General features: G+C 57.4%; 58 protein-coding genes and 2 pseudogenes (2 of these 60 only partly in view). 33 read left to right on the top strand and 27 right to left on the bottom strand.

What is annotated here, in order from left to right:
- The 6 genes from AB4O41_RS27510 to AB4O41_RS27485 form a co-directional block, all read left to right on the top strand.
- On the top strand, positions 1–671 hold the 3' portion of the coding sequence (locus tag AB4O41_RS27510) for an alpha/beta hydrolase (protein WP_460145446.1). 118 nt of this gene lie to the left of the window's left edge; only the last 671 of its 789 coding nucleotides appear in the window; its start codon lies off the left edge, out of view; the stop codon is at positions 669–671.
- A 274-nt stretch (positions 672–945) separates the two neighbouring features.
- Positions 946–1,923, top strand: a complete 978-nt coding sequence (locus tag AB4O41_RS27505; protein WP_460145445.1) for an NAD-dependent epimerase — start codon at positions 946–948, stop codon at positions 1,921–1,923.
- Between the two features lie 49 nt (positions 1,924–1,972).
- Positions 1,973–2,713 carry a glycosyltransferase family 2 protein gene (locus AB4O41_RS27500; protein ID WP_460145444.1) on the top strand — a complete coding sequence of 247 codons (741 nt, stop codon included), beginning with the start codon at positions 1,973–1,975 and terminating at the stop codon, positions 2,711–2,713.
- Positions 2,710–2,988: a lipid-A-disaccharide synthase N-terminal domain-containing protein gene (locus AB4O41_RS27495; protein WP_367375027.1), complete on the top strand. Its 279-nt coding sequence runs from the start codon at positions 2,710–2,712 to the stop codon at positions 2,986–2,988. Before AB4O41_RS27500 ends, AB4O41_RS27495 begins: the two co-directional genes overlap by 4 nt.
- 3 nt (positions 2,989–2,991) lie before the next feature.
- Complete coding sequence (locus tag AB4O41_RS27490; protein ID WP_460145443.1) at positions 2,992–4,512, top strand: ArnT family glycosyltransferase; 1,521 nt, start codon at positions 2,992–2,994, stop codon at positions 4,510–4,512.
- The gene (locus tag AB4O41_RS27485; protein WP_460145442.1) at positions 4,509–5,447 is read left to right on the top strand and encodes an SdiA-regulated domain-containing protein; all 939 of its coding nucleotides are present in this window, start codon (positions 4,509–4,511) and stop codon (positions 5,445–5,447) included. Before AB4O41_RS27490 ends, AB4O41_RS27485 begins: the two co-directional genes overlap by 4 nt.
- A 128-nt stretch (positions 5,448–5,575) precedes the next feature.
- Here AB4O41_RS27485 and AB4O41_RS27480 read toward each other — a convergent pair.
- The 9 genes and pseudogenes from AB4O41_RS27480 to AB4O41_RS27440 form a co-directional block, all read right to left on the bottom strand.
- Positions 5,576–5,722: pseudogene (locus AB4O41_RS27480) on the bottom strand (PDDEXK nuclease domain-containing protein); the annotation flags it as partial.
- A 133-nt stretch (positions 5,723–5,855) separates the two neighbouring features.
- Entirely contained in the window at positions 5,856–6,467 is a 612-nt protein-coding gene (locus tag AB4O41_RS27475; RefSeq protein ID WP_460145441.1) for an SPFH domain-containing protein, read from the bottom strand.
- A gap of 11 nt (positions 6,468–6,478) precedes the next feature.
- The gene (locus AB4O41_RS27470) at positions 6,479–7,027 is read right to left on the bottom strand and encodes an SPFH domain-containing protein (RefSeq protein WP_460145440.1); all 549 of its coding nucleotides are present in this window, start codon (positions 7,025–7,027) and stop codon (positions 6,479–6,481) included.
- A gap of 114 nt (positions 7,028–7,141) precedes the next feature.
- Positions 7,142–7,957 (bottom strand): YfaP family protein, encoded by an 816-nt coding sequence (locus AB4O41_RS27465; protein WP_460145439.1) that lies wholly within the window; start codon positions 7,955–7,957, stop codon positions 7,142–7,144.
- A gap of 3 nt (positions 7,958–7,960) precedes the next feature.
- Entirely contained in the window at positions 7,961–9,580 is a 1,620-nt protein-coding gene (locus tag AB4O41_RS27460) for a DUF2300 domain-containing protein (RefSeq protein WP_460145438.1), read from the bottom strand.
- 1 nt (position 9,581) lies between these two features.
- Positions 9,582–14,141, bottom strand: a complete 4,560-nt coding sequence (locus AB4O41_RS27455; protein WP_460145437.1) for an alpha-2-macroglobulin family protein — start codon at positions 14,139–14,141, stop codon at positions 9,582–9,584.
- Positions 14,142–14,152: 11 nt separating this feature from the next.
- Positions 14,153–14,791, bottom strand: coding sequence for a DUF1175 domain-containing protein (locus AB4O41_RS27450; RefSeq protein ID WP_018925702.1), 639 nt, complete (start codon positions 14,789–14,791; stop codon positions 14,153–14,155).
- Positions 14,788–16,512, bottom strand: a complete 1,725-nt coding sequence (locus AB4O41_RS27445) for a DUF2138 domain-containing protein (protein ID WP_460145436.1) — start codon at positions 16,510–16,512, stop codon at positions 14,788–14,790. Before AB4O41_RS27445 ends, AB4O41_RS27450 begins: the two co-directional genes overlap by 4 nt.
- Positions 16,513–16,564: 52 nt before the next feature.
- Entirely contained in the window at positions 16,565–17,356 is a 792-nt protein-coding gene (locus AB4O41_RS27440; RefSeq protein WP_123359356.1) for a YfaP family protein, read from the bottom strand.
- 464 nt (positions 17,357–17,820) lie between these two features.
- On the opposite strand from AB4O41_RS27440, the gene AB4O41_RS27435 reads away from it, so the two are divergent.
- Entirely contained in the window at positions 17,821–18,570 is a 750-nt protein-coding gene (locus AB4O41_RS27435) for an SDR family oxidoreductase (protein WP_460145435.1), read from the top strand.
- Between the two features lie 15 nt (positions 18,571–18,585).
- Here the strand turns inward: AB4O41_RS27435 and AB4O41_RS27430 are convergent, their stop codons facing one another.
- A complete protein-coding gene (locus AB4O41_RS27430; RefSeq protein WP_460145434.1) occupies positions 18,586–19,884 on the bottom strand; it encodes an MATE family efflux transporter in 1,299 nt (432 codons plus the stop codon).
- Between the two features lie 324 nt (positions 19,885–20,208).
- Here AB4O41_RS27430 and AB4O41_RS27425 point away from each other — a divergent pair, with 324 nt between their 5' ends.
- On the top strand, positions 20,209–20,727 hold the full coding sequence (locus AB4O41_RS27425) for a hypothetical protein (protein ID WP_460145433.1): 519 nt from the start codon (positions 20,209–20,211) through the stop codon (positions 20,725–20,727).
- A gap of 94 nt (positions 20,728–20,821) precedes the next feature.
- Positions 20,822–21,142 (top strand): isochorismate lyase, encoded by a 321-nt coding sequence (locus AB4O41_RS27420; RefSeq protein WP_460145432.1) that lies wholly within the window; start codon positions 20,822–20,824, stop codon positions 21,140–21,142.
- A gap of 150 nt (positions 21,143–21,292) precedes the next feature.
- Here the strand turns inward: AB4O41_RS27420 and AB4O41_RS27415 are convergent, their stop codons facing one another.
- Positions 21,293–22,249, bottom strand: coding sequence for an AraC family transcriptional regulator (locus AB4O41_RS27415; RefSeq protein ID WP_460145431.1), 957 nt, complete (start codon positions 22,247–22,249; stop codon positions 21,293–21,295).
- A gap of 199 nt (positions 22,250–22,448) precedes the next feature.
- Here AB4O41_RS27415 and AB4O41_RS27410 point away from each other — a divergent pair, with 199 nt between their 5' ends.
- From AB4O41_RS27410 to AB4O41_RS27400, 3 genes are all read left to right on the top strand, one after another.
- On the top strand, positions 22,449–23,402 hold the full coding sequence (locus tag AB4O41_RS27410) for a diiron oxygenase (protein ID WP_460145430.1): 954 nt from the start codon (positions 22,449–22,451) through the stop codon (positions 23,400–23,402).
- Positions 23,403–23,482: 80 nt separating this feature from the next.
- Positions 23,483–23,905 (top strand): MAPEG family protein, encoded by a 423-nt coding sequence (locus AB4O41_RS27405; RefSeq protein WP_460145429.1) that lies wholly within the window; start codon positions 23,483–23,485, stop codon positions 23,903–23,905.
- 197 nt (positions 23,906–24,102) lie between these two features.
- Positions 24,103–24,480, top strand: a complete 378-nt coding sequence (locus tag AB4O41_RS27400; protein WP_460145428.1) for a c-type cytochrome — start codon at positions 24,103–24,105, stop codon at positions 24,478–24,480.
- Between the two features lie 109 nt (positions 24,481–24,589).
- Here AB4O41_RS27400 and AB4O41_RS27395 read toward each other — a convergent pair whose 3' ends face one another.
- Complete coding sequence (locus AB4O41_RS27395; RefSeq protein WP_460145427.1) at positions 24,590–25,507, bottom strand: LysR family transcriptional regulator; 918 nt, start codon at positions 25,505–25,507, stop codon at positions 24,590–24,592.
- Between the two features lie 115 nt (positions 25,508–25,622).
- Here AB4O41_RS27395 and AB4O41_RS27390 point away from each other — a divergent pair, with 115 nt between their 5' ends.
- Together AB4O41_RS27390 and AB4O41_RS27385 are read left to right on the top strand one after the other, a co-directional pair.
- Positions 25,623–26,816 (top strand): serine hydrolase domain-containing protein, encoded by a 1,194-nt coding sequence (locus AB4O41_RS27390; protein WP_460145426.1) that lies wholly within the window; start codon positions 25,623–25,625, stop codon positions 26,814–26,816.
- The gene (locus AB4O41_RS27385; protein WP_460145425.1) at positions 26,813–28,003 is read left to right on the top strand and encodes an MFS transporter; all 1,191 of its coding nucleotides are present in this window, start codon (positions 26,813–26,815) and stop codon (positions 28,001–28,003) included. The genes AB4O41_RS27390 and AB4O41_RS27385 overlap by 4 nt, the downstream gene beginning before the upstream one ends.
- Before the next feature lie 211 nt (positions 28,004–28,214).
- Here AB4O41_RS27385 and AB4O41_RS27380 read toward each other — a convergent pair whose 3' ends face one another.
- Positions 28,215–28,571: a VOC family protein gene (locus AB4O41_RS27380; RefSeq protein WP_460145424.1), complete on the bottom strand. Its 357-nt coding sequence runs from the start codon at positions 28,569–28,571 to the stop codon at positions 28,215–28,217.
- A 142-nt stretch (positions 28,572–28,713) separates the two neighbouring features.
- Positions 28,714–29,043 (bottom strand): DHCW motif cupin fold protein, encoded by a 330-nt coding sequence (locus tag AB4O41_RS27375; RefSeq protein WP_038983683.1) that lies wholly within the window; start codon positions 29,041–29,043, stop codon positions 28,714–28,716.
- Between the two features lie 242 nt (positions 29,044–29,285).
- On the opposite strand from AB4O41_RS27375, the gene AB4O41_RS27370 reads away from it, so the two are divergent.
- The 3 genes from AB4O41_RS27370 to AB4O41_RS27360 all read left to right on the top strand — a co-directional run bounded on the left by AB4O41_RS27370 (position 29,286) and on the right by AB4O41_RS27360 (position 31,028).
- Positions 29,286–29,600: a hypothetical protein gene (locus tag AB4O41_RS27370; protein WP_460145423.1), complete on the top strand. Its 315-nt coding sequence runs from the start codon at positions 29,286–29,288 to the stop codon at positions 29,598–29,600.
- Between the two features lie 107 nt (positions 29,601–29,707).
- The gene (locus tag AB4O41_RS27365) at positions 29,708–30,208 is read left to right on the top strand and encodes a GNAT family N-acetyltransferase (protein ID WP_460145422.1); all 501 of its coding nucleotides are present in this window, start codon (positions 29,708–29,710) and stop codon (positions 30,206–30,208) included.
- Positions 30,209–30,467: 259 nt separating this feature from the next.
- Positions 30,468–31,028: a lipid-binding SYLF domain-containing protein gene (locus AB4O41_RS27360; RefSeq protein ID WP_460145421.1), complete on the top strand. Its 561-nt coding sequence runs from the start codon at positions 30,468–30,470 to the stop codon at positions 31,026–31,028.
- 90 nt (positions 31,029–31,118) lie between these two features.
- Here AB4O41_RS27360 and AB4O41_RS27355 read toward each other — a convergent pair whose 3' ends face one another.
- The 4 genes from AB4O41_RS27355 to AB4O41_RS27340 form a co-directional block, all read right to left on the bottom strand.
- Complete coding sequence (locus AB4O41_RS27355; protein ID WP_460145420.1) at positions 31,119–31,715, bottom strand: LysE family translocator; 597 nt, start codon at positions 31,713–31,715, stop codon at positions 31,119–31,121.
- Positions 31,716–31,823: 108 nt separating this feature from the next.
- Positions 31,824–32,660: an AraC family transcriptional regulator gene (locus AB4O41_RS27350; protein ID WP_460145419.1), complete on the bottom strand. Its 837-nt coding sequence runs from the start codon at positions 32,658–32,660 to the stop codon at positions 31,824–31,826.
- A 158-nt stretch (positions 32,661–32,818) separates the two neighbouring features.
- Positions 32,819–33,415 carry an eCIS core domain-containing protein gene (locus AB4O41_RS27345; RefSeq protein ID WP_460145418.1) on the bottom strand — a complete coding sequence of 199 codons (597 nt, stop codon included), beginning with the start codon at positions 33,413–33,415 and terminating at the stop codon, positions 32,819–32,821.
- A 125-nt stretch (positions 33,416–33,540) separates the two neighbouring features.
- Positions 33,541–35,067, bottom strand: coding sequence for an MFS transporter (locus AB4O41_RS27340; protein ID WP_460145417.1), 1,527 nt, complete (start codon positions 35,065–35,067; stop codon positions 33,541–33,543).
- Between the two features lie 184 nt (positions 35,068–35,251).
- Here AB4O41_RS27340 and AB4O41_RS27335 point away from each other — a divergent pair, with 184 nt between their 5' ends.
- From AB4O41_RS27335 to AB4O41_RS27325, 3 genes are all read left to right on the top strand, one after another.
- On the top strand, positions 35,252–36,112 hold the full coding sequence (locus AB4O41_RS27335; RefSeq protein ID WP_460145416.1) for a LysR family transcriptional regulator: 861 nt from the start codon (positions 35,252–35,254) through the stop codon (positions 36,110–36,112).
- Between the two features lie 177 nt (positions 36,113–36,289).
- On the top strand, positions 36,290–36,904 hold the full coding sequence (locus AB4O41_RS27330; protein WP_460148435.1) for an alpha/beta fold hydrolase: 615 nt from the start codon (positions 36,290–36,292) through the stop codon (positions 36,902–36,904).
- A 336-nt stretch (positions 36,905–37,240) separates the two neighbouring features.
- On the top strand, positions 37,241–37,864 hold the full coding sequence (locus AB4O41_RS27325; protein WP_095053261.1) for a glutathione S-transferase family protein: 624 nt from the start codon (positions 37,241–37,243) through the stop codon (positions 37,862–37,864).
- Between the two features lie 160 nt (positions 37,865–38,024).
- Here the strand turns inward: AB4O41_RS27325 and AB4O41_RS27320 are convergent, their stop codons facing one another.
- Together AB4O41_RS27320 and AB4O41_RS27315 are read right to left on the bottom strand one after the other, a co-directional pair.
- Positions 38,025–38,924, bottom strand: a complete 900-nt coding sequence (locus tag AB4O41_RS27320) for an alpha/beta fold hydrolase (protein ID WP_460145415.1) — start codon at positions 38,922–38,924, stop codon at positions 38,025–38,027.
- A 329-nt stretch (positions 38,925–39,253) separates the two neighbouring features.
- Entirely contained in the window at positions 39,254–39,493 is a 240-nt protein-coding gene (locus AB4O41_RS27315; protein WP_460145414.1) for a hypothetical protein, read from the bottom strand.
- 270 nt (positions 39,494–39,763) lie between these two features.
- On the opposite strand from AB4O41_RS27315, the gene AB4O41_RS27310 reads away from it, so the two are divergent.
- The 3 genes from AB4O41_RS27310 (at position 39,764) to AB4O41_RS27300 (ending at position 41,777) form a co-directional block, all read left to right on the top strand.
- Complete coding sequence (locus AB4O41_RS27310) at positions 39,764–40,240, top strand: RDD family protein (RefSeq protein ID WP_460145413.1); 477 nt, start codon at positions 39,764–39,766, stop codon at positions 40,238–40,240.
- Between the two features lie 539 nt (positions 40,241–40,779).
- Positions 40,780–41,079, top strand: a complete 300-nt coding sequence (gene tnpB, locus AB4O41_RS27305; RefSeq protein ID WP_460145412.1) for an IS66 family insertion sequence element accessory protein TnpB — start codon at positions 40,780–40,782, stop codon at positions 41,077–41,079.
- Between the two features lie 275 nt (positions 41,080–41,354).
- Positions 41,355–41,777 (top strand): hypothetical protein, encoded by a 423-nt coding sequence (locus tag AB4O41_RS27300; protein ID WP_460145411.1) that lies wholly within the window; start codon positions 41,355–41,357, stop codon positions 41,775–41,777.
- 402 nt (positions 41,778–42,179) lie between these two features.
- Here the strand turns inward: AB4O41_RS27300 and AB4O41_RS27295 are convergent, their stop codons facing one another.
- A complete protein-coding gene (locus AB4O41_RS27295) occupies positions 42,180–42,875 on the bottom strand; it encodes a tRNA (adenine(22)-N(1))-methyltransferase (RefSeq protein ID WP_460145410.1) in 696 nt (231 codons plus the stop codon).
- Between the two features lie 198 nt (positions 42,876–43,073).
- On the opposite strand from AB4O41_RS27295, the pseudogene AB4O41_RS27290 reads away from it, so the two are divergent.
- Positions 43,074–43,256: pseudogene (locus AB4O41_RS27290) on the top strand (sugar ABC transporter permease); the annotation flags it as partial.
- 17 nt (positions 43,257–43,273) lie between these two features.
- On the opposite strand, the gene AB4O41_RS27285 reads toward AB4O41_RS27290, so the two are convergent.
- Positions 43,274–44,281, bottom strand: a complete 1,008-nt coding sequence (locus AB4O41_RS27285; protein ID WP_460145409.1) for an aldo/keto reductase — start codon at positions 44,279–44,281, stop codon at positions 43,274–43,276.
- 92 nt (positions 44,282–44,373) lie between these two features.
- Here AB4O41_RS27285 and AB4O41_RS27280 point away from each other — a divergent pair, with 92 nt between their 5' ends.
- Complete coding sequence (locus tag AB4O41_RS27280) at positions 44,374–45,276, top strand: LysR family transcriptional regulator (RefSeq protein ID WP_460145408.1); 903 nt, start codon at positions 44,374–44,376, stop codon at positions 45,274–45,276.
- Positions 45,277–45,368: 92 nt separating this feature from the next.
- Here AB4O41_RS27280 and AB4O41_RS27275 read toward each other — a convergent pair whose 3' ends face one another.
- Positions 45,369–45,956 (bottom strand): TetR/AcrR family transcriptional regulator, encoded by a 588-nt coding sequence (locus tag AB4O41_RS27275; protein WP_460145407.1) that lies wholly within the window; start codon positions 45,954–45,956, stop codon positions 45,369–45,371.
- A gap of 148 nt (positions 45,957–46,104) precedes the next feature.
- Between AB4O41_RS27275 and AB4O41_RS27270 the strand changes: the two genes are divergently transcribed.
- The 4 genes from AB4O41_RS27270 to AB4O41_RS27255 all read left to right on the top strand — a co-directional run bounded on the left by AB4O41_RS27270 (position 46,105) and on the right by AB4O41_RS27255 (position 50,092).
- The gene (locus AB4O41_RS27270; RefSeq protein WP_460145406.1) at positions 46,105–47,205 is read left to right on the top strand and encodes an alkene reductase; all 1,101 of its coding nucleotides are present in this window, start codon (positions 46,105–46,107) and stop codon (positions 47,203–47,205) included.
- 70 nt (positions 47,206–47,275) lie between these two features.
- Positions 47,276–48,064 (top strand): SDR family NAD(P)-dependent oxidoreductase, encoded by a 789-nt coding sequence (locus AB4O41_RS27265; protein ID WP_460145405.1) that lies wholly within the window; start codon positions 47,276–47,278, stop codon positions 48,062–48,064.
- Between the two features lie 91 nt (positions 48,065–48,155).
- Entirely contained in the window at positions 48,156–49,016 is an 861-nt protein-coding gene (locus tag AB4O41_RS27260; RefSeq protein WP_460148434.1) for an alpha/beta fold hydrolase, read from the top strand.
- A gap of 77 nt (positions 49,017–49,093) precedes the next feature.
- Entirely contained in the window at positions 49,094–50,092 is a 999-nt protein-coding gene (locus AB4O41_RS27255; RefSeq protein WP_460148433.1) for an NADP-dependent oxidoreductase, read from the top strand.
- A gap of 228 nt (positions 50,093–50,320) precedes the next feature.
- Here the strand turns inward: AB4O41_RS27255 and AB4O41_RS27250 are convergent, their stop codons facing one another.
- Entirely contained in the window at positions 50,321–51,250 is a 930-nt protein-coding gene (locus tag AB4O41_RS27250) for a LysR family transcriptional regulator (protein WP_460145404.1), read from the bottom strand.
- 162 nt (positions 51,251–51,412) lie between these two features.
- Here AB4O41_RS27250 and AB4O41_RS27245 point away from each other — a divergent pair, with 162 nt between their 5' ends.
- A complete protein-coding gene (locus AB4O41_RS27245; protein WP_460145403.1) occupies positions 51,413–52,171 on the top strand; it encodes a sulfite exporter TauE/SafE family protein in 759 nt (252 codons plus the stop codon).
- Positions 52,172–52,426: 255 nt separating this feature from the next.
- Entirely contained in the window at positions 52,427–52,732 is a 306-nt protein-coding gene (locus AB4O41_RS27240) for a panthothenate synthetase (RefSeq protein WP_460145402.1), read from the top strand.
- Positions 52,733–52,902: 170 nt separating this feature from the next.
- Here the strand turns inward: AB4O41_RS27240 and AB4O41_RS27235 are convergent, their stop codons facing one another.
- Positions 52,903–53,292: a c-type cytochrome gene (locus AB4O41_RS27235; protein WP_460145401.1), complete on the bottom strand. Its 390-nt coding sequence runs from the start codon at positions 53,290–53,292 to the stop codon at positions 52,903–52,905.
- Between the two features lie 236 nt (positions 53,293–53,528).
- Here AB4O41_RS27235 and AB4O41_RS27230 point away from each other — a divergent pair, with 236 nt between their 5' ends.
- Entirely contained in the window at positions 53,529–53,999 is a 471-nt protein-coding gene (locus AB4O41_RS27230) for a GNAT family N-acetyltransferase (RefSeq protein ID WP_460145400.1), read from the top strand.
- Between the two features lie 17 nt (positions 54,000–54,016).
- On the opposite strand, the gene yfcF is transcribed toward AB4O41_RS27230, so the two are convergent.
- Positions 54,017–54,658, bottom strand: coding sequence for a glutathione transferase (yfcF, locus tag AB4O41_RS27225; RefSeq protein ID WP_460148432.1), 642 nt, complete (start codon positions 54,656–54,658; stop codon positions 54,017–54,019).
- 103 nt (positions 54,659–54,761) lie between these two features.
- Entirely contained in the window at positions 54,762–55,727 is a 966-nt protein-coding gene (locus AB4O41_RS27220; protein WP_460145399.1) for a GlxA family transcriptional regulator, read from the bottom strand.
- A gap of 111 nt (positions 55,728–55,838) precedes the next feature.
- Between AB4O41_RS27220 and AB4O41_RS27215 the strand changes: the two genes are divergently transcribed.
- On the top strand, positions 55,839–56,225 hold the 5' portion of the coding sequence (locus AB4O41_RS27215) for a thioesterase family protein (protein WP_460145398.1). The gene runs 186 nt beyond the window's last position; the window shows 387 of its 573 coding nt (coding positions 1–387); the start codon lies at positions 55,839–55,841; its stop codon lies beyond the right edge, outside the window.

Below are 56,225 nucleotides of genomic sequence, written 5' to 3'. Positions count from 1 at the left end.
ACTACCCGCAACCACGCGCCATCGATGCGCCCGAAACGTTGCTGACGCTGCAAGTCGCCGATGCGCAGGTGCTGGTGACCGTCAGGCCGCACGACGGCCCGAAGGCGTTGATCTACTTTGGTGGCAATGCCGAGGACGTTTCCCGCAGCCTGCCCGACTTTTCGCAGGCGTTTGCGGATCATGCGATCTACTTGCTGCATTACCGAGGCTACGGTGGCAGTTCCGGGTCGCCGTCCGAGGAAGCGATTCAGCGCGATGCCATGAGCTTGTTCGACATGGTCTACAACACTCATCCCTCTATCGCCGTGGTCGGGCGCAGTCTGGGCTCGGGCGTCGCCGTGCGCCTGGCCAGCCAACGCCCGGCCTCGCGGCTGATTCTGATCACGCCCTACAACAGCCTTGAAGACCTCGCTGCCCGCCAGTTCCGTGGCTTCCCGGTGAAGTGGCTGCTTCGCGACAAGTTCGAATCCTGGAAATACGCCTCTCATATCACGGTCCCGACGCTGTTGATTGCCGCCGAGCACGATGAAGTCATACCGCGCTCAAGCACGGAGCGGCTCTACTCACATTTCGCCAGGGGTGTGGCCTCGTTGCAGGTCATACCGGGCACGGGACACAATTCGATATCCGAGAGCTCCCAGTACTTGAAACTCCTGGGCGCCGCGTTGTAAGGGCCCGCAGGACGACTGGCGCAGCTGCGGACGATCACAAAATCGACATCAACGCTTAACATTTTTTTTACATATGAGCAGGCACGGTATACGTTTGCGGGCACTGCGCCCATGAGCACTGCGCAGGCTTGGAATCAACAACGGAGCAAGGCATGGAGCCTACAGTGGTATCAACCCAAAAAAATAAGCTGATCAACACACAATCTGGGGTGATTGTCATGCAAGGGCCAACTTTGCACAGGGCGGGAATTGGTCGCGCACAGGCGCAGGCCTCATGACGGTTCTGGTCACCGGCGCCGCCGGTTTCATCGGGTATCACACCGCCAAGCGTTTGTGTCGTGAAGGCCTTGAAGTGGTCGGTATCGACAATCTCAACGACTACTACAGCGTGGAACTCAAACATGCACGGCTCAAGGAGCTCGAATCCTTGCCGGGCTTTCGTTTCCAGCACCTGGACATCGTCGACAAACCGGCCTTGATGGCATTGTTCGAAAAACATGCTTTCACCGAGGTTGTGCACCTGGCGGCCCAGGCGGGCGTTCGCTATTCGCTGGACAACCCGGACGTCTATGCGCAGTCGAATCTGGTGGGTTTCCTGAACATTCTGGAAGCCTGCCGGCACCACCGCCCCGCGCATCTGATCTATGCCTCGAGCAGCTCGGTGTACGGCACCAACCGCAAAATGCCGTTCAGCGTCGAAGACGCCGTCGATCATCCCATTTCGCTGTATGCCGCCACTAAACGAGCCAATGAACTGTTGGCGTACAGCTACTGCCACCTCTATGGCCTGAAGGCCAGCGGCTTGCGCTTTTTTACCGTTTACGGGCCTTGGGGGCGCCCCGACATGGCGCTGTTCAAGTTTACCGAGGCGATCCTCAAAGGCTTGCCGATCGACATCTATAACCATGGCCAGATGTCGCGCGACTTCACCTACATCGACGACATCGTCGAAAGCATCGCTCGCCTGCGCTCAAAACCGCCGGTACCGATCGAGCCCGGCGATGGCGCAAACCGAATCTTCAACATCGGCCGTGGCCAACCCGTGCCGCTGCTGGAATTCGTCGATTGCCTGGAAGCGGCGCTGGGCATCAAAGCCCAACGCAACTTTATGCCGCTACAGGCAGGCGATGTGGTCAAGACCTGGGCCGATATTTCGGCACTGGCCGAATGGGTCGACTTCCGCCCTCAGGTGACGGTTGAAACAGGCGTGACGGAATTTGTGAAATGGTATCGCCACTTCTATCAGATATGAAACGTAAGCCCTTGATAATAAAAAACCAGGGAGCAAGGGAGAGGACTCTATGAGCCAGAATATTTTTGTATCTGTATTGATTCCAGCAAAGAACGAAGCGAACAACCTCAAACCGTTACTTGAGGAAATCCGTACCGCATTGGCCGATGAGGCCTACGAAATTATTGTCGTGGACGACGGCAGTACCGATTCCACCTTGCATGAACTGCGACAGATGAAAAGCAATGGCCTGAACACGTTGCGCATCCTGCGTCATGAGCGTTCGCTGGGGCAAAGCACCTCGCTCTACCATGCGGCGCTCGCGGCTCAAGGACAATGGCTGGCGACACTCGATGGCGACGGTCAAAACGACCCGGCGGACATCCCCGGGATGTTGGCGCTGGTGCGTGGTGAACAGGGTCTGGTCGACGTTCAGTTGGTGGCCGGGCACCGGGTCAACCGCCGCGACACCGCAAGCAAGCGCTGGGCTTCGCGTTTCGCCAACGGCCTGCGCAGTCGCCTGCTGAACGACGCCACCCCGGACACCGGCTGCGGGCTAAAACTGATCGAGCGCGAGGCGTTTTTGCGCTTGCCGTACTTCGACCATATGCATCGGTTCATTCCCGCGCTGATCCAGCGTCACAACGGCCGCATGATCGTCCATCCGGTCAATCACCGTCCCCGCACGGCCGGGGTGTCCAAATACGGCAACATCGACCGCGCCCTGGTGGGCATTCTCGACCTGTTCGGCGTTTGGTGGCTGATCAAGCGCACGCGGTTGAACACCAATGCACAGGAGATCGAAGGATGAACCTCTCCCGCGAAACCCTGTGGCTGGTGATCGGCTTCGGTGGCCAGATCGCCTTTACCGGTCGCTTCGTCTTGCAGTGGCTGTACAGCGAATACAAGAAACGCAGCGTGATCCCGGTGAGCTTCTGGTACCTGAGTATCGTCGGCAGCACCCTGCTATTCGCTTATGCCATTTACCGCGAAGACCCGGTCTTCATTGTCGGTCAGGCCTTTGGCTCCATCGTCTATTTGCGCAACTTGCAATTGATTGCTCGCAGCAGACATTTAAAGGACTGAGCCATGCGCAAAACCCTGTCGCCCGGGATCGAATGCCTGGGCCTGATGCTGCTTGCCTTGCTATTGATCGGTGCCGGGCTGGGGCTGCGTCAACCGCAGAATGTGGACGAGGAACGCTTCCTCGGCGTGGCACTGGAAATGCTGCACAACGGCGCGTGGTTCATCCCCCACCGCGCCGCAGAGATATACGGCGATAAGCCACCGATCTTTATGTGGACGGTGGCGTTCTTCGCGTGGCTCACCGGCCTGCCTGCCCTCGCCCTTTATATTCCGGGGCTTTTGTCGGCCACGACGGTCACGGCCATGGTCTACGATCTGGGCCGCAGATTATGGAATCAGCGCATCGGCCGGACGGCGGCGCTGTTATATCTGGCGACTTATCAGACGTACAGCATCCTGCGAACCGGGCAGATCGACAGCCTGTTGATTCTGTTCACGTCGCTGGGTCTGTACGGGCTGGCGCGGCACCTGCTGCTCGGGCCGGCCTGGCGCTGGTTCTATGTGGGCTGCGCCGCCATGGGCATTGGCGTGATCACCAAAGGGGTCGGCTTCGTCCCGGTCCTGATGCTGATTCCGTATGCCTACGCGGTACGCAAAAACTGGTCCGGTGTCGTGGCCATGCCCGGCGAGAAGCGCAAGTGGTTCCTCGGCTTGCTGGTCGCGCTCGGCGCCATCGCAATCTGGCTGCTGCCCCTGGCGCTTTCCATTGTGCTCAATGGCACTGCGGAAGAAGTCGCCTATGCGCGAGAAATCCTGCTGCGCCAGACGGCGGGACGCTATGCCGCCGCGTGGGACCATCGCGAACCGTTCTGGTATTTCTTCGTCCACGTGATCCCGCAATATTGGCTGCCATTGGTGCTGGCCCTGCCGTGGCTGGTGCCGGCCTGGCGTCGGCAACTGCGCAAGCACGACGGTCGAGTGCTGGTGCTGTTGGGCTGGGTCGTGCTGGTGGTGCTGTTTTTCTGCCTGAGCAGCGGCAAGCGCAAGTTGTACATCTATCCAGCGCTGCCAGGGCTGGTGCTGGTGGCGGCGCCGCTGATTCCCTGGCTGCTCAAGCGCTGGTTCAGTCAGCGTCCGCGCGGTCGACGGGTATTCCAGGTGCTGGCGGTGAGCTGGTTTGTGTTGTGGTTCGCTCGCGGCTTTGTCGAGCCGATCAAGGACGGCCCCAACCCTCATGAAGCGATCATGGCGCAAGCCGCGACCATGACCCACGGCGCCGACCTGGTGTTGGTCAACTGGCGCGAGGGCCACTGGCTATTCGCCCGGCAGCCAATCGTGCATTTCGGCATGAGCAACTCCTCGGTCGAGCAAGCGGCGCTGTGGCTGCGCGAACACCGTGACGCCTACGCCTTGGTCCCCGACGAAGTGCTGAGTCAGTGCTTCAATCCCCAGGCCGCCCATGAGTTGGGCGAAACATCTCGTGCGCAGTGGTCGATCGTCGGCGCCGATGCCGACAACGGTCGTTGCCATCCCGGGCAGCCGCCCAAGGTCTATCGCTTCAGCTGGGACAAGGAAAAGTCATGAGCAAGAGATGGAAAACGGGAACATTTTTCGTTGTTGTACTGCTTGGCGCCTACGCGGTTTCCGCACATTTCATGGTCCACCAGCAGCTGTATGCGCACTGGCAAAACCGCTGGCACGGCAATCAGGCGCCAGACAAAAATATCTGGCTGCCGGACTATAAAGCCGTGATCCAGGCCAAGCCAATTGCGAACATCGACGATTTATCCGGTATCACCTATGACCCGGATCGGGATCGTCTGTTGGGGATCACCAATAGTTCTTCCATGGCGATTGTCGCGCTGAGCCGTAACGGCGATCTGCTCGAACGTTATCCGCTGATCGGGTTCCAGGACACCGAAGGCATTGCCTACTTGGGTAAGGGGCGAGTGGTGATCGCTGATGAAATGTTGCAGCGACTGTACGTCGTCACGTTGCCGAGTACCCCTGAACCCATCCATGCGGAAAATGCACCGTTTCTCGCCATCGAGATCAACCTGAGCGAACACAACAAGGGCTTTGAAGGCGTGACGTATGACCCGGTCAATGATCGTGTCTTCGCGATCAAGGAACGCGATCCGCGGCAGCTGTATTCGGTCACGGGCATGCTGGCTTCCATCGACGGCTCGTTGCAGGTGCGCATCAAGGACTTGACGAACTGGATCGACCGCAGCGTCTTCGGCATGGATCTTTCCGAGGGTTACTACGATCCGCGGACCGGTCACTTGCTGATACTGAGCGAGCAGTCCGACAACGTGACCGAACTCGACGAGAAAGGTAACTTCGTCAGCATCCGCTCACTGCTCGGTCTGACGGATGACCTCGAAAAGAACATACCGCAAGCCGAAGGCATGACCATGGACGCCGACGGCGAGCTTTACGTTGTGAGCGAGCCCAATCTGTTTTATCGGTTCAGCAAATCGAAGGCCGTTGTGGCGGAGAGTCAGCAGAAGCATTAGATGGGCCGGCCTCATCGCGAGCCTGCTCGCGATGAGGCCGGCAAGAACACCCACAAACATAACCACTGGTTTACTCGTCAGCATTCAACGCATAAAACTCATGCAACTTAGCCTGCAACAGTTTCTTGTTTTATGGCCTCAGGATGCATTTGTCTCACCAGTGGTGAGACTTTTGCGGGATTGATGATGCTACGTTCGAATAACGCGGCTTTTAACTGGCGCTCGAGCTCCCGGCTCGACCACTTCTCCTGAATCGCCATGCGCAGGTAAAACTCGCAGAAATAACCCAGAAAGCGTTAAGCGCTTTAGCATGTCCAATCCTGCCAAGAAACGGTGGTGATCAGCCCGTCAAGGGATGCCCTTCTCTGCCTTTTGGATAAAAGAAGAAACTAATAACTCACCACTCAGTCATCTCCTGACGGCTTCGGGTGCGGCTGCCTCGACGGCCGCTTCTTCGGAAGAAGCTGATTGATCCAAGTCTGTTAAAATCATTTTTTCAAAATTCACGCTATCAATGACCACTAACTCGCCTACCGCCATTTTAATGGCTGCGGAAGAATCTTTTATAAACCGGTCAGGACTGTCGAACATCTGACTACCTTTATAGTGCGACATAACAAGCCCGATCTGTCCAGTGACGCGGGGCTTTATAAGTGCCAGCTCGACCGATTGAAGGTCGTTGTATTGAGTGTATATACCCGCCATCTTACCCGGCGCCACATGCCAGACAACTGATACATCAGCATTAAACTCATGAAGATCTGACGTGTAGTTATGGACGCCTGCAATATGAAAAATATTATTCTGACTTGAGATTCGGAACACTTTATCGACAATCGGAAGCTTCCACCCCAGCCCTGGCCCTACTTCAGAAAGAACCTTGCCATTACGCAACACCAAGCCCAGCTCTCTTTCATTGACAGTATAAAAAGAGGAACCTGCCACTAGACACACCAGTATCAAGCCGCCTAACCACGAGGCTATCAAACAAATCGTGTTTTTTGTTTTTGCAGTTTGCATGCACCGGCCCCCTATTCAATGTGTATGCTTTTCATGTGCACGCTTCCAATGTCTACACTTTCAATTATGACAGGCCCGTCAATAGCACTCTTGATCGCAGTAGAAAAACTGCGAATAAACGCCTCCCTACTTTTCAGTGCCTGTTCTGTGCTGTAATGAGACACTACCAGCCTGGCTTGCTCCGTCACCTTAGGTATCAGCAAGGTATTTTCAATGGCTTCGAGAGTGGTGTATTTTTTATACATTTTCAAAACTTCGCCTGGCGCTACGCGCCAAACAATAGAAATCTCCAATTCCATCAAATCCAAATCTTCAGTTCTTGCTTGAAAAGCGCCCCAACCGGTGAGATTTCTTTGCATTGAAATACTGGTCACTTCATCCACAAGCGGAATCTTCCAACCCAACCCAGGTTGGGCCTCGGTCAAAAATTTGCCATTACGCAGGACGATACCGCGATCTTGTTCATTGATGGTATAAAACGACTCGCTAGCGACAAAAACAACTAAAGCCGCCAACAATAAAAAAACCATTCGCTTGACGTAACCAGACTTAACAACCACTCCCCACCCCTGCACTTAGTCGTGAACAGCAAGATAATGCAAACTAATTTGATTTGTCGCAGCTGTACTGCGACAAATGCCAAATAGTGTCAGCACTGCTGTCACTATTACCCCTCACGGATAACTAAACCCCTTAACCAACGTCAACTCCCCCACCGCCCGCATCGGCACCAGGAATGTCTCCATCTTCTCGTTCGGCGTCCCCTCCTCCGTAATCACCGTGATCTGCGCAGTGGTCAGGGGTTGAACAGCCTCTTCCTGCCCTTCCTCATCACTGCGATACCCGCCACCGTAGTAGTTCACGTACACCAGGTATTGCCCCTTGATCGGCGCCGGCATGGCGAAGATTTCCGGGCCGTAGCCGGTGGTGACGTCAACGTCGAGCGCCGCGCCATTGGGCGCAACTCGGTCGCCATACCAAATGTGTGCGCCATCCGGGGTAATCAGGTGCAAGTCGATGTCGGTGCCGTCGCTGTCCCAGGCCAGCAGCACGCGCAACTTGGCCGGGGTGGCGCCGCCGCTGGTGTTGAGGAATTGGGTGCGATGCCGCTGTTGACCATCAGGGCTACGGACTTCAACGCTGTTGCTGCCGTTGGGGAATGAGAACGGGCGATCGTAGCGGCCGGCGGGGTCGATTTTCAGCGGCATGCTGACGCCGTTAACGATGAGTTTGCCGGGCTCATTGTCCTTGGGCGCGGATTTGATCTGGCCGGTAATGCGAGCAGTATTGGCCTGCCCCACCGGTGTGTTGACCGAGGACGCCGGGTAATTGACCGTCTGACGAAAGTTTTCGCCTTCGCCTTCGGACGCGCCCGTGCGCCAGCCGCCGACGGGCGTGTCGAGTTTGACTGCGCTATCGGTGGCGAACGTGGTCGGCCACACGCAAAAGGAACAAAGGAACAGGAGGACCTGTGGGTAACGGAGTTTCATGGCCTATTCCAGCAAGAGGTGGCGGGCGAGCCCTTCAATGTAGGTTTCATCCTGGCCGTTGGGGTGTGCTTCGAAGGCCAGGTGCAGGTATTCGTGGGTCAGGTCGAGGCGGTCTTGCAGCGACAGCACGCCGCGCACGTAAATGCGCTGGCGTTCGCGGTCGACAAAAGGACGGCCGAAAGCCAGGCGGCAGACGGCGAAAGTGTTGACTTCGTTGTAACCAACTTCGCTTTCCAGCCGTGGTCGCCAGCCGCGGCGTTGCTTTTGCAGCCAGTCTTGCGCGGCGGGCAATGCGTCGCAGGAAGCGACGGGATTGTCCCAGCGGCTGAGGCTGGCGCGCGGGTAGGAGTGCAGCAAGATGGCGTCGTAGCGTTGACCGGCATTGGCCTGTTCGACGGCTTGCAGCCAGGAGAGTTTGTCCGGCCCCGGCTGATCGGAGTGATAGGTGACGTTGCTGCCGGCGAGGACCAGGTCGCTGGTCCACGCGGCGATGTTGCGCGACGCGGTCGCGGCCGGGCGTGGGGCGACGCGCTGTCGGCTGCTGCTGTCATCGATGCTCAGGCAGTCGCCGTTGCGCGTGGCGTTTTGCAGCAGGTAGGTGCGGATCGCGACGCTCAAAGCTTTGGCGGCTTCGGCAGGTTCCGGTCTGGCTTCGCGCTGCAGGACGCGGGCGACGTATTCTTCGCGGTCCAGGCGTGCGACGAGTTTGTCCTTGAGCAGGAACAACTCACCGTCGCTATGGATATCGAGTTGATTGCCGTTGGCGAATTCGACGCGATAGTCGCCTTGCAAGGGCCCGGGCGCTAACACGCGATCCCCCGACAACACGCGTTTCAGCGGATAACGCGCGAACAGGCCGACCTCGACGCACTTCCCCGCCTCGGCGGGCCAAGACGAAGGCAACACCGTCGCCAGTGCCTGACCGTAATTGCGCAAGACCATTTGACTGGTGCCGCGCCCACCGGCCCAGATCGGTGTGCCGTCCGCCGTCCAGCCAGCGAACCCGCCCTGACGCGACGAAGGATCCTGATCCCCCAACCAGCTCCAGGTTTTCACCCGCAACCGGCCGCCAAGCTCACCGACGACATTGCCGTCAGCAGCATTCAGCACCACATCGAGCAACACCCGCCGCGCCTGATCCTGCGCCGGCATCATGGCCAATGCCTTCAACAACTCAGCCACCGAAACCCGGGTCTGCGGTTGCAACGACGGCAAGTCCAGCAACCACTTCGGCGCTTGTCTCGCCTGCCAATACTCGCGCCATTCAGCGCCAGCAATGCCCAAGCGCGCAGGCTCAAAATACAGCCCGCAAGACTTCACCAATGCCTGATCGCGCTCAATCCTGCCGCCCGCCGTGCAGCAATACACTTCTTCCCTCGATTGCCCGCGACACTCATAAGCCGGTTCACGCGCGCCGGTGTCCACCAGCCAGCCGTAGACAAACAGCTTCCACACACTGCCCAGCGGAGTCTGCACATCAGCAGGCAATGGCTCACGCGAGATCACCTGAGTCGGGCTCAACGCAAGCAATTCACCCTTGAAGCCCAGGCGCAACGGCTCGTCCTGCGCTGTCGCCAGCGCAGGCATCAAACACAGCAGCCACCAGACCAAACGCCGGGTCATGTCAGTGGACCGTGACCTGACCGAGCGCCGGTTTCTGTTCCTGGGCCTGATGCTGTGGCGCATAGACCTGAGTGAAACGCACCGGCGGCAGGTTGAACTGACCCTTTTGCGAGAAGCGCACCAGATGACGCAGGCGCAATTCACCGCTCAAGGCATCCACCGGGATCGCGTAAGCCAGTTGCCCCGGTTCGAAACGGGCCTTCTCCAGCGAGGTCGGCTCGGTGCCGGCCTTGCCCATCAGCTTGATGCCCCACGTGGTGCGCTCGACGTCCGCACCCGGTGGCAGCGGCACTTCGAGCATGCCGTAGCGCAGCGGTTTCGCGGCTTTGCTGGTGATGATCACTTCGTCCAGGTACAGGCTGTCGCTGGACAACGGCTTGGTGCCGACAGCTTCGAGTTTGAATTCGAACGCTTCGTCACCCGGCACCAGACGCGACAGACGACGAGTGATGGTCACGGCCATCGGGTCCACTGGCGGTTGCTTGCTCTGGAAGCTCAACGCTGCACGAAGCGGACGCTCTTGCTCCCCGGTCAGCGACAACACTGCCGGCACGGACGCAGCACCCTGCCATGTCCAGTACATCTCACCGGTATCACCGTACTTTTTCTTCCAGCCTTCACCCGGCGCCAGTGCGATGGTGGGTGAAGCCTGCTCGATGCTGCGTTGCAGCCAGGTCAGCGCCAAGGCGCGTTCCAGGGTCGATTGCTGCGGCAACAAGCGTTGCAACAGCGCTTGCGCATGCGCCTGATCGAAGGTTTGCAGGGACAGGTTCAAGGCTTCGACAAACGGTTGAGAGCTGACAGCGACTTGTTGTTGCGCAGCGTCCAATTGACGATTGAAAGCCTCCGGCAGATTGACCTTGGCCTGACGCGCCAAAGAGGCAGTCAGCACCCGAGCACTGGCCAGCCCCAATGCCGAATCCGGATCGCTCATGACCAGGCTTTCTTCGCCATCGTCCATCATGCTCGCCGCATTGCCTTCGCCGGCTTTCACCAAGTCGTCGATCAAACCGCTGAGCAGCGTGTTCACCGGCAATTGCATCTGTTTGGCAAACGACAGAATCAACGCCCGCTGCAACAGCGGCGTGTTCTGCGACTGCTTGGCGTACACCTCCAGCACCCGCTGCCAATGCTCCGGCGGCAGGCTCAGTTCCAGTGCTTTGCTGGCGTGCCAGTCGGCGTAATAGGCGTACGCGGTGAGGAACGCATCCGGCTCACCGTCGTAGCCCCACCAGGTGAAGCTCGCCGACGGGCCGGCCATTTGCACCAAGCGCAGGCGGCTGTTCTGCATGATCAAACGCAAACGATCGCGGATCTGCGGGTTCGACGACAAGGTCGGATAAGCGATGCTCAACGGCAGCAAACGACTGGCGGTCTGTTCGACGCCGCCGTACGGATAGCTCAGCAAATCATCAAGCGCCGAACGGAACAGCGCTTGCGGGCTGTCATCCAGACGCAGGCGAATATCCGTGGCGTCGGCCGGCAAGGTCAGCGGCGTATCACCGCTGGCCACGTCCAGACTTTGGCTCTGAGTCACCTGCCAGCCTTCGCCGGTCGCAGTCAGGCGCACGGCCAGGGCATCAGCGGTTTTGCCGTCCTGCACCAGCTCGGCGGTCCACTCGCCATTGGCCACGGTGAACGCTGGCAATGCGATGTAGTTGATGCCGTTGTTCAAGGTGACGGGCACCCGTTGCTCGGCGCCAGCGTAATGAATCACCAGCTCAGCCTTGACCGGTTTCTCGGCCTGACTGAAAGCGAACACACCGAGATCCGGCTTGTCGCTGTTGCGGAATTTGGTCGGGCCGCTCCACTTCAGGTACAGCGGTTTTTCCGAGCGCACGAATTGCTTCTTCTGCCCGACCTGGCCGTCATCGGCAATGGCCCGGGCGGTGATGCGCCAGCGAGTCAGGGAATCCGGCATTTTGAAGGTGAAGCGGGTTTTGCCATTCGCATCGGTGATCAATTCAGGCTGCCACGCGGCGGTGTCGACGTCTTCGCGACGTGGTCGCTCCAGCACTTTGACGCCGCGCTCGCTGCGATTGGCTTTGCCCGGCGCGCCCGGGCTGCCCGGCAATGCCACGTCGTAGCTGATGAACGACAAACTGGCGCTGGTGCGCACGTTGTTGCGGCGTGGGTGATAGAAGAACTGATCGATGGTCGGCGCGACTTCCGGTTGCAGCGCGTAGACCATTTCATCGACCACACTGACCGTCAGATGCGCCGGAATCGGCTTGCCGGCGAACTGCGTGGTCAGGTCAACCGACACCGTATCGCCGGGCTGATACGCCTCTTTGTCAGTGGCGATGGCCACGTCGATCTGTGGCGCGATCACCTTGATGCCCGCGTTCTGAAAGCTGTACTGACCACCCTTGGTGTAGAGCACGGAGAAGGTCAGGTTCGGCGCGAAGTTGTCCTTCACCAGGATCCGCGCGCGGTATTGGGTGTCGCTGAGTTTTTCCATCTTCAGCCAGTCGCTGCCCTTGGACAGCAGCGCGGTGGCCTCGACCTTGTCGCGTTCCAGCGACAACAGCGCGTCGATGATCGGCTCAGGGAAAGTGATCAACGCGAGGGCTTCGTCGCCCGCCTTGTACTCGGATTTATCAAGGACGATTTCCACAGTGCCGGGCACCGCTTTGACGCCGTCGCCAGTGACCGAATGACCGGTCGCGCCAAGTACGCGGCCATGGTCATCTTTCAGCGTCAGGTTGTAAGTGCCCGGACGGTCGAAGGCCAGGGTGAAGCCTTTATCTTTGGCGGCGAGTTTACCTTCGCCAGTGGTCTGATCTTCGAGTCGCACCCAGCTGTAGCTGCTCGGGTTGACCGCTTTGCTCTGCTCGCTGCCACCTTCGTTGGCATAGCTGAATGCAACCTTGCCGCCCACCGCACTGAACCGCTGCGGTGCGCTCAAGCGGAAACTCGCGGCGCCACGGTCGATGAGGATTTCCTTGGTGGTCTTGACCCGATACGCCGCGCCATCGCTGGCGAACACGGTGAGCATGTAGCGGCTTGGTTTCTCGGCGGCGGGCAGGTCGAGGCTCGCGTTGCCCTTGGCGTCGGTGGTCAGTTCGGCGCTGGTCAGCTCCACCGGGAATTGCCCGAGGTATTGCAGCTCGTTATCGACCATCGACAGTTGCTGGGCGCGCAGGCTCAGGCTCAACTTGGCGTTGGCCACCGGTTTGCCGTCCGGGTACAGCAGCACCAGACTGCCCTTCACCGGTTCGCCGGTGCGGTAATCCTGCTTGGCCAGGTTCAAGGAGATTTCGAAGTGCGGCTTGATGTATTCAGCGACACGGAAGGCGCTGCTGTAGGCCTGATCCTTGTAGCTGAAACGCAGCTCATAGCCGCCCGCCACCGCGTTGTCCGGCAACTGGAAACGGCCCTGAGTACCGGCCTTGGAATCGAGCTTCAGCGCCAACGATTGCAGTGCAGTGCCGGTGGCATCAAGCACGGTCACATTGACGTCGGCAGCGGTTGGTGCCACGGAATCCCGCGCATTCTTGAACTCGCGGCCGACGATTTTTAGCGACACCCAATCCCCCGGCCGATACAGCGGTCGGTCAGTGAATGCATAAAGTTTGGTGTCGTAGATTTCGCTGTCGTAATAGAAGTTCTCGGAGACGAACACCCCGCCCTCTTCGTCCTCGCCGATCACGAACGAACGCTCCGGACTGACGTGTTTCAGACGCAGCAAACCGTCGGCGTCAGTAGCGCCACTGCTCATCACGCCCAGGCCGTCGGTCCACAGCACATTGACCTTGGGCACCGAACTGCCTTCGTGTTTGCGCGCGGCCCACACCAGCAATTCATCGCCGGCAATCTTGCTCACGGCCACGGTGTTGGAGACGAAGACCATGGTGGTCGCGCGGTACTTGCCGATCAGCGCTTCCACCAAATACAGGCCAGGTTTCAGGTTGCCCAACGGGATGTACACGTTACCCGGCGAGACACTGACGAACTCGCTGGAAGAACCGGCCAGGTTCACACCCTCTGGCGGCTGGATCGGCTTGGCTTGCCACAGCGGATAACGGAATTGACTGACCACCGGCAGGCCTGGAATCAAGGCGAATTGCGGCTGAGCGTCGTAGGGCGTTGGCGCGGCGATGGCGGTGCCCATCTTCAGTTCCGGTACTTCCTCGGTGACTTGTTGACGCGACTCGTAGGAGAACGCTCGTTGCATTACTCGGCGGGATTTGCGGTACCAGTTATCCCACAGGTACGCGAGGGTGTTCGACAGGCCTTCGCCCTTGAACTGGCCGTCGCTGACCACGCGGTGCAGGTTCTTCTGGCGCTTGAGGAAATCCAGCGGCTTGTCGATGCGATACACACGAATGTCCGCGCCGCCGTAAGGTTCCATGCGGAACCGCCGGTAATCACGGCCCGGCGCTTCGAGGCGAACCATCGCCTGTTCGTCGCTGGCGAAACTGCTGTCGGCCAGCAGGAAGAAACTCTCACCGGATACTGGCGTATAGCCGCTCGGCTCGACGGTGTCTTCAGCATTGACCGCGGCCAGCGGCATGAGCAAGGCCAACAACAAAGGCAGTTTTGAGCAAATGCGCAGCATGCGGGCACCGATCATTGGGAGAGGAAGTTCAGTCGATAGACGCCGATGAAGTTGGGGTTGGCTGCGTCGGGTATCCATCGGGTGTCCTTCCATGTCATGAGTTGTTGCAGGCTTGCGGAGCGCATGCCGTTGTCAGTGGGGGTGGTAGTGCCGGTGTGATAGGCGATGAAGCGGCCCATCCAGATCATCAGGTGCTGGTCATCGCCCTGATCGAAAAACATCAAGTCGCCGGGCCGGGCCTGGGCCAGATCGCGGCCGACCAGATGACTGTTGAACTGAATCAGTTTGATCGCGTTGACGTAAGGCCCGACCTTGCCGCCGCCCTGCTGCCATTGCTGGGCGAGGCCGCGTTGGGCATCGCTCAATTGCAGTTCCGGCGGCAGGTAGCGGTTGGACAAACCATTGCTGCGCAGCCATTTATCGTCATGGACTTTCAGCGCTTCGTTGGCGGCAAACCGCACCAGCCCGGCGCAGTCCTGCTGATACCAGCGCGGGCTCGGGCCTTGGGTCAGTTGTTCCTGGGCGATGCGCACGAACCAGGCGCGGAATACCTGGGACTGCTGCGGGTCGAGCGCTGCAGCTTCGCTGGCAAAGGTGCGAGTCCCCAGCAACAACGCCAGCAGGCCGAGGCCTCGGATGAGTGCGGTCACAGGGCTTTCCACTCCAGCGGCAGCCACTGCCAATGGCCGTCGGGCTCGCTACCTTTGGGCAAGGTCAGGGCATATTTGCCATAGCCGCCGAGGGTGCGCAGTTTCGGGATCAGGTAGGTTTGCGCGGCGTTGTAGAACACTGGCTCCATGTCCTGCGGCAGGCTGTCGAGGGTTTCCTGCTGCATCAATTGCGCCATGGAATCCGGGCCGAAATAGATCGGCATCAGCAGGTCTTTCGGCAGCACGTCAGCCAGCGGCGGGAAACGTTTGTCGAGGGTGCCGAGGGCTTTGTCGACGAGTTTGTCGTCGAGGGAGAACAGCAGCGTCGAACCGTGGCGAGCCAGGCTTACGCGCATAAAGGCTTTGCCGGTGATCGCGTCCGGTTGCTCGGCATCCTTAGCCTTATAGGGGCCGAAGTTGGAGCTGACCTGACGCTGCCACTGATGGGTCTGGCCTTGCTGTTTCTCGACCACCGGGAACGCGTGATCGGCGACGTTGCCTTCGTAGGCGCCGACCATCGAGCCGAACAGGTTGCCCAGGTCGCCGTCGAGTTTGGCGCTGTCATCGTCATTCAGACTGGCCACCAGCAGCGGCGTGTACAGCCGCGAATCGGCGTACCAGCACAGGCCGGCGGCACCGGCCATGTGTTCGGTCAGGGATTGAGCCACGGCGTCGTCGGCACCGAGTTTCACCAGCAGCGGTTTCTGTTGTTCGGCGGCCAGTGGCAAGGCAACGCAGGCGCTGGCGCCCATCGGCATGGCTTGCCAGATCGGTTTGAAGTCGAAGTCCGGCTGGTTGTCCAGTTCGTCCATCGCGAGGAAGCTGTGCCAGCCGTTGTCGTCCATGTCGAAACGCAGGCCGGCGAAGTTCGGGATGAAGCGCTGGTAACCCATGGCCAAAACGCTGGAATTGACCGAGAGGCGTTGCTTTACCTCGGGCGTACGCGGTGGCAGGCCGAAGGCTTCGGGGAACAGTTTGTCGCCGTTGAGCAAGGCGGCGATGGCCTTGGTCGAAACGCTGCTGGTGTCCTCTGATGCGCCATTTTCCGGATCGTAGAGCTTGGCCGGATTGGACAGCACCACCAGTTTGTCGCCATGGGAAGCGAACACCAATGACTTGCTGGCGTTGTAGTTGAGCTGATAAAGCGCAACGTCGTCGGCGCCGACTTTCACGTCACCCAACTTGGTCAGCTGCGTATCATCCAGCGCCACTTTCGCCAGCGGCTCCAGCACCTTGGCCAGTCCGCCGCGATCCATCACCAACAGGAAATCCTTGAGACGCCCATCCGCCCCGCGCCACAGCGCCACATCCGCAGGTTGATCGAACAGCTGCTCGATCAGGCTGTCCTGCAGCTTCAGGTCATGCTCGTAAATGATCCGCCGCAGACTGCCAATCAAGCCAAGACGGTCGGCGTGGGCTTCGTAATAGAAGACGAAATCTTCGGTCAGGGTGTCCTTGAGAAACGGCACCGCCAGCAAATCCTTGGGCAGCTGGCTCAGGGAGTGGGTTTCGAGCAAACCGTCTGGCCGGCTCATGCCCAGTTTGTCACTGGCCAGTTCCGCAGGCGGAGCCTTGGGTTTGTTCAGGAACCACCCCAACCCGCCTGCCACGCCGGCCACCAGGCACAGCCCGATTACCAGCGCCGGCCAGCGACGGGAAGTGTTGGCGGCAGGTGCGTCGGCGGCTGGGGAAACGGCTGGAGTAACAGTGTTATCACTCATGTTCACGCTCATGTTCACAAAGCTCAGTTCATCCGTGGTGCGGGATGTTTATTTAATAGTTGAAAGTCTTGACCAGCAGCAGGTCGCCGATCGCCCGCAAAGGCACGATGAAGGTCTCGCGTTTTTCGTCGACGGTATTTTCGTTGAGCACCAGATTGATTTGCGAGGTGATCACCTCGTTCTGGTTGCTGGTCTCATCGAAGTTATAGCCGCCGCTGCCGAAGTTGCCCCAATAGTTCACGTAAACCAGGTACGTGCCATGCATCGGCGCCGTCATGGTGAACATTTCCGGGCCGGGCCCATCGACCCCGTCCGGATCGAGGCCGCCGCCGTTGCTCATCGCCGGGCTAGCCCAGAACGCATGCTGGCCGTCGGGGGTAATAATGTGCAGATCGAGTTCGGCCTTGGGATCGTCCCAGCCCAGCACCACGCGAATGCGTGCCGGCGTGCGCAGGTTGTTGGCTTCATAGAATTGAACGCGCTTGAGCGACTTGCCCTCGGAACTGCGCACTTCGACGCTGTTGGACCCGGCACCGAACGCATACGGCCGGGCAAAACGTCCTTGGTCATCGGTGTACAAATTAAGGGGATTGCCGTTGACCGCCAGACTATGGGGCGGTCGGAGCGTGCCGAGGGCCTTGAGCTGGCCTTCGATCATCGTGCGATTGCGCTGCACGCCCCGGTCGATGGGCGGCGTGGGATAGGCGACTCGCGGATTTTCACTGCGGTCCAGCAGGCCGTGATAGCGCCAGCCGCCCACCGGTTCCGACAACTCGGCCGTGGGCTCGGCCCAAGCAACTTGAGCGCAGACCAGCGTGATCAGCAGTGAAAGAACACAACGCATGTAACGCCTCCTGCCATGCATAACGAAACCTGGCGCCCAATCCTCGGCGCGGTGTTTGATCTGACTGCCGGGAAGGCGCTTGAGTAGCCTCAAACAAGCCTTCGAACTGCAAAAAAAATGATGGTGCAGACGCTAATGCCAGTCAGTTAAGCGTAATCCATGTGGGAGCGGGCTTGCTCGCGAAGACGGCAGCACAGTCAACATTGGTGTCGCCTGATACACCGCTTTCGCGAGCAAGCCCGCTCCCACATGGATGGATTGCGCTTAACTGACTGGCATTAGGCCAGAGGCCGGCAATATAACATTGCCAGCAGTGCAATTTTCCGCTCTTTTTGTGAACCAGGCGGCCTTTTTCCCAATACCCCGATCGTCGCGCCCACTGCCATCGAACGCATTCCGGGTCTTTAATAGTTGCAGGATTTCAAGCCACCACACCCCACCGCACACGCATCGGGAGATTCGTCATGAAAATCGTCGTCATTGGCGGTACCGGGCTGATCGGCAGACACCTGTGCAAAAACCTGCAAGACCTGGGGCATGAAACCCTGGCCGCGTCACCCAGCACCGGCGTCAACGCCCTCACCGGCGAAGGACTGCAAACCGCTTTGCAAGGCGCCGATGTGGTGGTCGACGTGGCCAACTCGCCCTCCTTCGAAGACGCTGCCGTGCTCGAATTCTTCGAAACCTGCGGGCGCAACCTGCTTGCCGCCGAGAAAACCACAGGCGTCAAACACCATGTCGCCCTGTCGGTAGTGGGCACCGAGCGCATGCTCGACAGCGGTTACTTCCGGGCGAAAATGGCGCAGGAAAAACTCATCAAAGACTCAGGCATCCCCTACACCCTCCTGCGGGCCACGCAGTTCTTCGAGTTCATCGGGGCGATTTCGCACTCGGGCGTGCAGGAAGGCGACACCGTGCGCCTGACTTCCGCCGAGCTGCAACCGATCGCCGCGGTCGATGTCGCGACGGCGTTGGCGAAAGTCGCCGTGCATGCGCCGAGCAATCAGACATTGGAGGTAGCAGGCCCTGAGCGCTGGCCGCTGGTTGAGTTCGTGCGCCTGTTTTTGCAACACACCAACGACCCGCGCCAGGCCCAAGCGGACGACACGGTCCCCTACTTCGGCGCACCGATCGATGACCATTCGCTGACGCCGGGAGAGCACCCCATCATCGGGCCGACGCGCTTCGAAACCTGGCTCAAGAGCAGCGCTTGATACTCAAACGAGGCCCTACACCAACCGCTCAATCTTCTGATGCTGCCAGACCATTTTGTAGTACAGCGTCTGCAGGATCAGCATGCCCAGATAGGCCACCGGAAACGCCATCCAGACACCTTGCAGCCCAAAACGCGCATCCAGCAGATACGCCACCGGCAACTGCAACCCGACCACGCAAACGATCGAAACCGCCACCGGCACCAACACCGTGCCGCTGGCGCGCATGATGCCGCCGATGATCGCCTGAAAGCCAAACACCAACAGGCTCCAGAGCATGATGTGCAACAGGTGTTCCGCCATCGCCCGCGTAGAATCATCCGTGAGGAACAACCCCAGCAACCAGTGCGACAGCAGGTAACCCAACACCACCAGACCGCCAGTCAGGCACACGTTGATCAACAACCCCGTGCGCAGAATCGGCCCCATGCGCTCAATACGCCCGGCCCCGATAGCCTGCGCGCCGAGGATCGAAGCCGTGATCGCAATCGACAGCGCCGGGAACTGCACGTAATTGACGATCTGCGTCACCGCCCCGTACGCCGCCGTCGCCTGGGAACCGTGCTGGTTCACCAGCGCCAGAATCACCAGCTCCGATAACGACAGCACCACCATCTGCAACCCGGTCGGAAGCCCGATGCGCAACACCTTGCCGAGGATCTCCAGATCCAGCCGCATCGCCGCAAACATCTCCCGATCCGGCGCCAACGGATGCCCCTTGCTAATCAACCGCCACGCCAGCCACCCCATCGCCGACAAGTTACCCGCCAACCCTGCCCACGCTGCACTCTGAATCCCCATCGGCGGCAACCCCAACCACCCGAGAATCAACGCCGGCGTCAGCGCCAGCCCGACACACGTCGACACCACCAGCGCCAACAACGGCGACACCGTATCGCTCACCCCACGCAGCAACTGCGTGAACAACACAAACACCAACAGCGACGGCAAGATCCACATCATCACATGCGCATACGCCACCGCATCGTCCAGCACATCCACCGGCGTGCCCAAACCCTGTAACGCCGGCCGGGCAAATACACTGCCCAACACCGCCGCCGCCAACCCGATCATCGCCCCCAACAGCAACGTCGAACCGGCGATGGCCTTCACCAAATGCAACTCACGAGCGCCCCAGGCTTGACCGATCAACACCCCGGCACCCGCGCCGAGGCCGATGACCAGGGCGATGAAGAAGAACACCACGGGGAACATGCCCGATACCGCCGCGAGAGCCTGGGTGCCGAGCAATTGGCCGATGTAGATGCTGTTGATGGTGCCGGACATGGATTGAAGGAAATTCGACAAAACCATGGGCGCGAGGAACAGGAGGTAGGTTTGCCAGAGGGGGTGTTGGGGGGGGGGGTTTGCATTGAGGGTCCGTCTCGGGTGGGGGCTGGCAGTGTGGAAATTCTACGCTACGGAACTGGGAACAACGTGATCCTGTTTTGTGTGGGTAGCCCAGGTCATGGCTGCATCGGACCGGTAAATGCCTCTGCCCCCCATTCCTGGCCCAAATTCCTCCATGCTGCACAAGCTGTTTTGGCCTTCACAATATCCAGTACCATAACGCCACTTTCCAGCAAGTTCGGCCCCTGAGATTTATAGGGGAACCCGAAAGTAATCAGGGAGCGGTTGATGTACGGAAATCACAAGTTTGGCTGGTGTGCTCTGCTGGCAGGAGCAGTAGTGCTCAGTGGTTGCACTTCAATGCTTCAGGGCAAGCAGTATGTCTTTCCCCATCCGGATGAACCCTCTGCTACGGTTCGCCTTAAATATGAACGTGGCACCACTCTGGATGCCATGACCTTCAATGAAAAAGGTTGCTACGCGGGGTTCACGCCGTTGTCCTATACCGGCGACTTTATCGAATCGCCGATTGCCGTGGGTAAAGAGCTGGTATTGACTTATCGACAGGTAGTCGGAGGTCGACAGTGCCAAATACCCTTTTCTTTTACGCCGCAGGACGGCGCCACCTACACCTTGAAGTCCGGCTTCTGGGGTGAGACCAAGACAGGCATCCTTCCCATCTTTACCAGCGACCAGTATCACTGCGCAATTGGTGTAGTCAAAAAAGTCGGAGATCAGGAGAGCGTCGAGCCCATTCAACAGCTGCGCATCAAGACGGGTTTTGCCTGCCTTAGATTCGTCAAATAGGTGCAACAGTTTGTTTGGGATCACTCACGGAAGATCACCCACCGATGTCTCTTCCGAAGGCCCACAATTTTTTTCAGAAAAAGGAGTCGCTAGCATGGAAGTTATCAATCAGTTGCAACCCACAGAGTGTGCAGGCATGGAGGATATCCGACGCGAAATCGATGCCCTGGATCAGGCCGTCATCAAGCTGCTGGGCAAGCGTTTCCACTACGTGCTGGCAGCCTCGAAGTTCAAGACCTCGGCGACGTCGGTGCGTGCGCCGGAGCGTTTCAAGGCGATGCTGGCGACACGTCGCGAGTGGGCCGAGGCCGAGGGCCTGAGCCCGGATGCAATCGAGAAGATGTACAGCGACCTGGTGAACCATTTCATTGCCGAAGAGATGAAACACTGGGCGGCTCATCAATCCGAAACCTGATTCTGGTGTTCAGGCTGCCCGCTTTGGGTTGTGGATTCAACGGCCAGAAGCGGACAGTAGACGAAAGCTGCTGTTGATCGATCACCTCTCAGCACGCACCAGAAAGCGCTTATTGGGTAATTTCCATGGATCCATCAGCACCGGACCTTCTCATGCTGATTGTCTGCGCCAAATGCCGGGTGATGTGCCGAACTGGCGTTTGAATGCGCGACTGAACGCGGCCTCTGATTCGTACCCAACGGCAAAGCCGATTTGCGCCACATTACCGCGACCTTCGCGCAGCTGTTGAGCCGCCACGTGCATACGCCAAAGCGTCAGGTATTGCATCGGTGGTTGTCCGACCAATGCCGTGAATCGCTCCGCGAATACCGAGCGCGACATGCCCACTTCAAGCGCCAGGGCTTCTGCAGTCCAGCCCTCGGTTGGACGAGCATGGAGCAGCGCCAGTGCGCGCCCGATATGCGGATCTCGCAAACCCGCCAACCACCCGCGTCGCTCGGCGGGCAGGCTCGCGACATACTGGCTGACGGCTTCGACGAATAGCAATTCGGAGAGCTTGGCGATGACCGTTGTCGAGCCGAGGCGCCCCGCCGCAATCTCACTGACAGCGAAACGGAATGAGCTTTCAATCCAGGCTCCCGACGCCGTCGCGCGCAAGTCTAATTTCAATAGGGATGGCAGCGACGAAAGCAACGGACTGAAGGGTGTTTCCGAGCCGAGGAATCCGCACAATAGCTGCGTGACCTCGCCGCCCCCGCCGTACTTGATTCGTGAAATAGAGCCGGCTTCTGGCGGCTGAATAACTTCGCCCGCCGGCATGGGCGCAATGCTCAGGTCGCTGCCAAAAGAATGAGCGTCATTGTGAGGAAGCAGAACGAGTTCGCCTGCCCGCACGTCAATGGCGGCACCACCGTCGACTTGTAATTGCATATGCCCTGCGGCGACAAAATGCGACGCAATGATATGTCGAGGTGCCTCAAGGAACGGTTTGCAATCGTCCGCAGAGATTCTTCCCTTGATGCACCAGGGAGCAGTGAATTCCGACTCGAGGAAGACCCCTCCAGACAGCCGAATCACACGCAACACATCAGAAAACGCATCCAACAATTGCCAGCCCTCCGTTCCGGAGTCCGGAGCATGTAATCAGGCGGACCGGTCATTCATCGCCTGAACTGCGAGGCCTAGATTAGCACCAACGCGGACTCACTGATCGAGACTATCCCCAGATGCTTCACCGCTGGTCATTGGCTCCGACGTTAACCGTAACTGCCCCATTCCAACTCGATCAGGCAAGCAGGAGATCTATATGAACACCGTTGCTACCATGCCCAGCTCAGATTCGGACAATGCCGACCGTTATGCTCAACTTGTCAGATCATCGAAGAAAGCGGAATGGCAGATCGATCGTGATTTGCTACAGTACCGGAGTTTCGACTTCTCGCGCAAATTCTTGCCCGACGGACTATCGCAGATCGACCGCCTGACCTTTCTCGACACGAACGAGGGGCGCCTGCTCAGTCAGATTCAGGGCCGAACCTATGCGTATATCTTTGGCTTGGTCGAGCGTTTTATCAGCGCCAAAATGCTCGATCAAGGTCGAGCCCATGTCTTTGACGATCAACTCGCACTCGAAGCACTGGTGCGTTTTTCTAACGACGAGATCAAGCACCAGGAGCTGTTCCGGCGCATGGAGACGATGATGGGTTCGCAATTACCAGCGGGATATCGTCAAGTTGCCGATCCAAACGAGGTGGCGCGCTCGGTGCTTGCGGCCAGCACCTGGTCGGTGCTGGCACTGACCTGTCATATCGAGCTGTTTGTTCAGGCGCACTACGTGCAAAGCATCGCCCCGCGTGAGGAGTTGTGCCCACTCTTCAAGGATGTTTTCAAGTTTCACTGGATGGATGAAAGCCGGCACGTCGTACTCGATGAACTGGAGTGGAAGGCGGAGCACGCGAAACTCTCGCCAACCGAGCGCGACCAGGCAGTGAACGATCTGATTGCGCTGGTGGCAGCCGTCGACGCAATACTGCAGGCACAAGCGGCATCCGATGCCGACTACTTTATTCGCAATGTTTCACGATCGTTCAGTGTCGATGAGACAGCGCAAATCAAAGCCTGCGTGCTGAGCGCCTACCGCTGGCAATACATAATCTCGGGCGTGCAGCATCCACACTTTGGCCGGTTGCTTACGCACATGACAACACCCGCACAGATGTCCACGATTCAGACCGCTATGGCGCCCATCATGAGCAATTGATCGACTGGGGCGGCCGACCGTACGTCGGCCGCGCGGCTGCGGGATGACGTGCTGAGAATGATTTATCGAGGTGGGCAGCCATGACAATACCGATGTGGATGTTGCTTGGATTTGCGACCTGGACTTTGCTGCTGTTGATGGCAACTGTCGGGGTGTATCGCTGGGTCAGAATCTTGTTCTCGAATGTTCCGATTGCCTCTTTCCGATGCGATCAGGTCGAAGGCGAGGATTGGTATCGGCGTGGGATAAGAGCACACGCGAACTGTGTGGAAAATCTGCCTGTCTTTGGCGCCATTGTGTTGTTGATTTCAACCCTTGGTATCGACGGCCCTGCAGTGAGCTACTTGTCCGCAATCGTCCTGATTGCCCGCGTGTGTCAGTCTCTGATTCACGTATCCCATGTGCAAACCAATACGTTCGTGGCGGTTCGGTTTACCTTCTTTTTCGTTCAGTTGGTCTGTTTTATCGCGCTCATTGTTATAGCCGCTAGTTATGGCGTATGAATTTCTAAAAATAGAGAAATGAATCCAGGCCTGGTGCTCAGGAAAATCGAGAGTCACTTTATCTGATTCGATGGATAAAGACCGGCAAGCCGCGGGGCATCAGAAATGACTATGTGTGCCGACACGATGGCTGATATCTTTCCCGCGCACCAAGTCGCGCCCAGTCGACGCTGACCCCATCAAGGAAGATAAAAACAATGAAAATATTATTCATTGCTTCGCTAGGAATTTTATCGCTAGTTCAAACATCACTATCCTTCGCGGATAATGTTAATGGAAAAAATCTCTATTCACAGCGATGCACCATGTGCCACGGAATAGATCTCAAAGCAACAGGACCATTGGCCAATAAAAGCAATCCTCCTACACCTGATCTAACAACATCCGCTTTCAAAAAACGATTAAATGATTATCCGGGCGTAATTGTATCATCGATAATACTTCGTCCAAATGGAGACTTGATTCCAAAAACTTTGCGAGAGAATGGTGTAAAGCTATCGCCGTACTCATGGAGTATTAAAGATCTGCGCGATTTAAATCAATACATGGGTGGTGTGATTTCAAAAAATCGATGATTTTTGAGATGAGAGGTAGGCACAGACATCTAAAAGCTCGGGCGGCTCTTCGCATCCAGCAGCAGTCGGCTGCGGTCGTGACAGGCAAGTAACGGCCAATAGCGGACGTTTAGAGTAGTGAAAATAAATCCGTCTCCTTTCTCCCCGGAAATACCCGGGCACAGAGGAAGTCGACGAATACCCGCACCTTGGGAGATGGGTGTTTACTGGCAGGCCAGAGCAAATGAAACTCGCCATTGCGCTCTGTGTGCTCTGGTAAAACGCTCCACAGCTGCCCCTCGGTGAGCGCCTGCCTGACTGAGAACTCCGGCAGATAGGCGATGCCCAGCCCCCGCAAGGCAAAGCACAAACGGGTTTCGATGGTGTTGCAGATCATCGAAATGGGCAAGGCTAACTCGGGCTCCTCAGCAGTACGACGCAAGGCCCAGGTTTCCAGCTTGCCGCTATGGGGGAAACGATAGTGCAGGCAGCTGTGCTGCAGCAGATCGGTTGGTACTTTTGGCGTACCACGCGCTGCCAGGTAGTCCGGCGATGCGACCAGCAACGAACGGAATGAACCGAGTTTGCGCGCCGACAAACGCGAATCCGTAGGCGCGCCGGTTCTGACCACGACGTCGAAACCTTCCTCGATCACATCGACCAGGCGGTCGCTGAAGTCCAGGTCCAATTCAATGGCCGGGTACTCACGCATAAAGTCGCCGAGCACCGGATGTACCAGCGAACTGACCACGGGCAGGCTGACCCTCAAGCGTCCACGTGGAGCGACGCTGGCTTGCGACAGTTCCAGTTCAGCCGCCTCGATTTCTGCCAGGATCCGACGGCTGCGCTCCAGAAACAGCATGCCTTCGGCAGTCGGCGTGACGCTGCGCGTGCTGCGGTGAAACAGGCGAACACCGAGCTTCTCTTCCAGCCGCGCCACACTCTTGCCGATGGCCGACGCCGACACCCCCAGCATTCGGCCGGCCGCAACGAAACTGCGATTTTCAGCGACCTGCACAAACACCACAAAGCCATTCAAGCTGTCCATGCTGCCCTCCATTGCGGACATTGCGCTCCGCATAAAATGGAACTCTACCCCAGTTTTTCTTTAATCCTGGATTTTCTATCGTGGCGGGGCTCTCCACTCTCAGAAGGAACTGCGCATGACCCTCCCCGAAATCGCTTTATCCACGGGCACGCTTTCACGTCAGTTGTCCGCGCGCATTGAAGCAACGGTCCAGCAAGCGCTGGAGCAGCAGCGACTGGTTGGCGCGGTAGTATTGGTGGCCCGCGATGGCGAGTTGGTCCATCGCCAGGCAGCCGGCTGGGCCGACCGCGAGAAGCGGTTGCCGATGAGCGTAGAGGCGGTGTTTCGCTTGGCATCGGTCAGCAAACCGATCGTCTCGACGGCGGCCCTGGTGTTGGTAGCGCAAGGCCGTCTCGGTCTGGATGACAGCGTTGAGCGGTGGTTGCCCGAATTTCGGCCACAGTTGGCTGATGGACGTGCTGCCCGCATCACGGTGCGGCATTTGCTTAGTCACACGGCGGGGCTTGGCTATCGCTTTTTCGAAGCCGATGCGCATGGCCCCTATGCACAGGCCGGTGTCTCGGACGGTATGGATGCGTCCACCGTCAGCCTCACCGAGAACCTGAGCCGCATCGCCAGCGTGCCGCTGCTGTACGAGCCCGGCACGGCCTGGGGCTATTCGCTGGCAACCGATGTACTAGGGGCGGTGATTCAGCGGGTGCAGGGCGAGCAACTGGCTGATGCGGTGCGCCAGCTCGTGACTGATCCGCTGCGCATGACCGATACCGGCTTTGCCGCGTTGGACCCATCGCGCGTGCCTACCGCCTACGTCAGTGCGACTCCCGAGCCCCACGCGCTGGCCGAAGGCGAAATCGTTTCGCCGTTCGAGGGGGCGATCGGCATCCCGTTCAGCCCCGCCCGCATCTTCAACCCGCAGGCGTTTGCGTCGGGTGGTGCCGGCATGGCCGGAACAGCCGAGGACTTCCTGCGTCTCCTTGAAACATTGCGTCGCGGCGGCGGTGAGCTGCTGTCCACGGCACTCGTCGAGGAGATGGCACGCGATCAAACCGGCGGCCGGGAATTGCCCGCTGCACCGGGGTTCGGCTTTGGTCTGGGGTTCTCAATACTGCGCGATCCGGCCTTGGCGGTCACCCCCGAGTCACCAGGCACCTGGCGTTGGGGTGGCGCCTATGGCCATTCGTGGTGTGTGGATCGACAGCAGAAGCTGAGTGTCGTCGCCTTCACCAACACGTTGTACGAGGGCATGTCGGGACGGTTCGTAACCGACCTGCGGGACGCGGTATACGGCGTCGCGGAGCTAGGCCAATGAACTCGCAAGTGCAGGATCACATGCCTTATGCACCCTTGTTGGCGCTGGCAATGGCCGCCTTCATCACCATCCTTACCGAGGCACTACCGGCTGGTCTGCTGCCGCAGATGGCACAGGGGCTGGCTGTCTCCGAGGCGTGGGTCGGGCAAACCGTCACCGCCTATGCCATAGGATCGCTAATGGCCGCCATGCCGTTAACGGCGGCCACACAAGGATTTCGTCGCCGTCCCTTGCTACTCGCTGCCATCGCCGGCTTTGCCATTGCCAACACGGTCACGACGTTTTCGACCAGCTTCACGTTGACGATAGCGGCGCGCTTTCTGGCCGGCGTTGCGGCGGGGCTGTTGTGGGCGTTATTGGCCGGCTATGCCGCGCGCCTGGTGCCCGAACACCGCAAAGGCCGCGCCATCGCGATTGCTATGGTGGGCACACCACTGGCGCTCTCGTTGGGCATCCCGGCCGGAACCTTTCTGGGCAATGTCCTGGGATGGCGCATGTGCTTCGGCATCATGAGCCTGCTGGCCGTGCTGCTGATGGCATGGGTGCGCTTCAACGTGCCGGACTTCGCCGGAAAGGCTGAAGAAAAACGTCTGTCGCTGCGCCATGTATTCACACTGCCGGGCATTCGCCCCGTGCTCTTCGTGGTACTGGCGTTCGTCCTTGCGCACAACATTCTCTACACCTACATCGCCCCGTTTCTGCAAGTGGCCGGCCTGGGGGCGCAGACGGATGTAGTACTGCTGGTCTTCGGAATCACATCGCTGCTGGGCATCTGGATTGTTGGGGTGTTAATCGACCAGTACCTGCGCGCGCTGACCCTGGCGAGTACCGCATTGTTTGGAATTTCAGCGATGGTGCTGGGTATAGCAGCCACCGAACCCGTTGCCGTTTTCGTAGCGATTGGCGCGTGGGGATTAGCCTTTGGCGGCGCCGCAACGTTGTTTCAAACGGCATTGGCCCAAACTGCTGGCGATGCGTCAGATGTCGCACAATCCATGCTCGTGACTGCTTGGAACACCGCAATTGCTGGCGGGGGCATTGTGGGAGGTCTGCTACTCGACCGACTCGGCGTAGAAGCATTCCCTCCTGCACTACTGGTGCTGTTGGTGGCCACGCTGGTGGTGACGTGGTCGGCCAAGCTGCGCGGGTTTCCCGTGGTGCAGGGGCTGAAATCCGATGCAATTTGAATGTGCTGATGTGGTAGCAGGCAGCGGCGAACCTCGTTAACAGCGCTCATCCCAAAGCTTTTGGACGGAAGTGGACCGGCATGACAGGCAGCTATCGGCCAGAAGCGAACATCGCAAAGCAACAACGATGCTTGACCGTCTCTGTAATGGCGAACAGATCGCTGCCATTCTCAAGCATCGCTGTTGTAACGTTAGTTTCTCTGCCTCGAAATTATGTAGAGGCCGTCCACACGGCTAGCTCATAGCCATCGGGGTCGATGAAGTGGAAACGGCGCCCACCTGGGAACGAGAAAACTTCACGACTAATCGTAGCGCCTGCTGCCTTGAGCCTGAGCTCAGTACGCTCTAGATCTTCCGCGTAGAGGATGATCAATGGCCCGCCCGTCCGCACAGGTTCTCCTGTAGTGAATCCACCTGTCATACGACCGTCGCTGAACTCGCTATAAGTCGGGCCGTAGTCGACGAAACTCCAGTCGAATACGCTTCCGTAAAAGGCCTTGCTTCGAGCTATGTCGACGACATTGAACTCGATGTTATCGATCTGACGGTCTTTTCCTCGAATGCCCATTGACGCTTCCTTGGCTGATTAGGAGGAAGCGAGTTTAGGGCATTCGGCCATACATGTGTTCATGCGCGTGGCTATTACCGTCTATGTTCATTGCAGGAATTGACGAGTAACAGCTAAGGGTCGATAGCGGTCAATTCCAGCGTTAATCCACTACGAACAACTTGGCACCCGTAGTGCTGAAAGATCGATGCCCCTCAGCGTTGCTGCCCACCTGATAGCTCATCCCCGCGGTGAGTGTGAACTGACGACCATCCTCCAACTCCGTATGCAACTCGCCTTCCAGGCACAACAGGATATGACCTCTCCAGCACCAGTGATCGGCCAGATAGCCAGGACTGTATTCAACCATCCGCACACGCGTCGAACCAAACTGGCAGGTTCGCCAATAGGCGGTACCCGTCTGTCCAACGTACTCCAGAGGTTCGACAGTCGACCAATCGGTCGTACCAAAGGGAACAGCGGTCAGGTACATGGTTGCCTCATCAATGAAAGGGGGTCTGTAGACCGTACCCATCCAGTGATTTTTTCGATAGACACAGATGCCCCGCATTTATGAGATACAGGCGCCCGCTCAAGCGTGAAAGCCAGAGGAAGCTCTTGGCAGAAGCAGTCACTGGACACCTCTGCCGTCAGTCGCTAGCCTCAGCCGTCACTGACATTCAGGTGTCTCACAAACTCATCACATACAGCCAAAAGTCAGGAGCCGGCACACCTATGGCCTACGAACTTCATATTGTCAGACCAATGGAAATAGCTCTTGAAGAATGGCAATCACTTTGCGCAAGTGATCCATCAATGAAGCTTGAAAACGAGTTTGCTCGCAAAAATCCCGTCACCGGTGAAATCATTGTTTTCAGCGGGAAAAATCCAGCAACTTGGACGTCTCCACTAACACAGCAACAGTATCTCTTTGATTATCGCAGGGGGATGATTTCCTTCGTCTACAGCGATGCGGCAATCATTAAGGCCAAGGAAATTGCGAAAGCACTCGCAGCCAGTGTTGAAGGCGATGAAGGTGAGGCATATTGAAAATAGCTTGATGACGGATGCTCTCTAGCTTCCTATCAGCGGATTTCACCTGCTAGCTGCCGATAGGCCGCTAACCAAGTAGTTCTACCAGAAAAGGGAGCGACCCTATGAAACCCATCAGAATTCGAACCCTACAAAGTACTGATGCTGAGGCGTTGCTGGCATTTGAAATGGACAACCGCGAATGGTTCGAGCGTTTCATTGACGCGCGCGATGCTGCTTTTTACTCGTTGCAGGGCGTCACCGATCACATTGCGGCTTATTTGTCTGATTTGGCCGCCGGAATATGGCACCCATTTGTTCTCGAAGAGGCTGACGGAAAAATAGTGGGGCGGGCGAACCTGAAAGGCATCGACATCCCCGAGGGGTCGGCAGAAGTCGGTTATCGGATTGCTCAAAGCGCTTGCGGACAAGGCCTGGCAACACTAGCGGTGAAGCATCTGATCCAGGAGGCGCAGTTACATTGGAACCTTAAACAACTGGTGGCCAACGTATACGCTGGAAATATCGGCTCGGCAAAAGTACTCGAACGGTGTGGCTTCTTGATCGAACCTCTCCCCCGGCAAGAAGGCACAGCGCACGAATATCGATTTGGTCTTTCGATTTAGATGATTGAAAAATGGACGGCTTGTCAGGTGTCCGTTTTTTTTACAGTTGGCTATCGCAGTTTCTGACGGCGAACCCGGCTGATACACAGAGGTCAAAGCAGGTGATGACGTCGCCAATGATCAAAGACCTCATTCAAGGGCGAAGTCAGTAGCTCACATACTTTAGGGTGCGCCGGATAGTTTCAGCAGGCTCGGATTCTTCCGAGGGGATGGTGCTGGCTGCTGCTCACATCCAATGCTCCCGTATCGGAGTACTAACATGACTCAGTCAATGCGGTTCTTCCTATCGATCGTCCTTGCGACAGCTTCACTGGCATCGGCCAGCTTCTTGAACACGGCGGGTGCGGCAACCGCCGAGGATCTGGATGTCGACTCTCGGCAAGCGCTGCAAACGCTCTACAAGTCCACGCCATTTGCTGAAAACATTTCGCACAATGCCAAAGCGATTCTTGTCTTCCCGAAAATCATCAAGGCGGGCCTTGTGTTTGGCGGCAGCTATGGTGAAGGCGTGCTGTTGAAGGACAAGAAAGTTGAGAATTATTACAACTCCGTAACCGGGTCCTGGGGGCTGCAAGCCGGCGCCCAGTCGTATGGCTATGCGGTTTTCCTGATGACCGACAAAGCCGTGGACTATGTACGTAAAACCAAGGGTTGGGAAATCGGCGTAGGCCCCACCGTTGTAATGGTTGATGAAGGGGTGGCGAAGAATCTGTCCAGCACGACAGTGAAGGACGATGCCTACGCGTTCATTTTCGACCAGCAGGGATTAATGGCCGGGATCAGCATCGAAGGAACCAAGATTTCCCTGATCAAGCGCTAAAACCGCTGTTTGGCGCATGGATGCGCCAGTTACTATCTTGAGCCATGCGGGGTCTACTGATTCAAGCGCCCTGCCTAGGCAATGTTCGACCTACACCAGCACCGTCAACCAGGCCGACACCAGCAGCAAAAAAGCCAGTGCAGTGTTCATGCGTTTGAACGCCTGTGGCGAACCAAAAGCGCGGGCACTGCCCACGCCGAGTAACGCCCACAGGGTCATGCACGGCACGGAGACCAACAGAAACATCAGCGACAACACCCCCAGCCGCAGGGTCTTGTCGCCGCCACTGACAAATACGCTGACCACCGCCACCGCCATCATCCAGACTTTGGGGTTGACCAATTGCAGAGTGGCGGCACCGAACACGCTGAGCCCCTCGTCGCGCGGGGTGGTCGGGGCCAGGGATGGCGGCGCGCTTTGAAAGATCTGCCAGGCCAGCCAACTCAACCAGAGCACCCCGGCCCAAGCCATCGCCTGCTGCACACGCGGAAACCGCAGCAGCGTTTCGCCTACGCCGAGTCCGACTGCAAACACAAGCAGCGCCGCCGCCCCGCAGGCGCCAAAAATGATCGGCAGCGTGGCACCCAACCCCCGCCGCGAACTGTGGCTCAATACCAGAATATTGGTCGGCCCCGGGGTGATCGAGGCAACGAACGAAAACAGGAGGAAAGGCAGCAACGACTCCATGACTCAGACTCCCTGAAGGCGCAGCGAAGGGGCAGAAAAGAACAGCGAAAAAGACATGGCATGGACTCCTTGATCGAATAGGAAACCATGGTCGCGAATCAGCGGGATTCAGTCTGGAAGGTTTGAGCAGCGCATGCGGTAATCCGCTGGCGTGAGCTGGTAGGCACGGCGAAACCAGCGCCCCATATGGCTCTGATCGGCGAACCCGAGGGCACTGGCCACCTGCGCCGGCGACTCGCCACGCGCCAGCAGCTGCCGTGCCTTGGCCAGGCGCAGCTGGATCAAATAAGCATGAGGCGCCAGCCCAAAGGCTGCCTTGAAGGCCCGCGTCAGACGAAAGCGATCAACCCCACAGGCTTGGGTCAGGTCATCCAGCCCGATGTCTTCGTAGACATGGGCATGCAAATAGTCACGCGCAACCTGGGCCACCCACGGCAGGCGCGGATCAAAGGCCTGACGCTTGCGCCAATCAAGGTGGCAAGTGAGCGCCCCCAACAAGGTGTCGATGGCGCTCTGGCGCACAATGCGCAAGTCGCCCTCATGGAGCGCGTGGAAGGCTTGAAAAATGGCAGTGGCCAGGCGCGGATCCTGGCTCAGGGTGTCGGCAAAACCCGGCTGACTGTTGGCCGGCGCGTGCTCGAACAACGCGTGCAACTCCCGCTCCAGCCAGTGCGGATCGAGGTAGAGCATGGAATAGGTAAACCCCTCCTCGGTCGGCGCATGCCCATCGTGGATCTCCCCTGGCTCCAGCATGAATACCTTGCCCGGCGTACTGAGGTGGCGAACGCGCCGGCAATTGAACTGCTGCACGCCCTGCTCGGTGACCCCCACCAGAAAACTGTCATGCCAGTGCGGATCGTAGGCATGCCCCTGAAAATGGGCACGAATCGATTCAATCCCGGTATCGGCGTCCTGGGACAGCTCAATCCAGTTGCGTCTATCCACGGAAGGCTCCCTAGGTCATGGTTCAGCATTGAACTGTGCGGACGGCTAAATTACCGTGCGATGGGACAGAACGTTTAGAAGATTTGTGCATTGGTTGTTAACACGATTCCATAAAACCACTGCTTTCTACCTGTAATGACAGGAAGCTTCGCTACCCTTCAGTGAGTCCCTTCCCGCACCAACCGCCTGACCTCAGCCTGTATGGCATAAGCCGGTGCCTCCACCGCATTGAAATCTTGTGTATACCGCTGGGCAAATCCTTCCACCCCCCATTCCTGATACTGCTGCACATGCTTTAACTCATGAGCCCAGAGCGCGATGTTCTGCTCTGCGGTTTGAGCGTCCCGGAAGAGGATGATGTCGATCAGCGTCACGGCACCGACATCGGGGTTTTGCAGCATGGCAGTCGCGGCGTTGAATTGGCCGTTGTCGCTAACTTTGTACCGCGCGGCATCGAGAACGCTGGGGGCGTACCAGCGCAGCAGTTGTTCGCGGATGTGCGGTGGAACGGGTTGGATGCCGGCGCTGGCTGCTTCAGCGCGGGCTTGGGTCAGCCACAGCGCCAGGGCAGGTGCTGCGATCTGGTGGAGGCCATCAGGCAGGGGACCGAGCAGCGGTCCCACGTCTGGCAGGCAGATGCAGCCGTCCAGGCACACTTGTTTCTCACCCGCTGGGCAGGCGTTGGTCTGGGCTGGCACTTCAAGCGTCAGGCAAAGAACAAACAGCGCCACCAGGCGCGTGGTGATGGGCTGCATTGGGCACTCCAGGGACGGATGTAGCGCAAACGGTGGGTCACAATTGATCGACGACCCACGTAGCTTTAGCTTAGTCCCGAACCAAGGCCCCCCAAGATAATCGCAGGAAGCGACAGACCACCTGCTCACGGCTGAGAATGCACGGCTTTGCTTGAACGAAAGACCACCCAACTCACCGCCACTAACACCCACGCAGCAATACCGCCATACACCATCACCCAGCCAAACCCGTGTGCCAAAGCGGCGTTGGCAACATCAACCGGAATCGTAATCCCCTGGCCACTCTGCACCAACAAGGCAGAGTTGCCAGATGAAATATTTTCCGCCAGCAACCTCAGTTGCACATCATCGGGCGCGCCAGATAACTGGTTGCGCAGAGAAGACAGGATGCCTTCCACCAGGATGAATCCCATCAACGCGATATTGATTGCAAGGCTGATCATACGAGCGCTGATATCGATGCCCGATGCCATGCCAGCACGCTCACTGGGCACCGATCCAGTGGTGGTATTGGTGACAGGCGTATTGGTCAGCCCCAGTCCGATTCCGGCGATCAGGCAGCCAGGAAGCATCGTCAGCCAGCTGGCATGCGTGACACTGCCGCCCCATTTCATCAGCAGGAACCCCAGACCTATAGTGAACAAGCCAGCGGGAATCACCACATCAGGTCGATAACGCAACGCCAAGCGTTCGCCTAACGGCGGGATAAACAGTGTCGGCAGCGTATACGCCAGTAGCGCCAGACCGGTGCCGATACTGGCGTAGCCCAGGCTATTTTGAAAGTACAACGGTAAGTAGATCATGAAGGGCCAGAAGCTGAAGTTCATGCCTGCCGACCCTAGCAAGGCACCCGAGAAACGGCGGATGCGAAATACAGAGAAGTCGAACATGGGATCGACATAGCGTCGCTGGGCGATGACAAAGACGATGAAGCTGACCATTGTCACAATCAGGCTGATGATGGCCGAACCGCTGGAGAAACCCTCCCCTGCTCCCTGAGTGATGAACCAGGAAAGGCCTAACACTGCCAGCGATAACGAAATAATGCCCAACACATCCAGCCTGCGGCGCTGCGGATCACGTGATTCATCGACACCGACGAGCACCAGCACCAGCGCAAGCACGGCAATGGGCGCGTGCACCAGGAACACCCATTCCCAACTCGACAATGCCGCGATAGCTGCGCCGGTAATCGGACCGAACCCCAAACCGATGCCGAACACGATCCCCCAGGCACTGAACGCTTTGCCGCGCGCAGCTCCCGACTGGAATCGGTGAGACAGCACTGCCACCTGACAAATCAGCATGGCACCACCGGACATCCCTTGCAGAAATCGGCTTGCGATCAACACGCTGGTGCTTTGCGCCCATCCACAGCTCAGAGAGGTAATGCCGAAAAGTACCAGGCTAATGACAAACACTCGCTTGCGCCCATACCGATCCGCCAGTGTGCCGGTAGCCATCAGCACCGTGGTGCAGGCGATGGTGTAGGCATTCATGATCCACTGCATATCTTTGAAATCGCTGTGCAGAACCGATTCAAGCGTGGGCAGGATTGCCGGCACACTTGAGATTTCCAGGCCGAACATTAGCGAGGCCAAGCAAACGGCGACTATTGTGAAAACATCCTTTTGCGAAGAAGAGAACTGCATCGAGATCTTCCAGATCAAGTTGATGGGCACTGGCAAGACCGTCCCAAGGGAAGTTGGCGCGATAGCCTCACCAGCGTCACCTGACATAACTCCAAGTGACCGGCCGCATTCTGGAAGTAATTGAAAAATGACAGAAATGATTTAATTTCGTAAGTTTTATTAATATTCATCATGAGTGGACCAAATGGACTTCGACCCAGCTCTGTTGCGGGCTTTTGTCGCAATCAAGGAGACCGGTAGTTTCACTCGTGCCGCAGAGCGGCTGCACTTGAGCCAATCAGCGATCAGTCATCAGATCCGGCGTCTGGAAGAACAGGCCGGCACCACCCTTCTGGTGCGCACCACCCGACGTTTGACGCTGACAGAAGATGGCGAAGATTTTCTGCGCCATGCCGAACACGTCCTCAAAGCGCAAGACGCCCTCTCCCGGCGTTTCGAAGCGTCATCGGTATCCGGGACCGTGCGCTTCGGTGTGCCAGAAAACTTTATCGGCGACGGCCTGCCGCCGTTACTGACTCGGTTCGCCAGACAATTTCCCGCAGTACGTCTGGATGTCACCGTCGGCACCTACCTCGATCTGCGCGCGCAGGTCGATGCCCATGGGCTCGATCTGGCCGTGGTTATGGCATTGCCGGGCAGTCAGGTCGACGGTACCGTGCTGCGCGAAACCCGGTTTGTCTGGGCCGCAGCGCAAAATTTCGACTTTACCGGCGAGGCTCCTTTGCCGCTGGCGTTTGCACCAGCGCCCTGCGTTCACCGCCAGGTGGCCGTAGAGGCATTAGAAAATTCCACCGTGGATTGGCGAGTTGCCTTCACCTCTCCAAGTCAACAAGGACTGCGGGCGGCGGTATTGGCGGGGCTTGCCGTCACCGCGCTGCCGCTGGGAGATCTAGAGCCCGGCATGGTGGTGATTGACGGGCAATATGGCCTGCCACGGCTACTGGACGCTGATTTCCGACTGATATGGAGTGTCACTGGAAAAACGCCTGCTGCCCATGCATTTGGGCAACTGCTGGTGGAGATGTCTGAGTCGCCATCGATCTAGAACAAACTGCCATTGGCATTCCAGGGTAAGTGCCCTGTTGATTGGCGAATGGTTGCTTTGGATCGCGAACTGCCCTTCACTACCGGCGGCTCTCGTTCCGAAGTGGTCATCGAACCTTGCGGCATCCATTTTGCCATCCTGCTGAATCTTTCAATCCCACCTTCAAGGACCGAACCTGTGATCGCATCCCCCGCCAAACTCCTCTTCCTGCCCGGAGCCTCGGGTAACACCCGGTTTTGGTATCCGGTTGCCGAGCGCCTGACCCACTCGGCGCAGCAGGTCCATATCGGCTGGCCCGGCTTTGGAGACATTCCGCCCTTGCCTAGCGTGACCGGCATGGATGATCTGGTGACTCGCGTGCTGGCCGAGATCGACCGGCCCACCGCGCTGGTCGCGCAGTCCATGGGCGGTATAGTCGCTGTGCTTGCAGCGCTTGAACGCCCTGAGCTGATCACGCACCTGACGCTGACCGTCACCTCTGGCGGGGTGGATATGTCTGCTCTGGACGCGCATGACTGGCGCCCGGATTTTGCTGCCGCCAACCCGACACTGCCGAGGTGGTTTCTCGACGACCACACCGACCTCACGCTCCGGTTGGTCGAGTTGCGTATGCCAGTGCTACTCCTCTGGGGAGATTCTGATCTGATCAGCCCCGTTCGCGTCGGCCAGCGCCTTGCTCAACTGTTACCCCGCGCGGAACTACACGTTTTCCCTGGCGCCGATCACAGTCTGGGCTTTACTCACGCAGCCGAAGTGGCAAGGTTGATCGAGAGACATCTGGCCTGCTGGTGAGCGGAGCACTTGTTGCCACCGCGTCGAACTGATTGTGCGACCCCGTGCGTTTCAAGCCTCTTGGATAACGGACAGACAACCAGAGGCATATCGCTGCTAACCTCGCCGCATACTCTGGGAAAACCGCATAGAGATGAAAAAAAGCGTCGTTAAAAGTGTACGAACCAAGATTGAGTCTATGACATGCGATTTTGCACCTCGTTAACCTGCTATGCGTCCATTTTCTGCCGACTGTGACAGGCAGAAAACGGCCAAAAGCAGACTCTGGACAATCCGCTCCACAAGGCGATAGAGCCAGTAGTTCAGACCAACTACCCCGAACGATAAGGACATGGAATGTTGCGCATATTGGGTAAGGCATCGTCGATCAATGTACGAAAGGTGCTCTGGGCCTGCGCCGAGATTGAAATTCCCTTTGAGCGGGTGGATTGGGGTTCTGGCTTCAGATCGACGCATACACCTGAATTCCTGGCGCTGAATCCCAATGCCATGGTGCCGGTCATCCAGGACGACGACTTCATTCTTTGGGAGTCAAACTCGATCATTCGCTACCTGGCGTCGCGCTACAACGGCGTTCACCTTTACCCGACTGAAGCGAGAGCCAAAGCGCGGGTGGATCAATGGATCGATTGGCAAGCGTCAGATCTCAACAAGTCGTGGAGTTATGCCTTCATGTCGCTGGTCAGGCATTCGCCTGAGCATCAGGACAGCCGTGCGTTGGCGGCCGCGTGCAACAACTGGTCGAGGTACATGGAGATCCTCAATCGACAGCTCGATTCAACCGGGGCCTACGTCAGCGGCGATGAGTTTTCTCTCGCAGATATACCGATCGGCCTGTCAGTTAATCGGTGGTTTGAAACACCGCTTGCTCATCCGGACTTTCCTGCCGTGAGCGACTATTACGAACGCTTGAGTCGTCGACCAGGCTACCGCCTGTACGGAAGAAACGGGACGCCATGACACGGTCTCAGAGGAGTTTTGTGTCCGCTTCACGGGTGGATAGCATCCTGTCGCTACCGCCAGCTTTCGGCCAAAAACGGACGGTCGGTGGCCTGCAAGCACGGCAACGAATCCTGTGCCCCTTAACGGCAACTCATCACTCTAGCAACCCCGCCGCCGCTCACGGCTTCAGGAACTTGATGACAGTACCGGCGAACAGTTCTGGCTGATCAAGCATGATGAAGTGAAAACTGCCGTCAATGCGCCTGAAGCTGATGTTTGGGGTCGAGATATAGGCGTTACGGAACATTGCATCAACGTGGGACGCCTCTATGCCGTAAAGCAGGTCGTAGGCATAGACGACCTCGACAGGCACCTTGATGCGTCCAAGCTCAGGCCGGAGGTCGGTGACCATCAGTTCATACATGGCATTGGCCATAGTCTTTCGGTCCGAGTTTATCCCCGCTGTGACCAGGCCTGGCCTGACCGCTTCAGTTTTGGCGAGACGGGCAATGGAGGCATGCTGCATGGCTTCCGCCTGCTCAGGCGTTGCCGCCAACATTGCATCGCGCATCGCAGCAGCATGCGGGGTTGCCGTTTCACTGGTCGCGAAGGGGTCAAACAGCAACGTATAAAAGGGCATCGCATCGACAATCATCAGGCGTCCCACTTGATCGGGATGACGAGCACCCAGCATCAGTGCCACTTCACCACCCAACGAATGACCGATGATGACCGGCGCCTCGATCCGCTGGCTGCGGATGTATTCAGCGATCGCCTCGACCGTCGGCGCGACTACTCTCCCTTCTGGATCGGATACTGCAGGCGAGCCGGCAAAGCCAGCTACTTGTACGAGATGGAGCCGGTGGCTCTGCCGTAATCTGGAGGCCAAATCAGCCCATACTTCGTAGGACGATGCAAATCCTGGAATTAAGATGATATCTGTTCCCGAGCCTTGTACCCGCACCGAGATACCGCCCTGGTTGACAGTTCCTGGCGGCAGGGGCGCAGGCTGGTCTGGCGATGCAGACAACAGCGTCAACGTGGTGCCGATCCCGGCAAGGATCATTCCTGCACGCATGGCGCTCCCCTTTTCGCGCAATGCGAAGTGACATTTAGGATTTCACGGGGGCCAATTACACCGACGAGTAGGCAGCTTAACGGGTTCATAGCCATTCCTTTGACCGAAAAAATATTGCCACTATACGGCGCACAACGGCACCAGGAAACTATCCCCGCCTGCAATCCTTAGCGTCCGCTTTGGGTCGATTTCAGCCTATCGCGACCGGCAGAAATCGGCCAAAAGCGGTCAATAGCGATGCTGAACAACCAGCAGCACACCCCCCCATATAAAAAATACGCACACCAGAAATCAGCGATGCGGTTGGTATCTCTCAGAATATTACCCTGCTATTTTTTGCGCTGCTTCCAGTGGGATCTAGATAGTTTTTCAGCTACATAATTTCGATCAGCTTCGACTTCTGTCTGCCCATTGGCAGCAGCAACAGAAAGCCAAACATACGCTTGGCTATTATCTTGCATCACACCCCTGCCCTCGGAGTAGCGAATATCAAAGTTGCGCTGGGCAACTGAACTACCTTGCTCTGCGGCCTTGCGGTACCAGAAAGCCGCTTGCTTAGTCCTTTGCAACCCCTTGCCCAGTCTCGTAACGGACGCCGAGGTCGCCTTCGGCAGCGGCCTCCAGGATGACTGGGTCCCGTCGCTGCTCTCACTAAGTTCCTAAAGAACCGAGCTAAATGAATAGAGACGGGGTACGCTTGAATGATATCGTTTTGACATTTATCACGTCTAATACCTATAGCCAGGAACGAATAACAGCCTTTTGGCGGCAGAAGCTTTGCATGCCGGACAGCCGTCTAGCTGATGAATCCCGAAAACCCAACTGATCTCGGAAATACCATGGACGCAAAAAGCAACAGCAAAAAACCTAAAATTCTGGCGAGCGTCAGCCGTCGGTTTATCGCGAAAGTAATTGATTGCGTAATTGCGGTGTTGATCTTCTTTATCGTCAAGGTCACCGCTGACACCTTGTCTGCTTACATCACAGGTATAACGCCCAGTGCCCAGATTGTTTCAGCGGGCTTGATCGCCTTCGCTTACGTGCTTTTTGCGGATGCCCTACCTAATGGCCAAAGCCTCGGCAAGCGCTTGTTGAGTATTGCGGCTGTCGATAGAAAAACGTTCCTCGGCTGCACGGTGTCTCAGTCGTTTACCCGTAATGCCGGAGCGCTGATCATCATTGATTGGGTATGGATTTTTCTGGAGTCCAGAACACGACTGGGTGACATGCATGCCAAAACCATCGTGATTCAGACGGGGACGCTCAGCCATAAGGTTAGGAGTCTTTCCGATGTTTATGATGGTGGTCAATCCTAAGTCGGACCGCAGGGCTATGGCAGGAGGGAACATCATTTGGTACGTTCCAAAGTGCCGACAAGTCAGGGTCAGCCTTGGAGGCAGTGTTAGATGCACTCCCATTGCAGGCTCGCGAACTGGTCGAAAGTGTTAAACAGCAACTCGATACAGCAGACTTGGTCCTCATAGACGTCGATCAAGCGAAAAGCTTACTTCCATTTTTACAGGTCTACCAAGCGCAACTGATCGCTGAGATTGGGAACGATGACTGGACTCGGGCAACGCAGGAAGAGGAATTTTCACTTGAACCGGTTGCAGCCAAGTGGGGATTGGGCAAGGGATGGAGGCTGCGTGCGAGATCTCATAGGCGCTTGTGAAAATGCGTTGGAAGAGATGGAGCCTGTTTGTATAGCGTTTAGTTAACTACTCCCAGCCGGTCGCATATCCGACCTTGGGTACAGGCTTTTTGAAGATACGTATCCGCTCCATGAACGCCACATTCCAAGCAGATAGCTGACGGCTGATGCTGTGCTCCCGATTTCTATCAGGAGCTCATCACCATGATGCGTCCCAATGCCAGCGTTGAAAAAGTGTACCTCTACTCAAAACCGGTGGATTTTCGAAAGTCCATCGATGGCCTGGCTGCGCTGGTCGAACTGGATATCAAAGTCGCGGTGTTTGACCCCGTGCTCTTTGTTTTTCTGAATCGACACCGCAATCGGGTCAAGGTGTTGTACTGGGAGAGCAGGAAGAAGCGATCAAGTCGTACAGCACTGAAACCTAGTGCTGACGCTGTTGGGCGCGTTAATCAACTTCAATCGTTCCGGGGCAGGGTAAGTCTCCACTCTGACTTTGGCTGAAATCATTCTACGATGACGATGCATTAATGCCACCCTGTTTTTCCTCTCATGTGCCCAGATAATACCTAAGGGTTTCACCCAAATGTACTTGGCAGTTTCGAGTCCCATGTCATTTGTGCGTAACTACATGGACTTGACCACCCATTTGCATTCGACTTGACCAGTCGTTTGCATCGGATTTGACCAGCACACTGGGTGACCTTGACCGGCAAAAAACGGCCAAGAGCCGCCAGTCGACGTCCCTTAAATAAGCGCTAAGCAAGGTAAATTTCGCGATGAAAAGCTGGATAGCTAATGCGAAAATTAATGCACTGTTAGGGGCTAGCTCTCAAAAATTTGATGGCGTGAAGGTTAGGCGGACCCTTATAGAATACTGCGACAGTTATCAAAAGATTTATCCTTTTGAAATCCTGGAAGAGCCACTTGAATTTCTGAAAAACAATGTAAATTCAGATGGTAAATATAGGGAGATGCGAGCACTGCTTAGGGTTGCCGCTGAAGAGTACTGCATTAGTTTAAACGAGATAGCCGATGCTCTTCTTGACCTGATAGACATTCGTGTCCTTACTACGGACCAAGCAAAAAAAATTATCAACCACGTTTTCGAAGCATTTTCCTGCAATGAAAGCCCCGAAGATTTCATCCCAAGAGAGGATGCCTATTTGTGCAAAAATCTATTTGCGATTACCTCCAGCTAGCAAATCGTTGAAACCTCTAGCCTTGCTCACAATGACGGGCCCGATTGGCGTGACTAGATACTCGCCTCGGGACATTTTTGGGGCTTTGATGACTGGCCGCTTCTGGCCGAGGCTGTGTAAAAACGTTTTTGAGCGCGGCAGGTACTCAAAACCGGACTGGAAATCGTGCTTCTACGCGAAATCCACATCTGCTGACGTGCCGATAAATTTCAGATTTAACGTAGACGCGCACACTTCAATTTTGGCGAAGCGTTTTTACACACTCTGGGCCGATTACTGCCTGTCGCGAAGGGCTGAAAACGACCCTTAGCGGACAACTCGCTAAACGAGCGTTCCACCGACAATGAATGGAATCCGCTGAACCTCCCTCGGGGGTCTCTAAAAGCGTCTAACACCGTAAGCTCAAGCCAGCAGCTCGCTGATCCACCGGGCCTGTTGGGCGATATCTTGCACCTTCTCTTCGGGCACGGCCTGCCGGGCTTGGGCGAAGTTGGCCAGGGTCTGCTGCTTATGGCGCAGAATGCGCTGCCACTTGGACAGGAACGCCGGGCTGCGTGCCTGCATCTGCAGCGGGCCGAAGTACAGTTCCTCGGCGGTATACATCACCGGTTCGGCACGCTCGGCGACGATGATTTCGTAGTAGAAGCGATTTTCCCGCAGCAGCTCTTCGCAGAGGATGCGGTAGCCATTTTCCATCAGCCATTGGCGCAGTGGCTGCTCCCCACCGTTGGGCTGCAGGATCAGGCGCTCCTGGCCGTTCAGGCGCGCCTTGCCGCTGTCGAAGATGTCGCGAATCGTCTCACCGCCCATGCCACAGATGCTGATCGCCGTGATCCTGTCTCCTGGCTCGATCGCCGCCAGGCCATTGGCCAGGCGCACGGTGATCCGCCGCTCCAGACCGCTCTCGCGCACGGTGCGTTCGGCCGAGCGGAACGGGGTCAATGCCACCTCGCCGGCCACTGCCGCCGCGATGGCGCCACGGCGCATCAACGCCACCGGCAGATAGCCGTGATCCGAGCCTATATCGGCCAGGCGTGCGTCTGCTGGTATATGCGCCGCCACGCGCTCCAGGCGCATGGACAATGTCTGTTCGTTCAACTGCAGTTCCTTTTTTTCACCACGAATCCGGCACCTTTGGCCGGATCGGGGAGAGATTCTGTGAGCAACGCCGTGCATTTCAAATTTACGCGACCAGGCGATGACTCGCCCCAATGATTATTGGATCGCTACGTTGGCGCCCTGCTGGTATTCACGAAGGGTACAGCCAAACTCGCGGCGGAACACAGTGTGCAGATACTGCGCGGATTTCCTTTCATCGTCGGGCTAGGCGGCATGCTGGCCTTTCGCGGCATCCTGCCGGGAATTACCGGCGGCACCACCATCGCCCCGGTATCACCAGAACTGGTCTACGTTGCCCAGGGTTATCTGCCGTACGCGGTAGGTACCGGTTTGGGCGTGCTGCTGGGCCGGCGAACGCTCACCTCTGTTCAACAGTGTCAGGCAGCACCAGGGACATTTGTTCCCATGCCCGACGGCAGGAACGGTCGAATTTCGTCGATTTCCGCAGCGCTAAGGCGCAATGCCGAGGCTGCAATCAGTCCGTCTACTTGTGCTGGGTGGCGGGCACCGACAATGGCGCCCGTCACTACCGGTTGGCGAAGTACCCAGGCGATGGCGACCGCCGCAGCGCTCACCCCGTGCCTTTCTCCAATGCGTGCCATGACGTCAACCAATGTCAGGTTCGCACTCAAACGGGGCTCCTGGAAATCAGCACTTCGGGCCTTGCGCCAATCATCTTCGGGCAGTTGCGAGATGCGTTCGCGCGTCATGCTGCCGGACAGTAGCCCCGATTGAAGTGTGGAATAGGCAAGGACACCCAACCCGGCCTGCTCACAGAATGGCAGGACGTCTTTCTCGATGTCCCGCATCAGGGCGGAGTACGGCGGCTGAAGCGAAACGATCTCTGTCACCGTCTGCGCCCGCTTGAGTTGAGCGACATCGAAATTCGATACGCCGATCGCGCGAATTTTTCCTTGATCGCGCGCGGCTGCCAAAGCCGAAAGCGCCATTTCAATACCTTCACTGCTTGCGTCGACAGGAAAGACTGGCCAGTGGATCTGATACAGATCGACAGTCTCGACTTGGAGCCTGCGCAAGCTTGCGTCGATCTCGGCGAGCAAGGATTGGGGGGCCAGGGAGTGCGAAATCTGCTTCGTGACCGGATCCCAGACCAAGCTGCCTTTGGTGAACACCAAAGGACGCCGAGAGACCGGCACCCGACGCAGCAATTGCCCCACTAATTGCTCCGCATGGCCCAAGCCATAAACCGCAGCGGTATCAATCCAGTTCACGCCGCGTTCGACGGCATATTCAAGTGCGCCCAGGCTGTCCTTGTCATCCTGCGCACCCCAACTGTACTCCCAGCCGGTGCCGGCGATTGCCCACGTCCCCAAGCCAATAGGCGAAATCAGAAAATCCGACGATCCAAGACGATTCTTTTGCATAGCGATCTCTCCACAGATGATGTGAGAAGTATCCGGGAGAGATCTGATGGCGATAAGATGGGTAATCGTATTTGAACTACTGAACGACATTCATGAGTAATCACCCCGATCTCTCTGAACTCGATGCCTTTGCCGCCGTCGCTCGCCATCGCAGCTTCCGCAAGGCGGCCGACGAGCGTGGTGTTTCGGCTTCCGCGTTGAGTCACGCGTTGCGAGCGTTGGAAGCACGCCTGGGCATCAGGCTGCTGAACCGAACCACTCGTAGCGTGACCCCTACCGAGGCCGGCCAACAGCTATTGGCAACGCTGGTACCGACGCTGCACCAGGTGGCCGATGTATTGGCGCAATTGACCTCTATGCAGGAAGTTCCCGCAGGCAAACTCCGTCTCAACGTGGCGCGTCCGGCGGCTCGTATCGTGTTTGCGAAAGTGCTCGCGCCCTTCGTGGCCAGGTATCCACGTATTCAGTTGGACCTGATCACCGACGATGGATTGACCGATATCGTGAACGGCGGATTTGATGCTGGAGTCCGCTTTGGTGAAAGCCTGGCCGGCGACATGATTGCAGTCCCTGTCGGCGCCCCTCAATCGTTCGTGACCGTCGCTGCTGATGCCTATCTGTCCGAAAAAGGGATCGCGCATGCCCCCCGCGACTTGCTCGAGCATGCGTGCATTGCCAGGCGTTTTCCCAGTGGCAAACTTTACGCCTGGGAGTATCAAGCAGACGGTCAACCGATACGGTTATCCGTCACAGGCCCGCTCATTCTGGAAGACGATGCGCTGATGATCCAGGCGGCGAAAGATGGCGCTGGGATTGCCTATGTCTACGAGGCGCTGGCGCGTGACGAAATCCGCAAAGGGCATCTCAGAGAAATACTCCAGGAATGGAAAGCACCACCAAGCCGATTCTTTCTTTATTACTCCAGCCGACGCCATGTGCCGCTGGCCTTGAACGCCCTCATCGAATTCATCAGAGCGGGCGACTTGCGAACCTGATCCAGAACCATCGCGACTGGCAGTCTCGATGACTGCTTCGGGTTGAGTCCGTCGAAAGCGGCTCTACTTTGTGGCGCAAATCACCCTCCACCCTACGGTTCACTGGCTGACTGCACAGGCAATGAGGCTGTCATCTGAGCGTGGCAAACCTCGAGTATTTCATCGGCCAGAGACGAATCATCCGGACAAGCACGCGATAACATGATCGCGCCGACAGCATGCGCCAGCATGTTGATCATCTTCACTCTCGCGTCCCCAGGTGCCGCATCTGGCCCCGATGGATACTTTTCCCCCAGCGTTTGCAGCGTGCGCTCGATGCCTTCGGCAAACGCCGCCTTCAGCTCGTAAGGCTGGCGCGCAGCGTCGCCACTCAAAGCAGCCATCGTGCAACCGCTGCCGCGCCCGTCCCGGTGATCCCTCGACACATACAAATCGATAAACCCCTGAATATCGAGCGCTTCAGCACTGGCTAGCGATCGGGAAAGGCTGTTGGCGGAGGCTTCAGCCATCAAATCAGCCTTCGAGCCGAAATGTTTGTAGAAACCTCCGTGGGTGAATCCGGCAGCCGCCATGAGGTCCGCCACGCCTACACCGTCAAAACCTCGCTCACGAAACAATACAGAGGCCGTCTCGACGATGTGCTCGCGATTGGCCTGTGCCTGGGCCTTGGTCACTCTCACGTGCAATACCTCGTTTGCGCTTGGAAATCATGCGCCCATGATACATAGATGTTGAACGTAATCAAATTCATTGACAGTTTAGATTTCGATCATCATCCTAATCCCGGACAACAGCGCTATTCATCAACGGGCACGGAAGAAACACCACATGACCGACCAGAATCTGTTCACTCCCTACACGCTGGGCTCCCTGACGCTATCGAACCGAATCGTCCTTGCTCCGCTGACGCGCAACCGTGCAGGCGAAGGCTTCGTGCCAAGCGAGTTCGCTGCCACCTATTACAGTCAACGTGCCTCCGCAGGTCTGCTGATTTGCGAAGCCTCGCAGATTTCCCGGCAGGGCCAGGGCTATCAGGACACTCCCGGGATTTACACGCAGGCGCAGATTGACGGCTGGCGCAGCGTGACCGATGCCGTGCATGCAAAAGGCGGAAAAATTTTCCTGCAGCTGTGGCATGTCGGCCGCGTTTCACACGTTGATCTACAAGAAAACGGTGCAGCTCCAGTGGCACCCTCTGCACTCCGGCCCGCGACCAAAGTGTTCGTCAACAATAGCTTTGTGGACGTTTCCGAGCCGCGAGCGCTGAACATCAGCGAGCTGCCCGGGATCGTCAACGATTTCCGTCAAGCGTCGGCAAATGCTATTGCTGCAGGTTTTGATGGCGTAGAGATTCACGGCGCGAATGGCTATTTGCTGGACCAATTCATCAAGGACGGCGCCAACGTGCGCACCGATGCCTACGGCGGCTCAATCGAAAATCGTGCGCGCCTGTTGCTGGAAGTGACAGCGGCTGTCATAGGCGAGATCGGTGCGGATCGCACAGGCATTCGCCTCTCGCCTGTCTCGCCGGCCAACGGGGTATCGAGCAACGATCCGCAGGCGCAGTGCGATTACATCGTTGACCAGCTCAACGCCCTCGACATTGTTTACCTGCACGTGGTCGAAGGCGCGACTGGCGGGCCGCGTGACGTGGCACCGTTCGATTTCGGAGCCTTGCGCCAGCGCTTCAAAAACACCTACATCGCCAACAACGGCTATGACTTGGATCTGGCGACTTCGCGGCTCGCCGAAGATCAGGCTGATCTGATCGCGTTCGGTCGTCCCTTCATTGGCAACCCCGACCTGGTGGAGCGCCTCCAGATCGGTGCGCCGTTGTCTGCCTTCAATCCCGCCACCCTCTATGGCGGCGGGGCAGCGGGTTACATCGACTACCCGACGATCGCTGAATCGAGCGCTGCTGCGAATTGAGCATGACATGAACGTGCTACCTGTCGCACATCAATCCCTATCGATGTCCTTGAAAAAGAGATAACCCCCCATGAACACTCGCCCTACCGTTCTCATCACTGGCGCCTCCACCGGAATAGGCGCGGTTTACGCCGAACGCTTTGCCCAACGCGGGCACGATCTGATCCTGGTCGCCCGTGACAATGTACGTCTGGAAACACTGGCAACGAAGTTGCGCAGTGAACACAACGTCGCCATTGATGTGCTTCAGGCTGACTTGACCCGACTCAGCGACTTGACGACCGTCGAAGCACGCCTGCGCGATGACGCTCGTATTGGCATTCTCGTCAATAACGCCGGTGCGGCGCAGTCCGGCAATTTCATCGACCAGAGCACCGACAGTGTCGCGCACCTGGTCGCCCTTAACACCACGGCGCTGGTGCGGCTCGCCAGTGCCATCGCCCCACGCCTGGCCAAAGCGGGTGACGGCGCGATTATCAATATCGGCTCGGTGGTGGGGCTGGCTCCGGAATTCGGCATGTCGGTGTACGGAGCAACAAAGGCGTTTGTGCTGTTCCTGTCCCAAGGGCTGAGTCTGGAACTTTCACCCCAAGGCGTTTACGTGCAAGCCGTACTGCCTGCAGCCACCCGCACAGAGATCTGGGATCGCGCCGGCATCGACATCAATACCTTGAGCGAACTCATGGAAGTGGGTGATCTGGTCGATGCCGCATTGGTCGGCTTCGATCGTCGCGAGCCGGTGACCATTCCACCGCTGCATGAAGGAGAGCGCTGGGATGCCCTTCAAACAGCGCGTCAGGGCCTGCTGTCGCAGATAAGGCAGTCCGCTGTTGCGCAACGATACAAAGCTCAGGCGTGACCTTTTTGTAGCAGGCCGGCTTCGCCTCGATGCAGGAGCGAATGCAAGTGCGTCGAGTGCGCGCAATCTGTACGGAGTGAAAATCACCCTCATGGATACAAAAAAACGATTTGGATCGCAGGCGCCGTTCGTCAAGGCCGCGAACCAATCGATCACGGTTGACGGGACTCCATTCGTCTATCGTGACATGGGACCCAAGACTGAGGTGCCGCTGGTTGTGTTCAATCATTGGGGCGCGGTGCTGGACAACTTTGATCCCAGGATCGTCGACGGGCTGGCAAAAACGCGGCGTGTCATCACCACCGACTACCGCGGCATCGGTGGCTCGGGTGGAACCGCGCCACTGACCGTCGATGAAATGGCTAACGATGCAATTGGGCTGATTCATGCGCTGGGTTTTGACAAGGTCGACCTGCTCGGTTTTTCACTGGGCGGATTCGTCGCTCAGGACATCGCCCTGAAGGCTCCCGGACTTGTACGCAGAATGATTCTCGCCGGGACCGGACCTGCCGGTGGCGCAGGTATCGACAGGGTCGGTTCGGTGGCATGGCCATTGATGATCAAAGGCTTGCTGACGCTGCGAGATCCCAAGTTCTACCTGTTCTTTACCTCGACGGCCAACGGCCGCCAAGCTGCGTCGGAGTTTTTGAAACGTCTGAAAGAACGCCAGAAAGATCGAGACAAAGGCGTAACGCCCACCGCTTTTCTACGGCAGTTGAGAGCCATCGTCGCGTGGGGCAAACAGGCGCCACAGGACCTCGGCCGCCTGAGAATCCCGGCACTGATAGCCAACGGAGACAAAGACATCATGGTGCCCACAGTCAACTCGATCGTGCTGGCGAACCGCATTCCCAATGCGCAATTGATCATTTACGAAGATGCCGGGCATGGTGGAATTTTCCAACATCATGCTGATTTTGTGGCAAAGGCTTTGGCGTTCCTCGATGCCTGACAGCAATGAGTTTTATCGCACCAACTTTGCAGGGAACCCTTCCCTCCCTCATTCGAACTGACGAGAGCAGCATCATCATGAAGGCATTTTTTATCGACCGCTACGGCAAGCAGAATGGGCATATAGGCGAAGTGCCCGACCCTTCGGTAGGTGTCCATGACGTCCTGGTTCAAGTGCATGCCGCAAGCGTGAACCAGTTGGACTCGAAGATCTGTACTGGCGAATTTAAACTGATCCTGCCCTATTCATTTCCGCTGGTGCTGGGCAATGATCTGGCCGGAATCGTGGTTCGGACAGGCTCGGCGGTGAAGCGATTCAAACCAGGAGACGAAGTCTATGCACGTCCGCCTGAGGAACGGATCGGGACTTTTGCTGAACTGATTGCTGTGAACGAAAACGCGCTCGCGCTGAAACCCTCAAATATCAACATGGCTGAAGCCGCTTCCATCCCCTTGGTCGCTCTGACGGCCTGGCAGGCGCTGGTTGAAACCGGTCACTTGAAAAAGGGCCAGAAGATATTGATTCACGCCGGATCCGGCGGTGTCGGCACCATTGCCATCCAACTCGCCAAACACCTCGGAGCCTTTGTTGCGACCACCACGAGCACCCCGAATGTCGAGTGGGTGAAGGCACTGGGGGCGGACGTGGTCATCGATTACAAACAGCAGAACTTCGAAAGCGAGTTACGCGATTATGACGTGGTATTGAACAGCCTGGGCGCCGATGTACTGGAGAAATCGCTCAAGGTTCTGAGGCCTGGCGGCCAGCTCATTTCCATTTCGGGACCGCCGACGGCGCAGTTCGCCCAAGAGCAGGGATTGTCCTGGGGGTTGAGGCAAATCATGCGCCTGTTGAGCAGCGGTATTCGAAGAAAGGCACGCAAGCAGGGTGTCGGCTATTCATTTTTGTTTATGCGCGCAAATGGCACGCAACTACAAGAAATCACCACGCTCATCGAAGCAGGCGTTATCAAACCGGTCATTGATCGATCCTTTTCCTTTGAATTAACGGCAGATGCTTTGAGGTATGTCGAACAGGGCAGATCAAAAGGCAAGGTCACCATCAAGATCAAATAAGTACTTACATAAAATGCCAGTAGACAAAGCGCATCCTGCCAAGCATCAGAATCCGTCACCGGAACCCATTGAGCCTGCCCCGCAAAACCCCAATGAAAAGGAACAGCTGCAACCGAATCTCACGCCTGTAGAACCGCAGACAATCATTTGGCGTAGCTTGATGCTTGAGCAGTAATGAGGAATGGTACGGGGTTCGCCGTTGAACAGATATTGCAGGGGGTAGTTGCGCTAAAACGTCACCGCATGCTTTCGATCAAGGCTGTCGCCAAAGCCACGGATCACTTCCAACAACGACTTCACCCGCAGCGGTAGATTCCCGGCCGGGTACACCGCGTGCATCTGCGGGCTCTCGCCGCTGCTGGAGGTGAGCTTGTACTCGGGACACACCCGCAGCAGGCGCCCCGCTTTCACTTCGGGCTCCGCCATCCAGTCCGCCAGACGGGCGATCCCGACGCCCGCCAGGGCCGCTTGGAATACCGCCAAACCGGAGCTGAAACGAAACTGTGGATGAACCCGAAAGCTGATGGCCTGCTCATCACTGCGAAAATTCCACTCCTTGAGAATCCGCGGCGCCGTATGCAGGATCAGCGAGTGCGCCTCCAGCGCCTCAATGGAATCGGGGATCCCGCGCCGCTCCAGATACCCGGGGCTGGCATACAGGTAACGTGAATAATTCCAGAGCGGATAGCCGATCAGGTCACTGGATTGCGCAAACGCACCGCGGATCGAGAAGTCCAGCTTGCTCTTGGCCGGGTCGATGGTCTCATCGGTGAAAATCACATCGACATTCACGTCTGGATAACGCTCGCTGTACTGCGCGATCAATCGGGGCAATACCCCGTGTCCGAGAAACTCGGGGGCGGAAAAGCGGATCCAGCCGCAGGCCAGGCCGCTGAGACCGGCCAGGTCTTCATCCGCCTCACGTTGCAGATCCAGCATTTTGTAAGCGTGAGGCATCAAGCGCTCACCCGCTTCGGTCAAGCTCACGACATTGGAGGAGCGATTGAATAACTTGACCCCGACACTTTCCTCCAGGGCTTGAATGGCACGGGTCAGCGCACTGGGGGAGCGCCCCAGAGTACGCGCCGCCGCGATGAAGCTGCGCTTGCGCGCCACCGTCGCAAAGGCTTCAAGTTCTCCCAACATATTCAATGCCACTGACCACCTCATTGCACTTTTCACAACGTGGCATTGCAACACAAAAAAAGCGCTTCCGTTAACCTTCCCGTTCGACTCACCAGGACGCAGGCAAGCCGATGCGATGAATCACATCGAAACCGCTGGCCCCTCACCCACCCTTCATCGTCAGAGCCTGATTTCATGGTCGATATTGTCATCCTTTGCGTATTCGCCTTCGCCGCCGGCCTGATCGATGCAGCTGTGGGCGGCGGCGGACTGATCCAGATACCCGCGCTGTTTAACGTGCTGCCCACGGCGCAACCGGCGGCGCTGTTAGGTACCAATAAGGTTGCGGCAGCGTGCGGCACCGCATTTGCGGCTCGGTCCTTCGTACGCAAGGTGGTGATCGACTGGGGCCTGGTGATCCCGGCCGCCTGCGCGGCCTTTGTCATGGCCTTCTTCGGAGCGGCCACGGTGTCGTTCGTACCCCAGTCGATGATCCGGCCGGCGGTGCTGGTATTGATCGTGCTCATGGCGATCTACACCTTCTGGAAAAAGGACTTCGGCGCCCTGCACAAGCCCATGCGCATCGGCACCAAGGAAAAACTGCTGGCGATCGTCATCGGCGGTGCCATCGGCTTCTACGACGGACTGTTCGGTCCCGGCACTGGCAGCTTCCTGATCTTCCTGTTTATCCGCTGCTTCGCCTTCGACTTCCTTCATGCCTCGGCGTCGGCCAAGCTAGTGAACATCGCGACCAACGTAGCGGCGCTGATGTTCTTCATTCCGACGGGTAACGTGCTCTACCTGATCGCAATTCCCATGGCGGCATTCAACATCCTGGGTGCACTGACCGGCACCTGGCTGGCGGTTCATAAAGGCGTGCCCTTTGTCCGGGCTCTGTTCCTGGTGTTGCTGGGGATTCTGATCAGCAAATTGTCCTACGACCTGTTCCTGTAAACCTGAAGAAGCATCGGGGAAAATTCTTCAGCCCGCAGACGGAGTTCCGTCTAAGCGTTCAAGACGGATTGCGAGGAGCTGCGAACTCGAACCAGGGGAGAATAACCGTCCGTAACTCTGCCCCGGCAACCTCGAACCCTTCGCTATTCTTAACCACACACCACCGCTGGCACGGCTGAATGCACGGCTTGCGGCATCATCGTCAGGAGTAAGGATCCGGGTAAGGAGCACGCCACCTCAACAGAGTATCGAATAATGAAAATGCTACTGATGGTCGAGTTTCCCCATGAACCTTTCAACGCACTTGTCAGGTCCGGGAAAATCGGCGAAATCATGAACCGCGTGCTGGAAACCATTAAGCCGGAGGCGACTTATTTCACTGAGCAGGATGGAATGAGAAGTGGAATTTTTCTGATCGATATAGAAGACCCTTCCGAAATTCCCGGCTATGCCGAACCCTTCTTTCTCAACTTTCAGGCCAACTGCAAACTGCGTGTGGTCATGAGTGCGCAGAACCTGCAAGACGCTGGTCTGGAGGAGCTCGGTAAAGCATGGGCGTGAGGTGCGATCAATGAGTGAGAAACCTGTGGCGAGGGAGTTTATTCCCGCTTGAGTGCGTAGCACTTACAAAAATCGGCAAATGGCGGTCGGATTTTGGGGCCGCTACGCAGCCCAGCGCGAGCAAGCTCGCTCGCCACACGGCACTCCAACAGCAGGTTGATAAGCACAGATTATTGCGGCTGAAATGTCTGAAGGTAGGCCAACAGGTTTTCGATCTTCTCCGGATCGCTGAGCCCCCAGAAAATCATCCGGGTTCCGGGGACTACTTCTTTTGGCGCTTCGATATAGGCGGTGAGTGTTTCGCGGGTCCAGATGATGCCTGATGATTTCATCGCGGTTGAGTACTGGTAGTCCGTCGTGCTTCCCGCAGAGCGCCCGAAGATGGCATTGAGCTGCGGCCCAAAAGAACCCCGTGCCGAAGTCCCTACTTGATGACAACCGCCACAGATACGGTTAAATAGCTTCTGACCGGCTTCAGCATCTCCCGCCGCTTCGGCTTGCATGCTGAAGAACCCGACATTGAGCATCAAGGCGAAAATGAGTACGGCGGCGTTTCTCATGTAGCGCTCCAAATCAGGTGTAGCTGGCAGCAAAAACGGGCGGCTATTTCATCATGACTGGCTGCTACACCGAAGCCTTGAAATTAATCTAATCGAGCGCCAGTCCCCGAAATTTTGCGGCCAGGTGATCCGGCAGTCCACATCACTGTATTGAGTGACTCGCATTTGGCGCCGGCAAGAGCGACTTATCCAGCGCTCTATACTGATTCCCCGTGATTATAATTAGAGCGCAGACGATGTCCGTCATACCTGATCAAAATCCTCCAGTCATCCTGGTCGCGGCTCAACAAAGCGATTTGGACAATCTTGTGGCCATTCGAATTGAGGCCATGCGCGAAAGTCTGGAACGTATTGGGCGATTTGATCCGGTGCGTGCCCGTGAGCGCTTTCTCAACGGTTTTGATCCCCGCAACACGCGTCACATTGAGGTGGCCGGTAAGCGGATCGGTTTTGTTGTGGTCAAGCATCACCTGAAAGAACTGCTGCTTGACCACTTGTATGTGAGACCGAATGCTCAGGGATCAGGAATAGGTTCTGCAGTCCTCATGCAGATTTTCAAAGAAGCGGACGCCGCCGCGCACCCTATCAGGGTAGGCGCTCTCAAAGAGAGCGCTTCGAATCGGTTTTACATCCGTCATGGCTTCCAATTCGTCGAAAGCGGCGAGTTCGACAATTACTATGTTCGTCCAGTTGCTCCTGCGACCTAAAACAATGCGTACGGCGACTACAGCGCAGGACGCTGCAGTTTGACCCACTCCTGTACCGTAGGCCGCTGCCATTGACGCTGCGCGTATTCCACCAGCACGGGGGACACGGCGTCGCCATTGAGTATCAGCCGGTTGAGCATCAAGGCCAGGTCCACATCGGCGATCGACCATTGCCCGAACAGGTACTCGCGGCCGTCAGCCAGCAGCGCTTGTGCAGCACTTATCAGCTTGCGCGCGGCCGACTCGGCAACGGGCGACAAGGGCGCTGATTTGAGGCCATAAAAAACCACCAGCGTGGATCGTTCCTGCCGAATGGGCAGCAGGTCACTGCGCAGCCACGCCTGGACTTGTCGTGCCTTCGCACGCTGCATCAAGTCTTGCGGGTAGACCGGCGTCTGGGGGAAAACGTCTTCCAGGTATTCAGTGATCGCCGACGATTCAGACAAGGCAAAGTCGCCATGCACCAGTGTCGGTACGCGCTGGGTCAGTGAGAGGCTGGCATAGTCTTCTGACTGGTTTTCGAGCGCGTCGAGATCCAGCGGGCGCAGTTCGAATTCGATGCCCTTTTCGCGAAGGGCCACGAAAACCGACATGGCATAGGGGCTGGTGAATTGAGCATCAACGTACAGACGCAGGCAGGAATCATTCACGGCGGTCATCTCCATATGGTGAGCAGACACGCTACGAGATCCAATGCCATAAAGAAAATGCATGATTCTTATGGGGGCATTCCTGAACGGAATACCTGCGATTGACAGCAGCTCAGCTCGCACCCGGTTGAAACTTCTTCCGGTAAGCCGCTGGAAGCAGGCCCACTCGCTGCCGAAAAAGCCTGCGAAAGGAATTGCCATCCTCGTAACCGACTTTGTAAGTGATGCTGTCCAGCGTCATTCGTGTTGATTCAAGAAGCTGCTTTGCCCTCTCCACGCGTAGCGCTTGCAGGTAGGTCAGCGGCGTGTAACCAGTGGCGTCCTTGAAACGCCTTTTGAAGTTCCTGACGCCAAACCCGAATCGCTGGGCCACGTCATTGATCAACAGTGGCTGATGGAAGTTATCCTCCAACCAATCTTGAACGCGCAGGATATCGCCATCCCCATGGTTCTTCGGCAGTGACCACATGACATAGACCGATTGCTCGCTGCGCACGTTGTCGACCAGCAAGTATTTGCCACACTTCTGCGCCAGCTCCAGTGAAGCGAACCGACGGATGAGGTGCAGCAAAAGATCCATGGCTGCACTCGCGCCCCCGCAGGTGATGACGCGATTGTCCTCGCAGAGGATCTGCGCCTCCTCCAGACAGACCGCGCAATACCGACGGCGAAAAAGATCGGCAAAGGCCCAGTGCGTGGTGGCACGAATACCGTCCAGCATTCTCGCCTCGGCCAGCATGAACGTCGCCGTACACATTGAAGCCACAACGGCACCTTGCGCATGCTGTTGGCGCAGCCACGGCCCATAACCTGCAAATGCAGGCAAGGCATCCTTCAGGGTGAAGAGGAACCCCGGGATTACCACCAGATCGGTTCGGCAGATTTCGGCGATGGATCGGTCTACGCGTAGCGTCTGCCCGCCCCACGCGGCGACATCACCGCCATCCAATGAGGCGACGACCACATCAAATGGCGCGCTGGTGGTGTCGGAGAACAGGTTGGCGGCACTGAGCACCTCCAGCGCCAAGGTGGCGCTGGCGGCGGAACATTGATCAGCCAGTAGCAGAGTAACGTGCATGAATGAATGATCCGGATTGCGCTTTTCGCATGAAAAAAGTCATTTGTGCACCTACCTTATCCGATTTCTCCGCCCTAAAGTGCACCGCTCTACTCAGCCCTCGGCGTATTTATGAATCTCTGGTTTCGACTGTTCCTGATGCTGTTTCGTCGCCCATGGCGCAAGCCGGTTGATGGGCTGGCCACTACCGTCATCCGCATGCGCGTCTGGCCGCTCGATCTTGACCTCAACCGGCACGTCACCAATGGCCGTTATTTCACGATGGCCGACATAGGCCGCATGGACTTCGTCCTGCGCAGCGGTGCCTATCGAGTGGCCCTGCGCCATAGAGCTGTGCCGATTGTTGGGGATATCTGGGGCAAGTTTCGGCGGGAGCTGAAGCTGTTCGAATCGTTTGAGATTCATACCCGAATACTCGGCTGGGACGATAAATGGAGCTTTATGGAACACCGCTTCGTGAGCAAAGGACGCGTGATTGGCGTCGTCATCATGCGGGGG

The organism is Pseudomonas sp. S2_A02, assembly GCF_054668495.1.
This window is presented reverse-complemented; position numbering and strand designations above follow the sequence as displayed.

Coding starts and splice junctions, on each gene's coding strand:
- AB4O41_RS27505 (WP_460145445.1), top strand. CDS start 946: ATGACGGTTCTGGTCACCGGCGCCGCCGGTTTCATCGGGTATCACACC.
- AB4O41_RS27500 (WP_460145444.1), top strand. CDS start 1,973: ATGAGCCAGAATATTTTTGTATCTGTATTGATTCCAGCAAAGAACGAA.
- AB4O41_RS27495 (WP_367375027.1), top strand. CDS start 2,710: ATGAACCTCTCCCGCGAAACCCTGTGGCTGGTGATCGGCTTCGGTGGC.
- AB4O41_RS27490 (WP_460145443.1), top strand. CDS start 2,992: ATGCGCAAAACCCTGTCGCCCGGGATCGAATGCCTGGGCCTGATGCTG.
- AB4O41_RS27485 (WP_460145442.1), top strand. CDS start 4,509: ATGAGCAAGAGATGGAAAACGGGAACATTTTTCGTTGTTGTACTGCTT.
- AB4O41_RS27475 (WP_460145441.1), bottom strand. CDS start 6,467: ATGCAAACTGCAAAAACAAAAAACACGATTTGTTTGATAGCCTCGTGG.
- AB4O41_RS27465 (WP_460145439.1), bottom strand. CDS start 7,957: ATGAAACTCCGTTACCCACAGGTCCTCCTGTTCCTTTGTTCCTTTTGC.
- AB4O41_RS27460 (WP_460145438.1), bottom strand. CDS start 9,580: ATGACCCGGCGTTTGGTCTGGTGGCTGCTGTGTTTGATGCCTGCGCTG.
- AB4O41_RS27455 (WP_460145437.1), bottom strand. CDS start 14,141: ATGCTGCGCATTTGCTCAAAACTGCCTTTGTTGTTGGCCTTGCTCATG.
- AB4O41_RS27445 (WP_460145436.1), bottom strand. CDS start 16,512: ATGAGTGATAACACTGTTACTCCAGCCGTTTCCCCAGCCGCCGACGCA.
- AB4O41_RS27440 (WP_123359356.1), bottom strand. CDS start 17,356: ATGCGTTGTGTTCTTTCACTGCTGATCACGCTGGTCTGCGCTCAAGTT.
- AB4O41_RS27435 (WP_460145435.1), top strand. CDS start 17,821: ATGAAAATCGTCGTCATTGGCGGTACCGGGCTGATCGGCAGACACCTG.
- AB4O41_RS27430 (WP_460145434.1), bottom strand. CDS start 19,884: ATGGTTTTGTCGAATTTCCTTCAATCCATGTCCGGCACCATCAACAGC.
- AB4O41_RS27425 (WP_460145433.1), top strand. CDS start 20,209: ATGTACGGAAATCACAAGTTTGGCTGGTGTGCTCTGCTGGCAGGAGCA.
- AB4O41_RS27420 (WP_460145432.1), top strand. CDS start 20,822: ATGGAAGTTATCAATCAGTTGCAACCCACAGAGTGTGCAGGCATGGAG.
- AB4O41_RS27410 (WP_460145430.1), top strand. CDS start 22,449: ATGAACACCGTTGCTACCATGCCCAGCTCAGATTCGGACAATGCCGAC.
- AB4O41_RS27405 (WP_460145429.1), top strand. CDS start 23,483: ATGACAATACCGATGTGGATGTTGCTTGGATTTGCGACCTGGACTTTG.
- AB4O41_RS27400 (WP_460145428.1), top strand. CDS start 24,103: ATGAAAATATTATTCATTGCTTCGCTAGGAATTTTATCGCTAGTTCAA.
- AB4O41_RS27395 (WP_460145427.1), bottom strand. CDS start 25,507: ATGGACAGCTTGAATGGCTTTGTGGTGTTTGTGCAGGTCGCTGAAAAT.
- AB4O41_RS27390 (WP_460145426.1), top strand. CDS start 25,623: ATGACCCTCCCCGAAATCGCTTTATCCACGGGCACGCTTTCACGTCAG.
- AB4O41_RS27385 (WP_460145425.1), top strand. CDS start 26,813: ATGAACTCGCAAGTGCAGGATCACATGCCTTATGCACCCTTGTTGGCG.
- AB4O41_RS27380 (WP_460145424.1), bottom strand. CDS start 28,571: ATGGGCATTCGAGGAAAAGACCGTCAGATCGATAACATCGAGTTCAAT.
- AB4O41_RS27375 (WP_038983683.1), bottom strand. CDS start 29,043: ATGTACCTGACCGCTGTTCCCTTTGGTACGACCGATTGGTCGACTGTC.
- AB4O41_RS27370 (WP_460145423.1), top strand. CDS start 29,286: ATGGCCTACGAACTTCATATTGTCAGACCAATGGAAATAGCTCTTGAA.
- AB4O41_RS27365 (WP_460145422.1), top strand. CDS start 29,708: ATGAAACCCATCAGAATTCGAACCCTACAAAGTACTGATGCTGAGGCG.
- AB4O41_RS27360 (WP_460145421.1), top strand. CDS start 30,468: ATGACTCAGTCAATGCGGTTCTTCCTATCGATCGTCCTTGCGACAGCT.
- AB4O41_RS27355 (WP_460145420.1), bottom strand. CDS start 31,715: ATGGAGTCGTTGCTGCCTTTCCTCCTGTTTTCGTTCGTTGCCTCGATC.
- AB4O41_RS27345 (WP_460145418.1), bottom strand. CDS start 33,415: ATGCAGCCCATCACCACGCGCCTGGTGGCGCTGTTTGTTCTTTGCCTG.
- AB4O41_RS27340 (WP_460145417.1), bottom strand. CDS start 35,067: ATGCAGTTCTCTTCTTCGCAAAAGGATGTTTTCACAATAGTCGCCGTT.
- AB4O41_RS27335 (WP_460145416.1), top strand. CDS start 35,252: ATGGACTTCGACCCAGCTCTGTTGCGGGCTTTTGTCGCAATCAAGGAG.
- AB4O41_RS27325 (WP_095053261.1), top strand. CDS start 37,241: ATGTTGCGCATATTGGGTAAGGCATCGTCGATCAATGTACGAAAGGTG.
- AB4O41_RS27320 (WP_460145415.1), bottom strand. CDS start 38,924: ATGCGTGCAGGAATGATCCTTGCCGGGATCGGCACCACGTTGACGCTG.
- AB4O41_RS27310 (WP_460145413.1), top strand. CDS start 39,764: ATGGACGCAAAAAGCAACAGCAAAAAACCTAAAATTCTGGCGAGCGTC.
- tnpB (WP_460145412.1), top strand. CDS start 40,780: ATGATGCGTCCCAATGCCAGCGTTGAAAAAGTGTACCTCTACTCAAAA.
- AB4O41_RS27300 (WP_460145411.1), top strand. CDS start 41,355: ATGAAAAGCTGGATAGCTAATGCGAAAATTAATGCACTGTTAGGGGCT.
- AB4O41_RS27285 (WP_460145409.1), bottom strand. CDS start 44,281: ATGCAAAAGAATCGTCTTGGATCGTCGGATTTTCTGATTTCGCCTATT.
- AB4O41_RS27280 (WP_460145408.1), top strand. CDS start 44,374: ATGAGTAATCACCCCGATCTCTCTGAACTCGATGCCTTTGCCGCCGTC.
- AB4O41_RS27270 (WP_460145406.1), top strand. CDS start 46,105: ATGACCGACCAGAATCTGTTCACTCCCTACACGCTGGGCTCCCTGACG.
- AB4O41_RS27265 (WP_460145405.1), top strand. CDS start 47,276: ATGAACACTCGCCCTACCGTTCTCATCACTGGCGCCTCCACCGGAATA.
- AB4O41_RS27260 (WP_460148434.1), top strand. CDS start 48,156: ATGGATACAAAAAAACGATTTGGATCGCAGGCGCCGTTCGTCAAGGCC.
- AB4O41_RS27255 (WP_460148433.1), top strand. CDS start 49,094: ATGAAGGCATTTTTTATCGACCGCTACGGCAAGCAGAATGGGCATATA.
- AB4O41_RS27245 (WP_460145403.1), top strand. CDS start 51,413: ATGGTCGATATTGTCATCCTTTGCGTATTCGCCTTCGCCGCCGGCCTG.
- AB4O41_RS27240 (WP_460145402.1), top strand. CDS start 52,427: ATGAAAATGCTACTGATGGTCGAGTTTCCCCATGAACCTTTCAACGCA.
- AB4O41_RS27235 (WP_460145401.1), bottom strand. CDS start 53,292: ATGAGAAACGCCGCCGTACTCATTTTCGCCTTGATGCTCAATGTCGGG.
- AB4O41_RS27230 (WP_460145400.1), top strand. CDS start 53,529: ATGTCCGTCATACCTGATCAAAATCCTCCAGTCATCCTGGTCGCGGCT.
- yfcF (WP_460148432.1), bottom strand. CDS start 54,658: ATGACCGCCGTGAATGATTCCTGCCTGCGTCTGTACGTTGATGCTCAA.
- AB4O41_RS27220 (WP_460145399.1), bottom strand. CDS start 55,727: ATGCACGTTACTCTGCTACTGGCTGATCAATGTTCCGCCGCCAGCGCC.